Origin of the sequence: Ensifer soli, from assembly GCF_041928815.1 — a bacterium.
Lineage (GTDB): Bacteria > Pseudomonadota > Alphaproteobacteria > Rhizobiales > Rhizobiaceae > JBHFEI01.
This window is the reverse complement of record NZ_JBHFEI010000007.1, coordinates 1-55,727: the sequence shown is the minus strand read 5'-3', so window position 1 is coordinate 55,727 and position 55,727 is coordinate 1. Positions and strand designations below refer to the sequence as shown.

Here is a 55,727-nt window from a genome sequence, read left to right as displayed (position 1 = left end):
CGAGATCAACCCGATGCCGCGCGAATACAAGCGCATCATCGCCGCCGCCATCGACGCCTCGATCAACCCGATCGTGCGCACCTATATCGAGAAGCTGAAGCTGGCGCTCGACGCGGAAAACTTCGGCGGCGAACTGCTGCTCGCCAACTGCGTCGGCGGCATGATGCCGCTCGCCGACATGATCAGGAAGCCGATCTACAGCGTCATGTCCGGCCCGACCTTGGCGCCGATGGCGGCGCTGGCGCTCTCCGACGAGCCCGATATCATCGTCGGCGACATGGGCGGCACCACCTTCGACGTTTCGGCGCTGCGCGATCACCAGATCATCGTCACGCCCGACAGCATGATCCATGACGACAGTCTCGGCATTCCGAAGGTCGATGTGCGCTCGGTCGGCGCCGGCGGCGGCTCGATCGCCTCGGTCGACGATGGCGGCCTGCTGCATGTCGGCCCGCGCAGCGCCGGCGCCCGGCCAGGCCCCGCCTGCTATGGAAACGGCGGCACCGAGCCGACCGTCACCGACGCCAATGTCGTGCTCGGCATCGTCGATCCCGACTATTTCCTCGGCGGCAAGATGAAGCTGTCGCGCGAGAAGGCGGTGGAAGTCATCGGCAAGGTCGCGCGCCGTCTCGGTGTGACGGTCGAGGAGGCGGCCTACGCCATCTACACCACCTCGAACCACAACATGGTCGCGGCGATCGAGGAGATCACCGTGCGCGAGGGCATCAACCCGCGTGACAGCTTCTTCGTCTGCGGCGGCGGCGCCACCGCCATCCACATCGCCGACATGGCCGACATCCTGCAACTGAAGCGCTACATGATCCCGCGCTTCATGGCGGGCCTCAGCGCCTTCGGCGGGCTGATCTCCGACATCCGCAAGGAGGACATGGGCGTTCTCCTCACCTCCAGCGCCATCTTCGACCCGCAAGGCATCACCGCGACGCTGGCGAAGCTGAAGGAAGCCGGCAACGCCTTCCTCGAGGAAGCCGGCGTCTCATCGGACAACCGCCGTTTCGAATTTTCCTTCATGGGCCGTTACGAATACCAGTCCTTCGAGATCGAGGTGCCGCTCGGCGTCGAGAACGGCGTCGTGACCGACGGCGACCTGCCGGCGCTGGTGGAGGACTTCCACAGGATGCACGAGCGCATCTACTCGATCCGCGCCGATGGCGACATCGTCGAGTTCACCGCCTGGAAGCTGCGCGCGATCGGCAAGCGCGACGGCCAGGATGTCTGGCGCAACCATGTGCTCGACAGCCGGCCGGGGGCCGCGACCGCCAAGGGGACCCGCGCCGTCTACAGCCACGAGGCGGGGGAGGCACAGGCGATCCCGGTCTACGATCTCGACGGCCTCGGCGCCGGTGCGACGCTCGCCGGTCCCTGCATCGTCGATGCGCCGACCTTCACCGCCTATCTGAAGAACGGACACGACGGCACCGTCGATCCCTACGGCAACCTCGTCGTCCACGTCGCCTGAGCCACGAACCGGAAGGAATTTCATCATGGACAAGATCCTCTCCTCCGACATTCCCGCCGGCGAGCGCCGTGTCGATCCCTTCCTGATGTCGGTGCTGAAAAGCCGGTTCGAGGCGATCGTGCGCGAGATGACCCTCGTCGTCATGCGCGCCAGCCGCTCGGCCGTCATCAAGAACGCCCGCGACTTCAGCTGCGCCATCCTCACCTACGACCACCGCCTCGTGTCCGTGGAAGACGCGCTGCCGATCCACGTCATGTCGATGGACCTGGCGACGCGGCCGATCAGCGAACTCTTCGACGACATCGCGCAGGGCGACATCTTCTTCAACAACTGCCCCTTCACCGGCGGAACGCACCATGCCGACCTCATCGTCGCCATGCCGGTCTTCCACAAGGGCGAGCCGCTGTTCTGGATGATGGCGCTGTCGCACCATGCCGATACCGGCGCGCCGGTGCCTTCCACCTACTTGCCCTTCGCCAAGAACATCTTCGAGGAGGGCATGCATTTCCCCTGCGTGCGCGTGGCGCAGAACTACAAGGAAAAGGCCGACATCCTGCGCATCGGCACCATGCGCAACCGCGTTCCCGACATGTGGCTCGGCGACGTGCGCGCGCAGATCGGCGCCTGCCGCACCGGCGAGCGCCGCATCGGCGAGCTGATCGAGCGTTACGGCCGCGACACGCTGATGAACTTCGTCGAGGACTGGTTCGATTACGGCGCGCGTTGCGCCAAGGCGGCGATCGCCAAACTGCCGGCGGGCAGCTACTCCTACGCGCTGCGCCATGATCCGGTCCCGGGCGTCGCCGACGAGGGCATTCCCGTCCGCCTGACGATCCATGTCGATCCGGTGGCCGGCGAGATCGTCGTCGACGCGCGCGACAATATCGACAACGTGCCGGGCGGCCTCAACCTCTCGGAAAACACCGCGACCGGCTCCTGCCGCATCGGTGTGTTCAACAATCTCGACGAAAGCGTGCCACACAACGAGGGCGCCAAGGCCCAGATCAAGGTGCTGCTGCGCGAGGGCAGCGCCGTCGGCAAGCCGAAATATCCGGTCGGCACCTCGGTCGCGACCACCAATGTCAATGACCGCCTGATGATCGCCGGCAACTGCGTCTTCTCCGAAATGGGCGCGCCCTACGGCCAGGCCGAAGGCGGCTCGCACCTGCCGGCCGGCGTCGGCGTCATCTCCGGCGCCGATCCGTTCAAGCACGGGCGCGGCTATGTCAACCAGGTCTTCGTCGGCTATGCCGGCGGCGGCGCGCTCAGCGGCTATGACGGCTGGCTGACCTATTGCGGCCCGGCCAATGCCGGCCTGATCCAGCTCGATTCGGTCGAGGTCGACGAGAGCATGTATCCGATCCTGATCGAGAGCCGCGGCGTCGTGCAGGACTCGCAAGGGTTCGGCGAGTTCGAGGGTGCGCCGACGGTCGGCGGCGTCTTCTATCCGCTCGACCACGACATGACCATCGTCTATGCCGCCGACGGCACCACCTTCCCGCCGCGCGGCGTGCTGGGCGGCGGTACGGGCAAGGCCAGCGAAAGCGTCAAGCTGAAGGCGGATGGTTCGGAGGAAGTGCTGCCGGCCTTTGCCGAGGTGGTGATCGAGGAGGGCGCGAAGATCGCCTTCACGGCCTCCGGCGGCGGCGGCTACGGCGATCCGGCAAGGCGCGATCCGGCGCGGGTGCTGGCCTCGGTCAATCGCGGCTGGCTCAGCGTCGAGAAGGCGGCGTCGGTCTATGGCGTCGCGGTCGTGCCTGATCCCGCCCGGCCGGGGCTTTACGTCATCGCGGCCTGAGGCACATCAGGCCCGCCAGCGCAGCGCGCCGGTCGCCACCGGCGCGTCCCAGAGGGCGAGCTCAGCCTCGGACAGAAGGCAGACCGTCAGCGAAAGGCCCGCCATGTCGAGCGAGGTGGCGAAGGTGCCGGTCAGCGTCCGCGCGACCGTCGCCCCCGCCGCCTCGACGCGCCGGCGCGCCAGATGCTGCGCGAGATAGAGGTCCGACGGCGGCGTTCCGCCCAGTCCGTTGACGATGAGCAGGGCGCGCTCGCGGTCTGCCTGCGGCAGGTCGGCCAGAATGGCGGCGGTCATGCGCTCGACGATCGCATCGGCGGTGGCGAAGGCGGCGCGCTGCCGCCCCGGTTCGCCGTGGATGCCGATCCCGACTTCCATCTCCTCCTCGTCGAGGGAAAACGTCTCGCGGCGCGTCTCGGGCAGCGCGACGCCGCGCCAGGCGACGCCCATGGTGCGGATGCGCCCGCCCAGCGCATCGCCGGCCGTCTTCAGGGCGGCGACATCCGCGCCGGCCTCTGCGGCCGCGCCGAGAAGCTTTTCGACGATCAGCGTGCCGGCGAGCCCGCGCCGGCCATGGCTGCGCGCCGAGCCGCCGGGCGAAACGTCGTCCCCGACGATCACCGTCTCGATCCGGTGCCGGCCCGCCGCCATCTCGGCCGCCATCTCGAAATTCATCACGTCGCCGTCATAGTTCTTGACGACGAGCAGGCATCCGGCGCCCGTGTCCGTCCCGGCGATGGCGGCGGCGATCTGGTCGGGCGTCGGCGAGGTGAAGACATGGCCGGTGCAGGCGGCATCGAGCATGCCGCGGCCGACGAAGCCCGCATGCATCGGCTCGTGCCCGCCGCCGCCGCCGGAGATCACCGCGACCTTGCCGGGCACGAGGTGCAGGCGGCGGACGAATTTTCCCTCGCCGCCGAAGACGACCAGGTCCGGATGGGCGCCGACGAAGCCCGCGAGGCTCTCGGCGACCACCGATCCCGCCGCATTCGTGAACTTCTTCATCGTGCCCTCCCCGGCATCGATCCGCCGTCCGGCGAGCCCCTCGGCAGACAAGCTTGACCTAATCCCGTTCGCCGAACAAGGCGGCCATCCGCTGCACGAAATCGGCGACCGCCTCGTCCATCATCCGGTTCTTCCGCTCGTCGCCGAGGTCGGGCACCATCAGCGACAGGTTGCGCAGCCCCTCCTGCCCGCCGAGATCGGGAAGCTTGCCCGGATGGGCGAGCTGGTAGGCATCCAGAAACCGCGCCCGCTCGGCGGCGCTCATGTGGCAGACCTGGAACACCGTCGCGAGATGGCGCGCCGGCAGCGGCGTCGGATAGGCGGGGCTCGTCACCTGGGTGACGAAGGAGCGGTGCTTGCCGAGGGCTGCGGCAAGACGCTGGCGCGTGCCGGAGGGGCGGTTGTCGATGATGGCGGCGAGGATCGTCTTGTAGGCGATGGTCGCGTCCTCGGTCGTCTCACGCGCCATCGCCGCCCGCCTCCCCGTCTGTTCGGGGCAGGCCGGCGGCTGCGGCGCGAAACGCCGCCATCCGCGCCGGCGCCATGGAAAACTGCGACAGTCCCGCCGCAACCAGGGCCGGAAGCATGCCGGGCTCGCCTGCGAGGTCGCCGCAGATGCAGACCGGACGCCCGCCGGCGCCCGCGACGACATGGGCGACGAGCCGCAGCAGGGCGGGCCGTGTGGCCGCCACGAGCGCCGCCGTCGCCGCGTCGCTGCGCCGGGCGGCCGCCAGTGCATGCAGGAGATCGTTGGTGCCGAGGGAAAAGAAGGCGGCCTGCGGGAAGGCATCGAGCGTCAGGGCGGCGGCCGGCACCTCGACCATGATCCCGAGCGGCGGCACCGCGACGCCCACGGCCGCCGCCTCGTCCGCCAGGATCGCGGCGATGGCGGCGACCTCGCCGGGCACCGTGACCATCGGCAGCAGGATGCGCAGATCGCCCGCGGGCGCCGCGGCAAGCAGCGCCCGGATCTGCGCGCGGGCAAGATCCGGGCGGGCCAGAAGCAGGCGGACGCCGCGAAGGTCGGGAGAATCGTCTCCGGATCCGGCCGGGATGTCCTTGTCTCCGCCGAAGTCGAAGAGCCGTACGGTGACGGGCTTGCCCTTCGCCCGCAGCATCAGCCGCCGGTAAAGCCGCGCCTGCGCCGCCTCGTCGAAGCGGGCGGCGGGCGGGACGAAGAATTCGCTGCGGACGACGCCGATGCCGGCGACGGCCGAGGGGTCGAGACCGCCGAGCTCGTCCTCGCTGTTGATGGTGGCAAGAAGGGTCAGCACGCGCCCGTCCGGCAGGGCCACCCGGCCGTCGTCCTCGGCACGCATCGCGGCCGGGCCCGGGGGACGCGGCTCACGCCCTTCCGGCGCTCCTCCGATGACGAGGTCGCCGCTGCCGCCGTCGATCAGCAGTGTCTCGCCGTTTTCGATCGGGAAGCGGCCGGCCGCAACCACCATCGGCACGGCGCGGCTGCGGGCCAGCATCGCCACATGGCTGGCGCCGCTGCCAGAGAAGAGCGCGATGCCGCCGCCCCGCGACCAGTCATGCGCGAGGAAAGCGCTCGGCCGCATGTCCTCGCCGACGAAGATGGCGCCGGGCGGAAAGGCCTCCGGCGCCGTCCCCGCCAGTGCATCAAGCACCCGCCCCTCGACGTCGGCGACGTCGTCGGCGCGGGCGGCGAAGGCATCGCCGGGATCCTTGGCGAGCCCCGCCGCCAGCGCGCCGAGCGTCGCCGAAAAGGCCTCCGCCGCATCGCTGCCGCCGGCGATGCGGCGGTCGGCCTCGGCCCTGAGTTCGGGGTCGTCGAGCAGTTCGATCTGCACCGCGAGCAGCGCCGCCTCGTCCGGGCTGCACCGGCCGGCCAGCGCCTCCAGCGCGCCGCGCGCCGCCGCGACTGCGTCGGCGAGGCGGCGACCTCCCTGCCGCCCCGCCCCACCCGGCGCATGGACGCGCGGCACGAAGGCGGGGCCTGCGGCCCGGCCTTCGGACACGCCGGTTCCCTTGAGGTTAAAGGATGCGCCCATGGCGGCGGTCCTCGTCGAAATCGCGCTCGACCAGGCTCTTCAGCGCGAAGACGGCTTCGTCGGCCCGGCCGCCCTCCGCGCGGATCTTCAGGATCGCCCCTTTGCGGATCTTCGCGCCCATGATCTTGGCGATGCTCTTGCCGTTGAGCCAGACGCCGCTGGCATTGACCTCGATCTCGACCTTGCAGGGAAACGACTTCGCCAGCCGCGCGAAGGTGACCGAGGGACGGGCATGCAGCCCGACGCCGTGGGTCACCTCGATCTCCGCCTGGCAATCCGTCGCGTCCATCACGGCGAAAGCTCCTCCGCCGTGGCGACGACGCGCGCGAGCGGCGCGCCGCCGGCCGCCTCCGCCGCCGCGATCACCGCACCCTCGACGAGCGGCGCGTTGCAGATCGCCACCTGTCCGGCACGTGGCGGTCCAAGCGCCTCGATCGCCATCTCGCTGTTCGTCTCCGCGCCGCCGAGATCGACGAAGACGGCGACGCCCGCCTCCGACCAGACCGTTTCGATGGCACCCAGGATGCTCGCCATGCTGGTGCCGAGGCCGCCGGCCGGATTGCCGCCCGACCAGGCGAGGGGAACGCTGTCGCCGACCATCTGTCGCACCATGTCCGCCGTCCCCTCGGCCACCAGCGGCGAGTGGGAGACGATGACGATGCCGACGGTGCCGGAACTGCTCTTCATTGCGGTCTATGCTCCTGAAGATAGCGGCATATCGCGGCCGTCATCAGGGCGCAACTGGAGGCTCCCGGATCGACATGGCCGATCGAGCGCTCGCCGAGGAAGGCGGCGCGGCCGCGTCGTGCCTGCATCGCCGCCGTCCGCCCGGCGCTGATCCGCGCCCGGCGCGAGATCGCCGGCAGCGTTGCCTGCCGGGAAAGGGCGGCGGCGACGGGGTAGAGGACGTCGAGCAGCGTCTTGTCACCGGCCGACGTCCTGCCGCGCCGGGCGACGGCGGCGACGGCATGGCGAAGCGCCACCGCCAGGTCCTCCGGCGACACTGTGTCGCGGCCCGCAAGCGCGCGGCCGAGCTCGATCAGCAGCGTGCCGTAGAGCGGCCCCGACGCACCGCCGACACTCATGACCAAGAGCGTCCCGATCCTCTCCAGCGCTTGGGCGAGCGGCAGCGCCGCGACAGCGACGCGTTGCGCATGCACGGCCTCGCAGCCGCGCCTGAGGTTGGTGCCGTGATCCCCGTCGCCGATCGCGCGGTCGAGGTCGCAGAGCGTCTCGGCATGGAGGGCGATCGCGTCGCGGCAGGTTTCGATCAGCCCGCTCAGCAATGCCGTGTCGTGTCGCGCCACCTCCGCCTCCCCTTCCACGCGCAGTGCCGGTCGCAGACACCGGAACGCGCCCTTCGCCCGCCTTCACCGCCTCGCCCGTTCCCGAAGCGCTCTCGCCGCTGCCGGACATGCCCTGTCCTTCTGCTTTCCGGAGCATCATGCGCCCGGAGTGAAACGAGGACCGGCAATGCCCTGCTTCAACATGAGTGTCGGAAACGCCGTTTCGACCGAACGGGGCCGACCGGCGCTCCAACGCATGGCCTGAGGCCGGGGCGCTCCCGCTTCAGTTCGAGATGCTTGCGCCGGCCGCTGCCTCGAAGGCATAGGCGACCGCGACCGCACCGGGATCGGCGACCCCTTCGAGATCGGAGGCGCCGATATAGGCGGCACGTCCGGCCTTGGCCCTGGTCATGCCGCGCGTCGCCTCGGCCCCGTCGCGGGCGGCCTTCGCCGCCGCGGCGACCCCGCGGGGGAGGTCGGAGAGGGCCGGCGCGAGCGCGTCGATCATCGTCCGGTCGCCTGGCGTCGCCCCGCCGTAGAAGGTCATGCGGTCGAGACCGGCGGACAGTGCGGCTGCAAGGTCGCCGGAATCGGCGAGCGCCTTCGAGGCGGCAGTGAAGAAGATCGACAGGAGGACGCCGCTCGATCCGCCCATCGCGGTCGACAGCGTCGCGCCGATCGCCGCCAGCAGGGCGGGCGTGTCGGCGAGCGGCAGGCGCCCGAGGCTGTCGCGCACCGCGCGCGCGCCGGTCGCGACCGTCGAGCCGGTGTCGCCGTCGCCGGCGCGGGCGTCGAGCCCGTTCAGTTCCGTCTCGACCGAGATCAGCCGATCGCAGATCGTCGTCAGCAGGGCGGCGACGGCGGGGGCGGCGCTCGCCTCGACCGCAGCGGCCGATGCGGTACCTGCCGGCATCGCGACGACGGCGACCGGCCCGCGCGACACGGCCGGGACCCAGGCGACCGGGGCGACGGTGCTGTCAAGCGCTGCCGCGCGTTCGGCATCGAGCGGGATCAGCGACAGGGAAAAGCCGTTCATGTTGAGTGCCGTCATCAGCGGCGCCGGGCCGATCACGCGGGCGATGCGGGCGCCGAGCGGCGAGGAGAGCACGTCGTTGGCGACGAGCGCCATTTCGAGCGGCGGCACCGCGCCGAGATTGTTGACGATCAGCGCGAGGTCGCCCTCCGCCGGCAGCGCCGCCGTCAGCCGCTCGACCATGATGCCGACGAGATCGGCGGCCGGCTTGAGGGCGATGCGCTCGACGCCGGGCTCGCCGTGGATGCCGAGGCCGAGTTCGCCTTCGTTTTCGCCGAGGCGCGCCTCATGCGCCTGGCCCGGGATCGAGCAGGTGGACAGCGACACGCCGAGCGAGACGATGTCGCCGGCCGCCGCCCGGGCGGCGGCCGCGACCGTCGCGAGATCGGCCCCGCTTTCGGCGAGATGCCCGGCGATCTTGTGGACGAAGAGCGTGCCGGCGACGCCGCGCGGCTGGGCGAGGTCGGGCAGGGCGATATCGTCGCCGACGATGACCATCTCGACGTCATAACCCTCGGCCCGCGCCTTCTCCGCCGCGAGGCCGAAATTCAGCCGGTCGCCGGTGTAGTTCTTGACGACCAGCAATGTCCCCTTCGGACCGGTGACGGCACGGATCGCCGCGAGCACCGCATCGACGCTCGGCGAGGCGAAGATCTCGCCGGAGACGGCCGCCGTCAAAAGGCCACGGCCGACGAAGCCCGCATGGGACGGCTCGTGGCCGGCGCCGCCGCCGGAAACGATCGCGACCTTGTCGCGGTCGAGATCGGCGCGCAGGATCACCTTGATCGCCGGAAAGCCGTCGAGCCGGGCAAGCCGGCCGGGGCCTGCGGTCTTCAGCACGCCCTCCAGCGCCTCGACGACGATCGTTTCCCTGCGGTTGAAGAAGTGTTTCATTGCCATTGTCCTGTTTTCGTCATTCCCTGCGGAGGGCGGCTGTCACGTCAGCCTCTGCCCGTCCGCGCCGAAATAGAGCGGATTCCTGTAGCGCAGCGCAATCCTGTCGCCGGGCTTCACCTCGAGATAGGGATCGGCAAGCGTCACCAGCCTGTGTTCGCGCACGCGGATATGAAGGTGGTTCTGATCGCCGAGATGCTCGATCCAGTCGATCTCGGCATTCGGCGTCTCGCCGGCCACGATCTCGATGTGCTCGGTGCGCGCGCCGACGGTCTTCGTGCCCTTTGGCGCGGCGGCGCCCGGCAAGAGCCCGTCCGGCAGGAGATTGATGTGCGGCTGGCCGAGGCGGGCGGCGACGTGGAGGTTGGCGGGATCGGCATAGATCTCCCGCGGCGTTCCGACCTGGACGAGCCGTCCCTCCGAGAGGATGCCGATCCGGTCGGCCATGGTCATCGCCTCGATCTGGTCGTGGGTGACGTAGAGCAGGGTCGAGCCGAGATCCCTCTGGATGCGCTTCAGTTCCAGCCGGAGTTCGCCGCGCAGCTTGGCGTCGAGCGAGGAGAGCGGCTCGTCCATCAGGTAGATCGCCGGGCGGCGCACCAGCGCCCGGCCGATGGCGACGCGCTGCATCTCGCCGCCGGAAAGCCGCGTCGAGCGGTTCTCAAGCTTGTGGTCGATGCGCACCATCTTCGCCACCTCGCGCACGCGGCGGTCGATCTCGTCCTTCTCCATGCGCCGTGCCGGCGATTTCAGCGGGAAGGCGAGGTTCTCGTAGACGCTCAAATGCGGGTAGAGCGAATATTGCTGGAAGACGAAGGCGACGTCGCGCCCGGCCGGCGCCTCCGTCGCGACATCGCGGCCGGCAATGGTGATGCGGCCGGCATCGGGCCGTTCGAGCCCGGCGATCAGGCGCAGCAGCGTCGTCTTGCCGGCGCCGGTTGGTCCGAGCAGGACGACGAATTCGCCGTCGCCGATCGAAAGATCGACGCCCTTGACCGCATGGGTGTCGCCGAAATGCTTGTCGATCCCGGTCAGAACCACCTCAGCCATGACGGGCCTCCGAATAGAGAGAGGAGGGAAGGGCGCGGCCCGAGGCGCAGTCGAAGAGGGCGAGCCGGGCGCTGTCGAGCGTCAGCCCGACCGTCTCGCCGGTCTTCAGCGAGAGGTCGGCGGGCACCCGCGCCTTCAGCATGCCCTCGCCGGTCTCGACCGAGACGATCTGGTTGGTGCCGAGATATTCGGCGCCGTAGACCCGGCCGCGCAGCGGCGAGGCGTCGCTGAAGCGGATATGCTCCGGGCGCACGCCGAGCGCCAGTTCGCTTTCCGCCCGGTCGACATGCACCTCCGGCACGCCGACCGGCACGCCGCGCAGCGAGACGGAGCGCGCGCCCTTTTGCAGCCCGGAGGTGAAGCGGAGAAAATTCATCGGCGGCGAGCCGATGAAGTCGGCGACATACATGCTGGCCGGCCGGTCGTAGATCTCGCGAGGGCTGTCGAACTGCTCGATGACGCCGTGGTTCATCACGGCGATCTTGTCGGCCATCGCCATCGCCTCCATCTGGTCGTGGGTGACATAGACGGTGGTCGCGTGGATTCGGTTGTGCAGTTCGCGCAGTTCGCGGACCATCACGTCGCGGAACTCCGCGTCGAGCGTGCCGAGCGGCTCGTCCATCAGGAAGCATTTCGGCCGGCGGACGATGGCGCGGCCGAGCGCCACGCGCTGCCGGTCGCCGCCGGCAAGGCCGGAGACCGAGCGGTCGAGCAGGTGGTCGATGCGCAGGAGCCGCGCCGTCTCCTCGACGCGGGCGCGGATCTCGGCCTTCGCCACCCCTTGCGACAGAAGGGGAAAACCGATGTTTTTGCGCACGTTCATGTGCGGATAGAGGGCGAAGAGCTGGAAGACGAAGGCGATGTCGCGGGCGCTCGCCCGGTTGAAGGTGACGTCCTCGCCGCCGAGCCGGATGCGGCCGCTGGTCGGCAGCTCGAGGCCGGCGATCATGCGCAGCGTCGTCGTCTTGCCGCAGCCGGAGGGGCCGAGCAATGCGAGGAACTCGCCGTCGGCGACGGTGAAGGTCGAATCCTGAACGGCGACGAAATCGGAGAACTGTTTGCGCAGGTTTTCCACCCGGATCTCGGCCATGGCGCTACTCCGGAAATTTCGAGACGATGATGAACATCACGGTGCCGGCGAGCAGCGTGACGAAAGAATAGGTGTAGAGCGCCATGACGAAGGGCTGGAACAGCATCAGGAAGCCGAGGCCGATCAGGATCGTGGCGACCATCTCCATCGGCCCGCGCCGGAGGAGGGCGGGTCGGGAGACCTTGCGGGGGGCGGGGTCGTTCGTCATTTGCGCACGGCTCCGAAGGTGATGCCGCGCAACAGTTGCTTGCGCAGCAGGATGGTGAAGACGAGGATCGGCACGAGGAAGATGGTGGTGCCGGCCGCGACCGCCGGCCAGTCCATGCCGCCCTCGCCGATGATCGTCGGGATGAAGGGCGGCGCCGTCTGGGCGGAGCCCGAGGTCAGCAGCACGGCGAAGGCATATTCGTTCCAGGCGAAGATCAGGCAGAAGATCGCGGTGGCGGCGATCCCGGTCGTCGCCTGCGGCAGCACCACCTTGCGGAAGGCCTGGAGCCGGGTATAGCCGTCGATCATCGCCGCCTCCTCGTATTCGCGCGGGATCTCGTCGATGAATCCCTTGAGCAGCCAGACGGCGAGCGAGACGTTGACGGCGGTGTAGAGCAGGATCATGCCGAGCGCCGTGTCGGAAAGCCCGAGCTGGCGGTACATCAGGTAGATCGGGATGGCGACGGCGATCGGCGGCATCATCCGTGTCGACAGGATGAAGAACAGGAGGTCGTCGGCGAGCGGCACCCTGAAGCGCGAGAAGCCGTAGGCAGCCAGCGTGCCGAGCGTCACGGCGAGGAAGGTCGAGCCGAAGGCGATGATCATCGAGTTCTGGAAGCGCGGCCAGTAGTTCGACGGTCCGGCGATCACCATGTTGCGGCTGCGGGTGATCTCGTCGCACGTGCCCGTCGGGGGGCCGAGGCTCTGGATATAGTCCGGCGTCTGCCGCGTGCGGGTGGTGAAGAGGTTGCAGTAGCCCTCGAGCGTCGGCGAGAAGAAAAGCTTCGGCGGATAGGAAATCGAGTCCGGCGGCGATTTGATGCTGGTGAGGAAGATCCAGGCGAGCGGGATCATCGTCACCAGCGCGTAGAGGATGACGATGGCGCCGGCGATGCGCTTGGTGGTGACGCTGGGCTCGACGACGGAATGGGCGGTGTTGGCGGTGCTCATCGGCTCTTCACCTTGTTGAGGGCCTTCACGTAGATGTTGGCGAGGCCGAAGACGGCGACGAAGAGGATGATGGCGAAGGCGGAGGAGCGGCCGGTGAGCCAGCTTTCGAAGGCCTGCCGCTTCAGCGTGATCGAGGCGACCTCGGTGGTCGAGCCCGGCCCGCCGCCGGTGAGCAGCATCACCATGTCGAACATCTTGAAGTTCTCGATGCCGCGGAAGAGCACGGCGAGCATGATGAAGGGCAGCGCCATCGGCAGGGTGATCGAGACGAACTGCCGCCAGGCCGGCGCCCGGTCGACCTCGGCCGCCTCGTAGATGTAATCCGGGATCGAGCGCAGGCCGGCGAGGCAGATCAGCATGACATAGGGCGTCCACATCCAGGTGTCGACGATGACGATCGCCCAGGGCGACAGCGGCACGGATCCGAGCATCTCGAAGGAGGAGGGCGGGATGCCGGTGAAGAAGGAGACGATGTAGTTGAAGAGCCCGATCTGCGGCTGGTAGAGGAAGCGCCAGAAATTGCCGACGACGGCCGGCGACAGCATCATCGGGATCAAGATGACGGTCGTCCAGAAGGCGTGGCCGCGGAATTTCCGGTCGATCAGATAGGCAAGCGTGAAGCCGATGATCGTCTGGAACACGATGGTCCAGAAGACGAAATGCGCCGTCGTCTGCATCGCCGCCCAGATGTCGGGATCGGTCAGCACGCGCTCGTAATTGCGCAGGCCCACCGTCTCGACCGCCGCGTTCGGCCGGTTGGCGCGGTAATTGGTGAAGGAAAGGTAAACCGCCCAGATCAGCGGGAAGATGTTGATCGCGAGCAGCAGCACGATCGCCGGCGTGATGAAGATCCAGGCGATCGCCCGGTCGGAGAGCCCGCGCACCCGGGCCGCGAGCCGCTCCGGCGTGCCGCGCGCGGCGGAGACCGCCGCCTTGTCGACGAGGGAATGAGAAGTTTCCGTCAAGACGCCACCCTAGCATGGTCAGGTGCGGGCCGGCCTCCGCCATGGGAGCGCCGTGCCTGCGGTCGGTCGGTGGACGGTCCGGCCGCCTTTGACGGCCGGACCCGGGCGGCAAGCCGCTTGCGGGAGGATCAGAGCTTGCCGTCGTCCTCGAAGGTCGCGGTCCAGTCCTTGACCAGCGCGTCGAGCGCCTCCTTGGCGGTGCCCTGGTCGGCGACGACATAGTCGTGGAAGCGCTTCTGCGCCGCCTGGAGCAGGATGGCGTAGGAGGGTTCCTGCCAGAAGTCCTGTACCTGGTTCATCGCGACAAGGAAGTCGGCGGCAAAGGGCTGGCTGTCCTTGAAGGACGGGTCGTTCAGCACGGCATTGTGCACGGCATAGCCGCCGAGCGACCACCACTTTTTCTGCACCTCGGGGTCGGCGAACCATTTGATGTAGGCGAGCGCGCCGTCCATGTTGTCGGTGTTGGCGACGACGGAAATGCCCTGGCCGCCAAGCGTCGAGGCCGCGACCGCCTCCTTCGGATTGACGAAGAAGCCGATCTTGTCACCGCCGACATTCTCGTCCTTGTAAAGGCCGGGGAAGAAGGCGAACCAGTTCATCGCCATCGCCGCCTGGCCGGATTTGAAGGCGTCCAGCGTCTCGCCCATATAGGCGTCGGTGTAGCCGGGTGGCGTGCAGCACTTGTAGAGTTCCTTGTAAGCCTCCAGCCCCTTGACGGCGCCTTCCGAATTGACGGCGCCCTCCATGTCGTATTTGCCGGGCGTTTTCTCGTACTTAAAGCCGTAGGGGTAGAGCGCCTGCGTCGCGCCCATGGTGATGCCTTCCGAGGCGCGCTCGGTGAAGATCGCCGCGCCATAGACCTTCTTTCCGTCGATCTCCTTGCCATTGAAGAACTTCGCCGTCTCGAGAAGCTCGTCCCAGGTCTTCGGCACGGCGAGGTCGCGGCCGGTCTTCTCCTTGAACTCGGCCTGCAGTTCCGGCTTGGCGAACCAGTCCTTGCGGTAAAACCAGGCGTTGGCGTCGCCCATGGCCGGCAGCGCCCAGTAGTTCGGCGTGCCCTTCGGCCAGGTGGAATAGGCGTTGACGGCGGCTTCGGCGAAGTCGCTCATCTTGATCCCTTCCTTGTCGAAGAAATCGTTGAGCTTGACGTAGTAGCCGTTCTCGGCCGAGCCGCCGAGCCACTGGCTGTCGCCGATCAGCAGGTCGCAGAGCTTTCCGCCGGCGTTGAGCTCGTTGAGGATGCGGTCGGCGAAGTTCGGCCAGGGCACGAATTCGAATTTCATCGCCGTGCCGGTCTTGGCGGTGAAGTCCTTCGACAGTTCGACCAGCGCGTTGGCCGGGTCCCAGGCGGCCCAGCAGAGCGTCAGCTCGTCAGCCTGCGCCACCTGCGGTGCGGCCGTCGACAGCATCAGCGCCGCCGCCAGGCCATAGAGGGTCTTCGTCTGCATGTATTCCTCCCAGATACAAGAAGCGGGCGTCATGCCCGCTTGCCACAGTCAGCCTCCCGCCCGACGCGATCCTCCCCGACCGTGTTGAGCAATATGTTGAGTGAAACCTGATTTACTGAACATGGCAAGGGCAAATCGTCGCTGCGTCGCAGCAAGGCCCGCGACGGCCGCAGATGCGGGCGCCCGGAGGGGAAAATCGGTCGCCGCGCCTGCTGTCGTCCATGGCCGCCGGTCGCATCACCGCGTCTTCGCTGCGGCGCAACGATGATCATCGGCGATCATTCTCGCCGGCTCCGCCTGAGCGGCGCTCATTCCGTGGCGCGGTCCGGGGCGACGATCACCTCCACCCCCTCGTCGCGCAGCATGTCGGCCTGGGCCTCGGTGAGGCGCGCGTCGGTGATCACCGTGCTGATCCGCGCGATCGGCAGCACGGGGTAGCGGGCGCGGATGTCGAACTTGCTGCTGTCGGCGAGCACGATGATCTCGTCGGCGCGCTGGGCGAGCCGTTCGGTCACGCGCACCAGCAGCGGATGGGATTCCATCAGCCCGGACGGGCCGATCCCCTGGGCGCCGAGAAAGAATTTCGACGCGAAGACATCGGGTTCGGCAACGCCCGGCGAGAAGACGATGCCCGGCTCCCGATGCAGTTCGCCGCCGGAAAGCGTCACATGACAGACGCCGCTTTCCCAGAGCGAGGCCGCGACCGGCATCGAATTGGTGTAGATCTTCAGGCTGCGGCGGGCGAGCAACTGCGCGAAGATGAAGCAGGTGGTGCCGCCATTGACGATCAGGCTGTCGCCGTCGCGGCAGAGCGTTTCGGCGACGCGGGCGATCGCGGTCTTGGCATCGACGTTGAGGACGCGGTTTTCCTCGAAGGGTTTGGCATGGCGGCGTTGCGCCGGCGTTCCCTCCGGCAGCGCGATGCCGCCGAAGACCTTGCGGATGACGCCGGCCTGATGCAACTTGGCAATGTCGCGCCGAATGGTCGCCGGCGAGGCGTCGATCACGTCGAGAAGGTCCTTGACCGTGGCGAAGGGGCGCTCGGCGAGGGCCGCCTGGATCAGCCGGTGACGTTCCTGCTCCCCGCCTTCGACACTCATGATCGCAAATCCTCATAGAGTGAGGATATTGATGCAGCATTCGCATAAAATAAGCAAGTTAGAGTGCAGTGCATCATGGCTTGACCAAAGTTGATCGATGCTGCATATATTTGATCGAAGATGCCGGGGCGTGAGGAGACGCGCCGGCATCGAGCAATGCCGGGAGGAGAAGGCATGTCGCAGGAGGCCGCGACGCCGGGAAGTCTGCCATTCGTCAGGCTGACGGGCGCGTCCAAGTCGTTCAGCGGAATCCGTGTCCTGAAGGATGTGGATTTCGACATCCGTCCCGGCGAGGTGCATGCGCTGCTCGGCGAGAACGGCGCGGGAAAATCGACGCTCATCAAGATCATCTCGGGCCTCTACGCGCCCGATCCGGGCGGCACGATGGTCGTCAACGGCCGCGAGGCGCAGTTCGCCTCGACCCGCGACGCGACGCGGGAGGGCATCGCCACCGTCTACCAGGAGCTGCTGCTTTTTCCGGAGCTGACGGTCGCGGAAAACATCTTCCTCGGCCATTATCCGCGCCATTCCTGGGGCGGCATCGACTGGCCGACGACGCGTAGCAGGGCCCGCGTCCTGCTCGACAGCCTCGACACCCACGATCTCGACGTCGACACCAAGGTGTCGACGCTGTCGGTGGCGCAGCGCCAGCGCGTCGAGATCGCCAAGGCGCTCTCGCACGACGCGCGCGTCCTGATCATGGACGAACCCACCGCCTCGCTGGTGGAGGCCGACGTGCAGCGGCTGATGTCGGTCGTGCGCATGCTGCGAAAGCGCGGCGTCGGCATCATCTATGTCAGCCACCGCATGCCGGAGATCTTCGCGCTTGCCGACCGGGTGACGGTGTTGCGCGACGGCGCGCTGATCGGCACCCGCGCCATCGGCGAGGTTACCGAGGCGACGCTGGTCTCGATGATGGTCGGCCGCTCGATCGACCAGCTGTTCCCGAAAGCCGAGCCGCTCATCGGCGAGACGATCCTCGAGGTGGAGAACCTCACCTGTGGCAAGCTCGTCAACGACATGTCCTTCTCGCTGAAGCGCGGCGAGATCCTTGGCATCGGCGGCCTCGTCGGCTCCGGGCGGACTGAGCTCGCACTGACCCTCTTCGGCATCACGCCGGCCACCTCCGGCACGATCCGGATCGACGGCAGGCCGGTTGCGATCCGCACGCCGAAGGCGGCGCGCGATCTCGGCATCGCCTATGTGCCTGAGGATCGCGGCCTGCAGGGCCTCGTCAAGGCGATGACCATCAAGCAGAACATCTCGATGGCCTCGATCGACCGGATGACCAGCGGCATCTTCATCCGCTTCGCCGAAGAGGCGCAGCGCGCCGTCGCGGCGGTCAAGCGCCTCGGCGTGCGCGCCCGCAGCATCGACCAGCCGGTCGGCCAGTTGTCCGGGGGCAACCAGCAGAAGGTCGTCATCGCAAAGTGGCTGGAGACGGAGCCGAAGATCCTGATCCTCGACGAACCGACGCGTGGCATCGACGTCGGGGCCAAGGCCGAGATCCACACGATGATGGGCGAGCTCGCCCGCAAGGGTCTGGCGATCATCATGATCTCCAGCGAGCTGCCGGAGGTCATCGGCATGAGCGACCGCATCCTGGTGATGAACAACGGCCGTCAGGTGACGATCATCGACCGCGCCGACGCCACGCCGGAGACGGTCGGATCGGCGATGACGGTCGCCAGCGACAAGACGGAAGCAGCATGATGGCGTTCGCCGGTTCCACCGCCCCCACCCGCCGCGAGCGCGGCCTTCTTTCCCGGATCTATGCGAGCTACGGCCAGGAGGTCGTCATCCTCGGCGCGCTCGCCGTTCTCTTCATCGCCGTCGGCCTCTACAATCCGCGGTTCCTCAGCCCGGAAAACCTCAACACGATCTTCTCCGGCAACGCCTATATCGCCGTCGCCGCCATCGGCATGGCGATGATCATCATCACCGGCCACATCGACGTCTCGGTCGGGGCGCTGATCGGCGTGCTGGCGACGATCTCCGGCACGCTCGCCGTCAGCGGCTATCCGGTCTGGGTCGCCTGGTTCCTTCCCGTGCTGATCGGCATCGCCGTCAACGCGGTGATCGGCATCCTCGTCGCCTATGCCCGCATCCCCTCGATCGTCGTCACGCTCGGCATGCTGTCGATCCTGCGCGGCGGGCTGATCTCGGTCACCGGCGGCGCCTGGATCTCCAACCTGCCGCCGGAATTCCTCATCGCCCAGCAGAAACCCTTCGGCATCCCGGCGCCGATCTTCTTCATGGTCATCCTGTCGCTCGCCGCCGCTTTCTGGATGCGCTATTCGGGCTTCGGCCGCTCGCTCTACGCCGTCGGCGGCAATCCGGAGGCCGCGCGCGCCACCGGCATCCCGATCGAGCGGCGCACCGTGCAGGTCTTCATGATCCACGGCATGTTCGCCGGTCTCGCGACGATCCTCTTCGCCACGCAACTCCAGGTCATCCAGTCGACCGTGCCGCCGAACCTCGAACTGACGGTGATCACCGCGGCCGTCATCGGCGGCGTGTCGATCCTCGGCGGCACCGGCACCGTGATCGGCTCGACCCTCGCCGCGATCCTCTTTGCCACCATCGGCTCGGCGCTGATCTTCACCAATGTCTCGGCCTACTGGCTGCGCGCGGTGATCGGCCTCCTGATCCTCGTCACCGTGCTCGCGGACATGATCCGCCGCCGGCGCACGGCCTGAGGGGGACGGGACGATGACGCTTCGCTCGCTCCTTCGCCACGAAACGATCCTCGCCGCGCTGACGGTGATCGTGCTGATCCTGCTCGCCGCCCAGTCCGACCGCTTCTTCACCGTCGACAACCTCTTGAACCAGGCGCGGCTGATGACCGAGGTCGGCCTCGTCGCCATCATCATGACCTTCGTCATCGTCACCGGCGGCATCGACCTCTCGGTCGGCTCGATCGTCGGGCTGACCGCGATCCTCACCGGCGTGTTCTGGAAGAATGTCGGCATGCCGCTGCCGGTCGCCGCGCTCGGCGCCATCGCCTGCGGCACGGTTGCCGGTCTCGTCAACGGGCTGATCATCACCCGCTTCCGTGTGCCGCCGCTGATCGCGACGCTGGCGACGCTGGCGCTCTATCGCGGCCTTGCCGAGGGTATCAGCCAGGCGCGCTCGGTGCGCGGCTATCCCGACTGGTTCTACGTGCTTGGCCAGGGCAACGTCCTCGGCATTCCGACACAGATCTGGATCCTGCTCGCCGTCGCGGTGCTGGCGACCATCGTGCTCGGCCTGACGCGATGGGGCCGCATCGTCTACGCCATCGGCTCCAACGAAGTGGCGGCGCGCTTTTCCGGCCTGCCGGTCGATCGTGCGAAGCTGGCGATCTACACCGCGTCCGGCTTCGTCGCGGCGCTCGCCGGCGTCATCTTCGTCTCGCGCGTGTCGACCACCCGCTCCGACATGGGCACGGGCCTCGAACTCGACGCGATCACCGCCGTCGTTCTCGGCGGCACCAGCATTTTCGGCGGCCGCGGCACCGTTGCCGGAACGCTTCTCGGCCTCGTGCTGATCCAGGCGCTGAAGAACGGCCTGTCGCTCGCCGGCGTCAAGGGCGACGGCACCATCGTGCTGATCGGGCTCGTGCTGATCGTCACGATCCTGCTCAGCAACATCTTTCACCGGGACGGCAACCGGTAGGAACAACAGGCGGCCCGCCCTGCCGTTTCAACAGGGGCGGTTCGCGTCACTAGGAGGAGGAAAGCATGCGTAAGATCATCACAGCATCGCTGGTGAGCCTGTCGCTTTCGGCAGGCTTCGCCCATGCGCAGTCGGCCTGGACGGGGGGAGACGACCTGCCGACGAACCCGCTCGCCTGCGACGGCACGCCGGCCACCCCGGTCGCATCCGCCTATGACGGCGGCGAGCCGACCAACGCGCCGGACCGCAAGGGCAAGACGATCAAGGTCGTCGACGTGCCGAAGCTCGTCGGCATCGGCTATTTCAACGCCACGTCGAAGGGCATCGCCGACGCCGCCGCCGAGCTCGGCAACATGGAGGCCAAGACCGACGGCTCGACCAAGGCCAACATCGACGACCAGATCACGCTTCTCGACAACTACATCACGTCGGGCGTCGACGGCATCCTCTTTGCCGCCAACGATCCGGTCGCGATCGCGCCGGTGCTGAAGAAGGCGCTCGCCGCCGGGATCAACGTTGTCGGCTACGACGCCAATTCCGAGCCGGATGCGCGCCAGTGGTTCGTCAACCAGGCCGAGTTCAACGGCATCGCCAAGGCGATGATCGACAGCCTCGCGGCCGAGGCCGGCAAGGACGCCTCCTTCGCCATCGTCACCTCGACCTTCACCACGCCGAACCAGGCGCGCTGGATCGCCGAGATGGCCGCCTACCAGGCGAGCTGCTACCCGGACATGAAGTGGCTGGAAACGGTGGAGGCCCAGGAAGACAACATCCTGTCCTTCAACCAGGCGAACACGCTGATCAACAAGTACGGCCCCGAGCTCAAGGGCATCCTCGGCATGACGTCGGTCGCAACGCCGGCCTCCGCCGATGCCGTCACCCAGGCCGGCAAGTGCGGCCAGGTCGCCGTCGTCGGCCTTGCCACGCCGAACGCGATGAAGCCCTATGTCGAGAAGGACTGCGTCAAGTCGGTGGTGCTCTGGAATCCCGTCGATCTCGGCTATGCGGCGGCCTATGTGCTGCGCGCGGCCGCCGACGGCGACCTGAAGGCGGGCGCGACCTCGGTCAAGGCCGGCAAGCTCGGCGAACTGAAGGTGATCAACGGTTCGGAGATCCTGCTCGGCGCGCCCTACGTCTTCACCAAGGAAAACATCGGCCAGTTCGACTTCTGATGGCGCCGATCCCGCATGACTGAAAAGGGCCGGCGGAGCGATCCGCCGGCCCTTTTCATGACTCCATCAGAGGGCGTCGGCGCCGATCGCGGCAAGGGCCGCGCGCGCCACGTCGAAATCCTGCTCGCCCGTTCCCGAACCGACGCCGATCGCGCCGGCGATGACGCCGTCGAAGCGGATCGGCAGGCCGCCCGGAAGCGTCGTGACGCCGCCCTGCGAGGCGATGCCGGCGGCGGTGCCGAATTCGAAGGCCATGGCGCCGGTGGCGTTGTTGATCGAGGCGGCGGTGCGCGCCTTGGAGCGCGCCGTGTGCATCGAGAGGTATTTCGCCCCCTCCATGCGCAGGCTGGCGACCGTCTCGCCGCTGACATCGACTATAACGATGCATTGCGGCACCCTGATCTCCTCGGCACGGGCGACGGCGGCCGCGAGCGCCTTCAGCGCGCCGGCATGGGTGAGGGACAGGGCGGGGCGGGTGTAGCTCATCGGTTTCTCGCTTCGATTGGAAGGATCGGCGCGCGGACGTCCGTCGGCCCTTCGAGCCGCAAACGCCTCCCGCCCTCCGGATCCGGCTTCTGCCACGGACGGCCCGGCCGTCTTAACGCAGATCGACGGCGCCCGAAACCGCCGTTTGCGGCAAAAGACCTTGTCCTTTTCCTGCCGTCAGCTTTCGATCGTCAGCCGCATGCGGTCGGCGGCAAAGCGCGTCACTGCATATTGCACCGGCCGGCCGTCCGCATCGACGTTGACCGAGCGTGTCTCGAGGACGATCGCGCCCGGCGACAGCGCCAGATGGTCGAGCTCGGCCTGGTCGGCATGTCGCGCGATGATCTCGGTCGAGGCGCGGACATAGTCGTCGAGCCCGTGGGCGGCGAAGGCGCGGGTGACCGAGCCGGTGCGCTCCATCTCCTTGGCCATGCGCGGAAAACGCCCGGCATCGACGAAGCCGGTCGCGACCGACACAGGCCGCCCGTCCGCCGTGCCGGTCATGACGATGCGGAGGACCGCCGCGCCGGCCGCAAGCCCCAGCCCTGCGGCGACCTCGGGCGTTGCCGGCACGACGGCGTGCTCGATCACCCGGATCGTCAGGTCCTGCGCCTGGTTGCCGAGCCCGGCGGAAAAGCGCGTGCGACGCGAGATCGGAAAGCTGAAGCGCGCGCGCCGTTCGACAAGCGTGCCGACGCCCTGTATCGGCCGGACCAGCCCCTCGTCGGCGAGCGCGGCAAGGGCACTGCGCACCGTGTGCCGGTTGACGCCAAACCGGGCGGCGAGCAGCGTCTCCGCAGGCATCATCCCCGTCCCGTCATAGTCACCGGCAGCGATCTCATGGCGGATGCGGTCGGCGATCTGCCGCCAGAGCGCCACCCCGGTCTGCCGCTCGATCCCCATCGCCCTTTCCGTCGCCACTTCCGCCGTCATGTCATCAGCCCGTCACGTTCGGCTCATAGACAGAAGCCGGATTGTATGGTTGTCTAGATTAATAGACATCTTGGATGAAGGCAATGACGATTGAGGCAGGACGAGACGACAAGGACGGTACAGGGGCGCATTCCACGCGGGCCCGCGCGATGCGGCTTCTTGCCATGGCGCGGACAGAGACGTTGCAGGCGGCCCTTGCCGCGATGGAACCCCATCCGGAGGTGGCGCTGGTGCGGGGTCCGGAAACGGGGCTGATCATGGTGCGCGGCCGGATCGGCGGCGGCGGCGATCCGTTCAATCTCGGCGAGGCGACCGTCAGCCGGGCCACGGTCCGGCTTGCGACCGGCGAGATCGGCCACGGCCAGCGGCTCGGCACCGACCGCGAGGCGGCGCGGCTTTCGGCGATCTTCGACGCCCTCGCGCAACGTCGCGAGACGCGCGGCGCGGTCGAGGCGCTGCTTGCGGAGATCGAGGCGCACATCGCCGATGAGGACCGGCGCAAGGCCGAGGAAACCGCCGCCACCCGCGTCGATTTCTTCACCATGGTCCGGGGGGACGACTGATGGCCCTGTCGACCGTGGCGCTGTCGGGCGCCTTCTCCGATCCGGTCTTCCAGTCCCAGGCGGTGTTCCGAGCCCTGATGGACGCGATGGCGCGGCCGGGCACGATCGTCACCCTGCCGGCGCGCGCCGAGCCGCCGACGCCGCTCGGCCCTGCCGCAGGGGCCGTGGCGCTGACGCTCTGCGACGGAGATACGCCGGTCTATCTCGCGCCACCGCTTCTAGCCTCGGCGCTTCCCGGCTGGCTGGCCTTTCATACCGGAGCTCCGGTGACCCGCGTGAAGGCCGAGGCGCATTTCGCCTTTACCGGGCCTGAGGCTCTGTGCCTCAGTGCCTTTTCCGCCGGCACCCAGGACTATCCCGACCGCTCGACGACGCTGGTGGTGGAGCTGCTGGCGCTCGCCGGCGGCCGCCGCCTGACCCTGAGGGGTCCCGGCATCGAGGCGACGACGGAGATCGCGCCGGCGGGCCTGCCGGAGATCTTCCCGGACCTCTGGGCGGAGAACCGGGCGCTGTTCCCGCGCGGGGTCGACTTGATACTTGCCGCCGGGTCCGAGATCCTCTGCCTGCCGCGCACGACGCGGCTGACGCCCTGAGACCGAGGCCGTCGGGCACCCGTCCCGCAAGGAGGCTTTGAATGTCCGCGAGGAGTGTTTAAATGTATGTCGCCGTCAAGGGTGGCGAGGCCGCCATCGCCAATGCCCACCGGCTGCTCGCCGACCGCCGCCGCGGCGACCGGTCGCTGCCGGCCGTCTCCCCCGGACAGATCGAAAACCAGCTCGGCCTCGCCGTCGACCGTGTCATGGCGGAAGCCTCGCTCTACGATCCGCCGCTGGCCGCACTTGCCCTGTTGCAGGCGCGCGGCGACATGATCGAGGCGATCTTCCTGCTGCGCGCCTACCGTACGACGCTGCCGCGCTTCGGCTACAGCGCGCCGGCCGATACCGGCGCGATGGCGATCGAGCGCCGCGTCTCGGCGACCTACAAGGACCTGCCGGGCGGCCAGCTGCTCGGCCCGACCTTCGACTATACGCACCGTCTGCTCGATCCCGCGCTGACAGGCGACGCGCCGGTCGAGGAGGCCGCCCGCAGGCCGGCAGACGCGGCGCAGCCGGCGCGTCTGTCCGACATCCTCGCAGCGGAAGGCCTGATCGAGGGCGACGGCACGCTTGCCGACGACCGGCCGGTCGGGGACCTCACGCGCGAGCCGCTGCAGTTTCCGCTTGGCCGTGACGTCCGTCTTCAGGCGCTGTCGCGCGGCGACGAGGGGTTCCTGCTGGCACTCGCCTATTCGACCCAGCGTGGCTATGCCCGCACCCATCCCTTCGCCGGCGAGATCCGCATCGGCGAGGTCGAGATCGAGCTGGACATGCCGGAACTCGGCTTTGCCGCTCCGCTCGGACGGTTGAGGGTCACCGAATGCCAGATGGTCAACCAGTTTTCAGGCTCGGCCGAAAAGCCGCCGCAGTTCACCCGCGGCTACGGCCTCGTCTTCGGCCAGAGCGAGCGCAAGGCGATGGCCATGGCGCTGGTGGACCGCGCGCTTCGCGCCGACGAATTCGGCGAGGATCGCGTTGCGCCGGCGCAGGACGAGGAATTCGTCATCTCCCACTGCGACAATGTGCAGGCGACCGGTTTTGTCGAGCACCTGAAGCTGCCGCATTACGTCGACTTCCAGGCTGAGCTCGATCTGGTCCGGCGGATGCGGGCCGAGCATGCGGCGAAGGCTGTGGCTGACCCTGCGGAAAAACGTGAGGCGGCGGAATGAGCGCCTCAATCTCCGCCGCCGCTATCTCCGCCGCCGTCCCCGCCACCATGTCCGCCGCCCGCCGGGGAGCCGTCACAATCCGCACCGGCAAGGACGTTCATGTCGCCTCCGCCATTGCCGCCACCCCGGCGCTTGCTGCCGCTTGCAGATGCGCCGAGATAGACGATGACACCGATGACGGCCATTCCTGCCAACATGACGATCCACGACGTGCTGTCCATCCGCAGTCCCCGGTGATCTGGAGCCGGCACGCCGCCGCTCCTTCCTCCCGTCCTTGAGGTAGAGCGCCATGACCGACCTTGCCATCTACAACTTCGCCTATCTCGACGAGCAGACCAAGCGGATGATCCGCCGCGCCATCCTGAAGGCGATCGCCATTCCCGGCTATCAGGTGCCGTTTGCCTCCCGTGAAATGCCGATGCCCTACGGCTGGGGAACGGGGGGCGTGCAGGTCACCGCCGCGATCCTCGGGCCGGACGACGTGCTGAAAGTCATCGATCAGGGCGCCGACGACACGACCAATGCCGTCTCCATCCGCGCCTTCTTCCAGAAGGTCGCCCGCGTCGCGGTGACGACGAAGACGGCCGAGGCGACCATCATCCAGACGCGCCACCGCATCCCGGAACAGCCGCTCACGGAAGGCCAGACGCTCGTCTACCAGGTGCCGATCCCCGAACCCTTGCGCTTCCTCGAACCGCGCGAGACGGAGACCCGCGTCATGCATGCGCTGGAGGAATACGGCCTCATGCATGTGAAACTCTACGAGGACATCGCCCGCAACGGCCATATCGCCACGACCTATGCCTATCCGGTCAAGGTCGAGGGCCGCTATGTCATGGACCCCTCGCCGACGCCGAAATTCGACAATCCGAAAATGCACCGCTCGCCGGCGCTGCAATTGTTCGGCGCCGGTCGCGAAAAACGCATCTACGCCGTGCCGCCCTTCACCGACGTCGTCAGCCTCGATTTCGAGGACCACCCGTTCGAGGTGCAGACATTTGACAAGCCCTGCGCGCTCTGCGGCGCCGAACAGGTCTATCTCGACGAGGTGATCCTCGATGATCGCGGCGGCCGCATGTTCGTCTGCTCCGATACCGACCATTGCGAAACCCGCCGCGAGGACGGCCATGTCGGGGCGCTCGGGCTGCCGAAGGAGGCCGCGGAATGACCCAGACACCGCTTCTCAAAGTCCGCGACATCTCGAAATTCTACGGCAGCCGCATCGGCTGTCGCAATGTTTCCTTAGATCTCTGGCCCGGCGAGGTCCTGGCGATCGTCGGCGAATCCGGTTCGGGCAAGACGACGCTGCTTTCCTGCCTTTCCACCCGGCTGGCGGCGACGGCGGGCGTCATCGAATACCGCATGCGCGACGGGCAGTATCGCAATCTCTCCCATATGGGCGAGGCCGAGCGCCGTTTCCTGATGCGCACCGACTGGGGTTTCGTCCACCAGAATCCCGCCGATGGGTTGCGCATGACGGTCTCGGCCGGCGCCAATGTCGGCGAGCGGCTGATGGCGGTCGGCGACCGGCATTATGGCCGCATCCGCGCCGAGGCGCTGACCTGGCTGGAACGCGTCGAGATCGACCAGAGCCGCATCGACGACCAGCCGCGCGCCTTTTCCGGCGGCATGCGCCAGCGGTTGCAGATCGCCCGCAACCTCGTCACCGCGCCGCGGCTGATCTTCATGGACGAGCCGACCGGCGGCCTCGACGTCTCGGTGCAGGCGCGGCTCCTAGACCTCCTGCGCAGCCTTGTCGCCGACCTCGGCCTGTCGGCGATCATCGTCACCCACGACCTCGCCGTCGCCCGCCTGCTGTCGCACCGGATGATGGTGATGAAGGACGGCCAGGTCATCGAAGAGGGCCTGACCGACCGGGTGCTCGACGATCCGCGCGAACCCTATACCCAGCTTCTCGTCTCCTCGATCCTGCAGGTCTGAGCCAAAGGAAATCCTCCATGCCAACCCCGCTCGTCGTCGCCGATGTGGCGAAGACCTTCACCATGCATCTGCGCGGCGGGCTGAGGCTGCCCGTCGTCTCCGGTGTCACCTTTTCCGTGCGCAAGGGCGAATGCGCCGTGCTCGGCGGCCCCTCGGGTGTCGGCAAAAGCTCGATCCTGAAGATGCTCTACGGCAATTATTCCGTCGACGAGGGGCAGATCCTCGTCGAGCATGAGGGCGCGCTGATCGATCTCGCCCGCGCCGATCCGCGCATGGTCTTGAAGGTGCGCGCCACCACGCTCGGCTATGTCAGCCAGTTCCTGCGGGTCGTGCCGCGCGTCCCCGCCCTCGATATCGTCGCCGAACCGCTGGTGCTGAGGGGCGTTTCGAACGAGGAAGCGCGGGATCGCGCCGCCGGCCTTTTGTCGCGCCTCAACCTGCCGCGCGACCTCTGGCAGTTGCCGCCCGCCACCTTCTCCGGCGGCGAGCAGCAGCGCGTCAACATCGCCCGCGGCTTCATCACAGATCACCCGATCCTGCTGCTCGACGAGCCGACCGCCTCGCTGGATGCCGCCAACCGCAAGGTGGTGGTCGAAATGATCGCGGCGAAGAAAGCGGCCGGCACGGCGCTGCTCGGCATCTTCCATGACGAGGAGGTGCGCGGCCTCGTCGCCGACCGGATCATCGACGTCTCGGATTTCTCGCCGCGAAAGGCCGCCGCGTGACGAAGCTCTCGCAAACGCCGCTGATCCACGCGACGGCCCGGGTGAAGGGCTCGACGCTCGGCCGCTACACCGAGATCGCCGAGCGCTGCCGCATCGAGGAGACCGAGATCGGCGACTATTCCTACCTGATGGAGGACTGCATCGCCTGGTGCGCCACCATTGGCAAGTTCGCCAACATCGCCTCGACGGTGCGCATCAACGCCACCAACCATCCGGTCGAGCGGGCGACGCTGCACCATTTCACCTATCGCGCGCAGGATTACTGGCCGGATGCCGATATGGATGAGGATTTCTTCGCCCGCCGCCGGGCGAAGCGGGTCACGATCGGCCATGACGTCTGGATCGGTCACGGCGCGACCATCCTGCCGGGTGTCACGATCGGCAATGGCGCGGCAATCGGCGCCGGCGCCGTCGTCAGCCGCGATGTCGCGCCCTATACCATCGTCGGCGGCGTGCCGGCAAAGCCGATCCGCGCGCGGTTCCCCCGCGAGATCGCCGGCCGCTTCGAGGATCTCGCCTGGTGGGACTGGGACCACCAGACATTGCGCGACCGGCTCGACGACTTCCGCAGTCTCGATGCCGAGACCTTCCTCGCGCGCTACGGCGCATGAGCCATCACACATTCGCTATGTAATCAAATCGACATCAAACTGACATTTCGACGTCGCGTACCGCGTCTAAGCCCTCGATCAGAAGAAGAACTGAGGGAAGACGCGGTTTCATGTTTCAGCTTCGCAATGTCACGCGCACCTTCGGCAGGAAAACCGCCGTCAGCGACGTGACCTTCGACATTCCGCAGGGCCAGATGGTCGGCGTCATCGGCCGCTCCGGCGCCGGAAAGTCGACGCTGCTCAGGATGATCAACCGGCTCGCCGACGTCTCCTCCGGTACGATCCGTTACGGCGATGTCGAGGTCTCGGCGCTGAAGGGCGCGCGCCTGCGCCACTGGCAGCGCGACTGCGCCATGATCTTCCAGCAGTTCAACCTCGTGCCGCGTCTGGATGTGTTGACCAACGTGCTGCTCGGCCGGCTGAACCATCGTTCCACCGTCATGAGCCTTCTCAACATCTTCACCGACGAGGAGCGGGTGCTGGCGATCGCAGCCCTCGAACGCCTCGGCATCGAGCAGACCGCGCTGCAGCCGGCCGGCACGCTGTCGGGCGGCCAGCAGCAGCGCGTCGCCATCGCCCGCGCGCTGATGCAGCAGCCGAAGGTGCTGCTCGCCGACGAGCCGATCGCCTCGCTCGATCCGCTGAACGCCAGGATCGTCATGGACGCGCTGCGCGATATCAACGCGCGCGAAGGCATCACCGTGATCACCAACCTGCACACGCTCGACACCGCGCGCGGCTATTGCGAGCGCATCATCGGCATGGCCCACGGCCGCGTCGTCTTCGACGGCCCGCCGGACGCGCTGACGGCGGAGGCGGTCGGCGCGCTCTATGGCGGCGGCGAGATCGACGAGACGATGACCTCGACCAGCCTGCCGCCGCAGGTCAGGCCGGCTTCCGCCATTCCCCCATCATCCGCCGGCGCACGGGCGCTCGCGGCAGCCCGGCCCTAGCCGCGGCAGGATCGAAGGCCCGCGTCAAGGGCGGATGCGGGTTCCGGGCGGAACCCGCGCGAGATGCAAAGCTATAGGCAAGACCCCCGTCCGGGCCGACCGGACCAACAGGAGAACTCCCATGCTGAAGAAAGCCCTGCTCGCCGCCGCGGCGCTCACCGTCCTCGCCGGCTCGGCGATGGCCGAGGACGTCAAGGTCCTGCGCATCGGTCTCGACGGTTCGGAAAACGAGGCCGACCAGATCCGCAACACCCAGTGCGTCGCCGACGGCCTGAAGGCCTTCACCGGCGTGTCCGAGGTACAGATCTTCCCGTCGCCGGACTATAACGGCGTCATCCAGGGCCTGCTCGGCGGCACGATCGACATCGCCTCGATGGGCGCCTCCTCCTATGCCGCGATCTACCTGCAGAAGCCGGACGCCGTCGACCCGATCCTGACCTACACCCAGTCGGACGGCTCCTCTGGCTATTACTCGATCATGGTCGCCCGCAAGGACAGCGGTATCAAGACGCTCGCCGACCTCAAGGGCAAGACGCTCGGCTTCGCCGATCCGGACTCGACCTCCGGCTATCTCGTCCCAAGCGTTGCGCTGCCGAAGGAAATCGGCGCGCCGGTCAAGGAGTATTTCTCCGAGACCGGCTTCGGCGGCGGCCATGAGAACCTGGTCCTCGCCGTCCTCGACGGCAAGTTCGATGCCGGCACGACCTTCGGTTCGGGCGTCGGCAAGTGGGAAGAGGGCTATACCGGCGGCAACCTGCACCAGATGGTCAACAAGGGCAATCTCGACATGGACGACCTCGTCGAGGTCTGGAAGTCGCCGCTGATCCCGAACGGCCCGCTGATGGTCAACAACGCCCTTCCCGCCGAGATGCGCGAAAAGATCGAGGCCTATTTCATGGAGCTTCCGAAGACGGACCACGAGTGCTTCAAGGCCTACACCCAGGGCGACAACAAGGACTACATCAAGGTCGACCAATCCTTCTACCAGACGATCATCGACGCCCGTAAGTCCGTCATCGGCGGCTGAAGGCCCGTCGCGTCGGGCTGACGCGACGCCTTGATGATACCCGCAACGCCTGCCTGCCGCAGGCGTTGCGATGCCCTTCGGGGCTTCCGGCGCACACGCGCCTCCGGATATCGAGGGAATTGACGCGGATGGCCAGCCTTTCCGCCACGACGCCCGCCGGCGGACTGGGTCCGCAGGCTTCAGCCGTCATGGACCATTATCGCCAGCAGTTGCGCACGCGGCGGACCTACACGATCATCGCCCTCGTCGTCTTCCTCGTCGCGCTCGGCCTGTCGCTCAATTTCGCCAACAGCGCCAATTCCGGCAAATTCTTCGAGCGCCTGCCCTATCTCTTCGACTTCATCCTGAACTTCGTGCCGGAAAGCCCGCTGGAGATCGTCCGCGCCATGTTCGACCTGCCGTCGCCCTATGCCGACGGCTCGCTGAAGTTCGATTACACCGCCGAGCGCGTCTGGCTGACCGATAACTTCTACATCCCGCATTTCATCTACCAGCTGATCATCACGGTGAACATCGCGCTGGTCTCGACCATCCTCGGCGCCGGTACAGCCTTCGTGCTCTGCTTCTTCGCCTCGACCAACCTCGTCGGCGCCGGTCCGACGCGCTGGATCGTGCGCCGGATCATGGAGGTGATGCGCGCCTTTCCCGAGATCGTCATCGCCGGCCTGCTGACCGCGATCCTGTCGATCGGTCCGATCGCGGCGATCATCGCCATCACGGTGCACACGATCGGGGCGCTTGGGAAACTGTTCTTCGAGGTGGTGGAGAATGCCGACATGCGGCCGGACGAGGGCATGCGGGCCGTCGGCGCCAACTGGGTCGAGCGGGTCCGCTTCGCCATCGTGCCGCAGGTGCTGCCGAACTTCGTCTCCTATGCGCTGCTGCGCGCCGAGATCAACGTGCGCGCCTCGACCATCATCGGCGCTGTCGGCGGCGGCGGCATCGGCGAGGTCTTCCGCCTGTCGATCGGCCGCGACCATGCGGCGCAGACCTATGCCATCATCATCCTGCTGCTCCTGACGATCATCGCCGTCGACCAGTTTTCCGGCTGGCTGCGCCGCCGCCTGATCGGCGCCGAGGCCTTTGGAATCGCGCGGGGGACCATCTGATGCCGACATCCCTGAAGGTGAACGCCGTCGATGCGGCCCGGCTGACATCCGCCTATCCGGAGGTGTTCCGCCGCTCCTTCGCGCAGCGCTTCGGCCTGGCGCTCGGCGCCGGCATCACGGCGCTCTATCTCGCCCTCTGCTTCGTCGCCTTCGATGTCGGCCCGGCATTCGTCAACGGGCGCTGGGACCGGGCCTCGGTCTACCTCCAGGACTGGTATTCCTGGCGCGCCCAGCCGCGCCTTCGTTTCGAGGGAGGCGCGGTCGTGCCGCAATGGTCGAGCCGCGGTCAGTATCCGCCCGGGGCCGAGATCGACTGGCTGCGGCCGCTGCCGGACGGCGGTTATTCGGTCATCTACGAGGATGCGGACAACCGTGTCGACGTGCGTGCCACCAAGGTCGATATCTATATCGACGGCACGCGCTGGCCTGTCGCTGTCACCGAGGACGGCGTCGTGCCACCGCCGGCAACGGAAGAAAATCCCTATCCCGCCACGCTCTCCTATGACGGCGGCAAGGTCGTCGTCACCTATGGCTTCGAGGGGCAGGCGGAAATCCGTTCGAGCCAGGTCTTCGTCCAGCGCCGTTTCCTCGGCTGGGCCAATTTCTTCTTCGACACGCGCTCGCCCTTCTGGGGCAAGTCCTTCGGCGAGCTCGTCCGTCTTGCCGCCATCGGCGACCGTCTCGATCCGGCGCGTTCCAACCTCGTCCATATGGGCGACGATTTCCTCGGCAACCGGGTCTGGCAGCATGCCGACATCCTGTCGAAGCTGCTGCAGACGCTGGTCATGGCCTTCGTCGGCACGCTGCTGGCGACGCTCTTCGCCTTTCCGCTCGCCTTCCTCGCGGCGCGCAACATCACCCGCAGCCGCCTCGCCACCTGGGGCATGAAGCGCGCCTTCGATTTTCTGCGCTCGATCGACATGCTGATCTGGGCGCTGTTCTTCACCCGCGGTTTCGGCCCCGGCCCGATCCCCGGCATCGCCGCGATCTTCTTCACCGATGCCGGCGCGCTCGGCAAGGTCTATGCCGAGGCGCTGGAAAATGTCGACGACAGGCAGCGCGAGGGGGTGAAGTCGGTCGGCGCCAGCCCGGCCCTCGTCAACCGCTACGGCGTCGTGCCGCAGGTCCTGCCGGTGTTCATCTCGCAGTCGCTCTATTTCTGGGAATCGAACACGCGCTCGGCGACGATCATCGGCGCGGTCGGCGCCGGCGGCATCGGCCTCAAGCTCCTGGAAGCCATGGGCACGAATGCCGACTGGGACAAGGTCGCCTATATGGTGCTCCTGATCCTCCTCGTCGTCTTCGTCTTCGACGCGATCTCGAACGCGCTGCGCTCGCGGCTGATCGGCGGGCCGGGGCATTGCTGAGCGCCGGCGGACGCCAGGGGCAGGAAAAAGCACCTGACGCGGGGCCGCCATCACGATAGTGTCACGGAAGACGTCTAACCACGCCGGCGCGGCGGGCTCGCGCTCACCGCCGGCCCATGGCACAAGGACCGCCGCCCGTGCGTTACGCCCTCTACATCACCCCGCCGCAGCATGATGCGCTGACGATCGCGGCGGCCCGCTGGCTCGGACGCGACGCCTTCCTGAACGGCGCGGTGCCGCACGAGGATTTCGACGGCTTTTCCCCCGACGAGATCTCCGCGCTGACGGCGGAGCCGCGGCGCTACGGCTTTCACGGCACGGTGAAGGCGCCCTTCGAGCTCGCGCCCGGCCGCAGCGAGACGGAACTGCTGCAGGCTCTGGAGGAATTCTCCGCCGAGGTCGAGCCCTTCGTCATCCCCGCCCTCGTGCTCGGCGAGATCGGGCCCTTTTTCGCCCTCGTGCCCGAGAGGCGCTGCGAGGCGCTGCACGTCTTTGCCGACGAGGCCGTGCGCCGCTTCGAACCGTTCCGCGCGCCGCTTGGCGAGGCCGACATCGCACGGCGCCATCCCGACCGGCTGACCGCGTCGCAGCGCCGCAACCTCGCGACCTACGGCTATCCGCATGTGCTCGGCGATTTCCGGTATCACATGACGCTGACGGGTCCCGTCGCGCCGGAGCGCCGGGCCACCGTGCGCGCGCTGCTGGAAGACCGTTTCGCCGCCTTCATCGGCGCGCCCCTGACCGTCGACACGATCGGCCTCTTCACCGAGGCAAGGCGGGGGGCGCCCTTCGCCGTCCATTCGCTGCCGCCGCTCGGGACCCTCACCACACCAAGGATGACCGCACGCTGATGACCGCCGAGACCGTTCTCTCCAACGCCCGCATCCTCCTCGAGGACGAGATCGTCGCCGGCTCCGTCCTCCTGCGCGACGGCGCGATCGCCGCCATCGATACCGGTCCGTCCGCGCGCGGCGAGGACATGGAGGGCGACTACCTGATGCCCGGCCTCGTCGAACTGCACACCGACCATCTGGAGGCGCACTACGCGCCGCGTCCCGGCGTGCGCTGGGACAAGACGGCGGCGATCCAGGCCCATGACGCCCAGGTCGTCACTTCCGGCATCACCACCGTCTTCGACTGCCTGCGCATGGGCTCCGACGAGGATGGCGGCTTCGCGCTCGGCGAGATGCGGGCGATGGCGGATGCGCTTTCGAATGCCTCGGGCGATGACCGGCTGCGGGCCGAGCATTTCATCCATCTGCGCTGCGAGGTCTCGACCGCCGACGTGCTCGACCACTTCCTGGAATTCGAGGACGACGCCCAGGTGCGCCTCGTCTCGCTGATGGACCATGCGCCGGGCCAGCGCCAGTTCCAGACGATGGAGCAGTATACGCTTTACTACAAGACGAAGCGCGGCCTGTCGGACGAGGCCTTCGCCCTCTTCGTCGACCGGCAGCGGGCGCTCTCCGACCGCTACGCCGCGCCGCATCGCGCCGCGATCGCGGCGGCCTGCGCCGCGCGCGGCATCGCCGTCGCCAGCCATGACGACGCGACGCTCGACCATGTCGAGGAGGCGGTCGGCTACGGCGTGCGGCTTTCGGAATTCCCGACCAGCATCGAGGCGGCGAAAGCGTCGCATGGAAAGGGCATGAGCGTGCTGATGGGCGCGCCCAACATCGTGCGCGGCAAGTCCCATTCCGGCAACATCGCCGCGAAGGATCTCGCGGCCTTCGGCGTCCTCGACGTGCTGTCGTCGGACTATGTGCCGCTGAGCCTGATCCATGCACCCTTCGTGCTCGCCGCCGAGGTCGAGGGCGTGACGCTGTCGCGCGCGATCGCCATGGTCACGGCGACGCCGGCCCGCACCGTCGGGCTCGACGATCGCGGCCGGATCGCACCGGGACTGCGCGCCGACCTCGCCCGTGTCCGCCATGGCGGCGGCGATGCGCGGGCCGTCCCGGTCGTGCGATCGGTCTGGCGGCAGGGGAAGCGGGTCGCCTGATGCCGGAGGAAGGGGCCGAGCGCGCGGGAACGCTCATCGTCGTCACCGGCCCGAGCGGCGCCGGCAAGGACAGCGTGATCGGCTTCGCCGCCGATCGCCTCTCGGCGCGCGCCGACATCCACTTCGTGCGCCGGGTCATCACGCGGCCGCGCGATGCCGGCGGCGAGCCGCACGAGGCCGTCACGCTCAAGGAGTTCGAGGCGCGCCGGGAGGCCGGTGCCTTCGCCGTGACCTGGGGCGCCCATGGGCTGCGCTACGGCATTCCGGCGGTCACCGCCGAGCGCGTGCGCGCCGGCCAGACGGTGATCGCCAATGGCAGCCGCGCCGCCCTGCCGCTGTTCCGCGATCGCTTCCCGCGTGTCGTCACCGTGCAGATCACCGCGAGCCGCGCGGTGCTCGCGCGCCGGCTGATGGCCCGGGGGCGGGAGAGCGAGGAGGATATCCTGCGTCGTCTCGACCGCCAGGCGCCCGTCGACGATCCCGCCGCCGTGGTGATCGACAACAGCGGTCCGCTGCCGCTTGCCGCCGGCCGCTTCGTGGCGCTGGTCGAGGCGATTTCGGCCGGCCGCCACCAGCCGGCCACGGCCTGACGAGGGATCCCTCGACGCCTGCGGGAGCCGGTCTTTACAGAAAATTGCGTTTTCCCGCCCGATGCGGCGGTTATGCCATGGTATTTCCTTGATCTTCGGCTGCCTGCAGGGGACGCGCCCGTAAGGGACGCAATGGGGCGAGGTGGGATCATGATGAAATGGGTGGCGGGGTCGGTGCTGGTTCTGCTCGCGGGCGTCCTCGGTTGGCTCGCGGTCGCCCCGCCCGCGCTGCTGAGGGTCGGCAGCGGCTATGCCGCCAAAATTGTCTGCTCCAACGTCTTCCTCGCCGGCCGCGCGCCTGACGAGGTTCTTGCCACCGACGTGCAGGCGCCCGGCCATCCGCTGCTCCGGCTGATGCGCGTGACCGTCGACCGGGATGCCGGCCGGGTCCATGCCGCTCTGCTCGGCTTCATCGCCGGCAGCGACGCCGTCCATCGCCCCGGGCTCGGCTGCGCCGTGGTGCCGGACGGCAGGATCGCCGAGGCGGCCTCGATCCGCCTTCCAGATGCGGCCGCGCCTGCGCTTCCGGTCAAGCGCGCGGCCTGGCCGGAGGGCGACATCGTCTCCGCCGATCCCGCCTTCGCCGCACTGGTCGCCGATCCCGCGCTGACCGGTCCGGGCATGCGCGCCGTCGTCGTAGTGCATAAGGGGCGGATCGCCGCCGAAGCCTACGGGCCGGGCTTCACCGAGGCCGTGCCGCTGCTCGGCTGGTCGATGGCGAAGACGATCAATGCCGTGCTGGTCGGCCGGCTCGTCAATGACGGGCGTCTCTCGCTGAAGAGCCGGGCACTGCTGCCGGAATGGCAGGGCGACCGGCGCAGCCTGATCCGCCTCTCCGACCTGCTCGCCATGCGCAGCGGGCTGGCCTTCAACGAAAGCTACGGCGGCGTCGCCGACGTGACGCGCATGCTCTATCTCGAGCCGGACATGGCCCGCTTCGCCGCGCTGAGCCCGCTCGAGATTTCGCCCGGGATGCGCTTCGGCTATTCGTCCGGGACGTCGATGCTGATCGCGCGGATCTGGATGAACCGCTTCGCCGATCCGATCGCCGCGCTCGCCTATCCGCGCGACGCGCTGTTTTCGCCGCTCGGCATGGCGAGCGCGGTGATGGAGGCGGATGCGGCGGGCACGCTGGTCGGCAGTTCCTATGTCTATGCGACGGCGCGCGACTGGGCGCGCTTCGCGCTCTTCCTGCTGCGCGACGGGGTCTGGGAAACGCGGCTGCTGCCGGAAGGGTTTGTCCGCGGCATGGGCGAGGCGGGCGTCGCGGGCGCGCCCTATTCGCGCCTGCAGACCTGGCTCTCGACCCCGAAGGACGGTCCCGCCATGCCGGCGGGCAGCTTCTTCCTCAGGGGGCATGACGGCCAGAGCATCGCGATCGTGCCGGCGCTGGACCTCGCGGTGATCCGCCTCGGCCTGACGCCGCGCGCGCAGGGCTACGAGGCGACCGGGTTGGTCGAGGCGGCGATCCGGGCCGCGCGATAGGGCATTTAAGCCAAAGGCCGGCGCCGGGGCGAGCAGAGGCGCCGGCGGGGTCTCAGAGGAGCGGCAGCAGCTGGTCGATGCTCTTCTTCGCGTCGCCGTAGAACATCCGGGTGTTGTCCTTGTAGAAGAGCGGGTTCTCGATGCCCGAATAGCCGGTGCCCTGGCCGCGCTTGGAGACGATGACCTGCCTTGCCTTCCACACTTCGAGGACCGGCATTCCCGCGATCGGCGAGTTTGGATCCTCCTGCGCGGCCGGATTGACGATGTCGTTGGAGCCGATGACGATGACGACGTCGGTTTCGGGAAAATCCTCGTTGATCTCGTCCATCTCCAGGACGATGTCGTAGGGGACCTTGGCTTCGGCGAGCAGCACGTTCATGTGGCCGGGCAGCCGGCCGGCGACCGGATGGATGGCGAAGCGCACCGTCTTGCCGGCCGCGCGCAGCTTGCGCGTCAGTTCCGAGACCGACTGCTGCGCCTGCGCCACCGCCATGCCGTAACCGGGCACGATGATGACGCTGTCGGCGTCGTTCAGCGCCGCGGCCACCCCGTCGGCGTCGATGGCGACCTGTTCGCCGGCGATCTCCATCTGCGGTCCGGCCGTCGCGCCGAAGCCGCCGAGGATGACGGAGACGAAGGAGCGGTTCATCGCCTTGCACATGATGTAGGAGAGGATCGCGCCGGACGAGCCGACCAGCGCCCCGGTGACGATCAGGAGGTCGTTGCCGAGCGTGAAGCCGATCGCGGCGGCCGCCCAGCCGGAATAGGAATTCAGCATCGACACCACCACCGGCATGTCGGCGCCGCCGATGCCCATGATCAGGTGATAGCCGATGAAGAGGGCGGCAAGCGTCATCAGGACGAGGGTCCAGGCGCCGGCGCCGTTGACGTAGAGGATCAGCAGCAGGAGCGAGAGCAGCGCCGCGCCGGCATTGAGGACGTGCCCGCCGGGCAGCTTCTTCGCCTTGCCGTCGACCTTGCCGGCAAGCTTGCCGAAGGCGACGACCGAGCCGGTGAAGGTGACGGCGCCGATGAAGACGCCGAGGAAGACCTCGACCCTCAGGATCGACAGCTCGACCGCGTCCTTGTGGGCGAGGATCGCCGCGAAGCCGGTCAGCCCGGCGCGGGCGGCGGCGTCGAGGCCTGCCACATCCGCCGCCTCGATATGGGCGTTGAAGCCGATGAACACGGCCGCGAGCCCGACGAAGGAATGTAGCGCCGCGACGAGCTGCGGCATTTCCGTCATCTGGACCCGTCCGGCGACGCGATGGCCGACGAGCGCGCCGCCGGCGATCATCACCGCGACGATGAGCCCGTTGCCGACATCGGGTCCCGATACGGTGGCGGCGACGGCGAGCGCCATGCCGGTGATGCCGTACCAGACCGCGCGCTTGGCGCTTTCCTGGCCGGAGAGCCCGCCGAGCGACAGGATGAAGAGGATGGCGGCCGCGATATAGGCGGCCGATACGATACCGATCGTCATCATGGATGTCTTTCCCGATCAGGACTTCTGGAACATGGCGAGCATGCGCCGGGTGACGAGGAAGCCACCGACGATGTTGATGGTTGCGATCAGCACGGAGAGCGCGGCCAGCACGACGACGAGCCAGTTGCCGGAACCGATCTGCAGCAGGGCGCCGAGAATGACGATGCCTGAAATCGCGTTGGTCACCGCCATCAGCGGCGTGTGCAGCGAATGGCTGACGTTCCAGATCACCTGGAAGCCGACGAAGCAGGCGAGCACGAAGACGACGAAATGGCTCATGAAGGCGGCCGGTGCGACGGCGCCGACGGCGAGCAGCAGGGCCGTGCCGAGGACGAGCAGGCCGACCTGCGCCTTGGTCGCGGCGCGGAAGGCGGCGGTTTCGGCGGCGCGCTTCTCCTCCGGCGTCGGCTCCTTCACCTTCTCCTTCGGCTTCTGGGCGGCAATCGCCGCGATCTTCGGCGGCGGCGGCGGATAGGTGATCGCGCCTTCGAAGGCGACCGTCGATCCGCGGATGACGTCGTCGTCCATGTTGTGGACGATCGTGCCGTCCTTGCCCGGCGTCAGGTCCGCCAGCATGTGGCGGATGTTGGTCGCGTAGAGTGCGGAGGATTGCGCCGCCATCCGGCTGGGGAAATCGGTATAGCCGATGACGGTGACGCCATTGTCCGACACCACCTTCCGGTCGGCGACGGTCAGGTCGCAGTTGCCGCCGCGCTCCGCGGCGAGGTCGACGACGACCGAGCCGGGTTTCATCGCGGCGACCATGTCGGCAAGCCAGAGTTTCGGCGCGTCGCGGCCGGGAATCAGCGCCGTGGTGATGACGATGTCGATGCCGGGCGCGAGCTCGCGGAATTTCGAAAGCTGCTTTTCGCGGAATTCCGGCGAGGAGGGGGCGGCATAGCCGCCGGTCGCCGCGCCGTCCTGCGCCGGGCCGTCGAAGTCGAGGAAGACGAATTCAGCGCCCATCGATTCGATCTGCTCGGCAACCTCGGGGCGCACGTCGAAGGCATAGACTTGTGCGCCGAGCGAGGTGGCGACGCCGATCGCCGCCAGGCCCGCGACGCCCGCGCCGATGACGAGCACTCTCGCCGGCGGCACCTTTCCGGCGGCCGTGACCTGGCCGGTGAAGAAGCGGCCGAAATGGTTGCCGGCCTCGATCACCGCGCGGTAGCCGGCGATGTTCGCCATCGACGACAGGGCATCCATTTTCTGGGCGCGAGAAATCCGCGGCACCATGTCCATGGCGACGACGGTCGCGCCCGTCGCCCGGGCGTCTTCGAGGAGTGCGCCGTTCTGGCCGGGATAGAAGAACGAGATCAGCGTCTTGCCGGGCCCGAGCCGCGCAAGCTCGGAGGGCTCCGGCGGCCGCACCTTAGCGATGACGTCGGCTCCGGCGTAAAGCGCGGCCGCGTCCTCAACCACCGTGACGCCGGCCGCGCGGTAGGCCTCGTCCGAAAAGCCGGCCGGCGCGCCCGCGCCCGCCTCGACAAGGCAGGCATGCCCGAGCTTCTGCAACTGCACGGCGCTGTCCGGCGTCATGGCGACGCGGGCCTCGCCGGCGAAGGTTTCCCGCGGCGTTGCGATCTTCATGAATGTCTCCGTCTGAAGCGGCGGGCCTCGTGCCGATGGCGAGAGGCCGGAAGGGCGAGAGAAAAGGTCCGGTGGGGGAGGAAACGTTGCCTGCGCAGGGCTGGCCGCGTCATCCGGGCGAAATCAAAGGCAAAGGACGCGTGTGTCTGCGGTCAATCATCGGCGCAGGCCTCCCCCGGCTCCCGTGGCGCATCCGCCGCGCCTCCCGCACGCCAGATGCGTCCCTCGCTTAAAGGAGACAGGCGATCGCCGCAATCCTCCTCAGGTGCCGGACGACATGAAATGTCGCAACCGCGTGCTTGAAGGGGCGCGCGCAAGCTGTCGCTTGTCACCGGTCGAGAATCGGACATAATGACGGTTGTGCGGCCGCATTCGGCCCAAAATCGTTATTTCGGATCTTTCCCTCGATGAACGCTTATTCGCCCCCGTCGCTGATGACATTCGAGGACCAGATCCTCGAACAGGGCGATCTCATCTCGAAGAAGCTGCACCTCCTCAGCCTACAGCGCTTTCCGCCGAACGCCAAGAAAGGGCTGCGCCCGTTCACGCTGGCGGAGGCGGCGGATTTCATCGGCATTTCCCAGAGCCATCTGAAGAAGCTGCATCTTGAGGGAAAGGGGCCGCTGCCGCAGACCTCGGCCTCCGGTCGGCGCAGCTACACGGCGCAGCAGATGCTGGACCTGCGCCGCTATCTCGACCAGCATGGCCGTTCCGAGACGCGGCAATACGTGCCGCACCGGAAGGCGGGGGAGAAACTCCAGGTCATCGCGGTCGTCAATTTCAAGGGCGGCTCCGGCAAGACGACGACGGCCGCCCATCTGGCGCAGTACATGGCGCTGACCGGCCACCGCGTTCTGGCGATCGATCTCGATCCGCAGGCGTCGCTCTCCTCGCTGCACGGGTTCCAGCCGGAACTCGACCTGACCGGATCGCTCTACGAGGCGATCCGCTACGATGCCGAGCGCAAGCCGATGGAAACGGTAATCCATCCGACGAATTTTCCCGGTCTCGATATCGTCCCCGCCAATCTGGATCTCCAGGAATACGAGTACGACACGCCGCTCGCGATGTCGCAGCCGAATGCGACCGCCGGGAAGACCTTCTTCACGCGGATCGAATCCTGCCTCAAGCAGGTGGACGACCGCTATGACGTCGTGGTCATCGACTGCCCGCCGCAACTCGGCTACCTGACGATCACGGCCCTGACGGCGGCGACCAGCGTGCTGATCACCATCCATCCGCAGATGCTCGACGTGATGTCGATGGGCCAGTTCCTGCTCATGCTCGGCGGCATCCTGAAGCCGATCCGGGCAGCCGGTGCCGAAGTCAACCTTGAGTGGTATCGTTACGTTGTTACCCGCTATGAACCGACCGATGCGCCGCAGGCGCAGATGGTCGGTTTCATGCAGACGCTGTTCCATCCGTTCATGCTGAAGCAGCCCATGCTGAAATCGACGGCGATCTCCGATGCCGGCATCACCAAGCAGACCATGTACGAGATGGACCGGGGCCAGATGACCCGGTCGACCTATGACCGCGTGATGGACTCGCTGAACGCCGTCAATGCGGAGGTCGCGAGCCTCGTCCACAGATCCTGGGGGCGCGGCGTTGTCGGCTGACAAATTCGACGATTTCCGGAAGTCTGCCAAAGGCTTGCGCTGCCCGGGCCGTAAGCGGACGGCCGCGTCCCGTGTCGTGTGCGGAAGGGAGGACAGGCCTTGGCGCGCAAGAACCTTCTGACCGGGCTCGCCGAAAGCGCCGATGCTCCGGCCGCGGCCTATCCGATGCGCGGCGCGTCGAAGACCATGGTGCGCTCGATCGGCGAGCTCGCCCGCCAAGCCGAGCAGCTTCTCGAAGGCGAGACGATCGTCGAGCTTGATCCGACGACGATCGAGGCCTCCTTCGTCAGCGACCGGATGGGCGAGGATGCGGAGGGGATCGCGGATCTGCGGCAGGCGATCGAGGAGCACGGCCAGACGTCGCCGGTGCTCGTCCGCCCGCACCCGGACGGTTCGGGGCGCTACCAGGCGGTCTTCGGCCATCGGCGCATCCGCGTCGCGGCCGCGCTCGGACGGCCCGTGCGTGCCGTCATCAAGACGATGGACGACCGCGCCCATGTGATCGCGCAGGGTCAGGAGAACTCGGCGCGGGCGGATCTTTCCTTTGTCGAGCGGGCGCTGTTTGCCGCCCGCCTCGACGCGCTCGGCTACGACCGCTCCGTGATCCTGTCGGCGCTGGCGACCCATGCCGCCTCGCTGTCGAAGATGCTGACGATCGTCGCGCGCATCCCGGCGGATGTCATCCTGGCGATCGGCCCGGCGCCGTCGATCGGCCGCGAGCGCTGGATGGAACTGTCGTTGCTGGCCGGCCGGCCTGCGAACGCGGAGGTGTTGAAGGCGCTGATGTCCGAGCCGGGCTTTGCCGCAAGGGAGAGCGACGCCCGGTTCACGGCCGCTCTGGAGGCGTTGAAAACGCCCGGACGCCCGGTGCGAAAGCAGGCCCCGGCGGGAACCCAGTGGCTGCCGGCGGACGGTCGCGTGGAAGGACGGATCAAGGCCGCCGCCGGACGGTTCACCCTGTCGCTGAGCGCGCGTGACGGCCATGCCTTCGGCCGCTTTCTCTCCGATCATCTCGATGAATTCTATGCACTTTTCCGGGAGGGAAAGGACGATCGCGACAGTGGCCGGCCGCCCGGAAACCCAGTACCGCCGGACCGGTCCGGCGGATAGGCAAGCCTTGGCCCCTGCCCCTGGCGGGAGCCGGTTCTCACAAGGATCAAAACAGGAGACTGAACCGCAAAAGAAAAAAGCCCCCGAACGTTGCCGTTGCGGAAGCCTTTCTCATGTCTAGCAACCACGAGAATTTCATGTCCGCGAATCACTGTCAAGAGTCGTGGCGCCGTTTTGGCGGATAGATTTCTTTTGCCTCGAAGAAGGTGAAGGACAATGGAGTTCCATACGGTGACGACGCCTTTCGGGCGGCGTGCCATGACGCTTGGCATGTTCAGGACACAGGCCGAGGCGCAGACGCTCGCGCCGGATGCGGAGATCGACAAATGGGTGCTGTTTCGCGCGTTGTGCGAGGCGAAGCCGGCGCTCGGCGTGACGGACCGGGCGCTCGCCGTGCTGAACGCGCTTTTGAGTTTCCATCCACAGCAGGCGCTGCGGGCAGGCGAGGGGCTGGTCGTCTTCCCGTCGAACGTCCAGCTCTGCCGGCGTGCGCATGGCATGGCGCCGACGACCCTCCGGCGCCACCTCGCAGCGCTGGTCGAGGCGGGCCTGATCATTCGCCGGGACAGCCCGAACGGCAAGCGCTATGCGCGGCGCAACGGTGACGACGCGATCGGCGAGGCCTTCGGCTTCTGCCTGTCGCCTCTGCTCGCCCGCGCCGACGAGATCCGCGCCATGGCCGCGGCGCTGGAGGCGGAGCGTCTCGCGTTGATGCATCTTCGCGAGCGGCTGTCGCTCTGCCGGCGCGACATCGGCAAGCTTATCGCTGCGGCCATGGAGGCAGAGCTGCCCGGCGACTGGGACGTGTTTTATCTGCGCTATCGTGACCTTGCCGCAGCGATCCCGCGAAAGGCCGAAGCCGACCGGATCGTCGAATGCCTCTCGCGGGCCGAAACGCTGCGGTCGGACGTCGTCAAATGCTTCGATTTGCAACTTAAACCAGAAAAAAAGAACGGCAATGACGGCCAAAATGGGCTGCACAAACAGAATTCAAAACCAAACATCCATCATGAATCTGAACTTTGCTTCGAGAAAAGCAAAAGCGAGACGGCTGGCGCTGAAACGGAAGGAGAGGAGCCAGGCGGCAAAGGTGGCGAGAAAACTGCCTCGCCTTCGGTTGACGACGGCAAGGCGGCGGTGCCGCTCGGCTTCGTGCTGCGCTCCTGCCCCTCGGTTGCCGATTACGGGCCGGCCGGCGCGGTGCAGAGCTGGCGCGACCTGATGAGCGCCGCAGTGACCGTCCGCTCGATGCTCGGGGTCAGTCCGTCGGCCTATGAGGAGGCATGCGCGGCGATGGGGCCTGAAAACGCGGCCTCCGTGGTCGCGTGCATTCTCGAGCGGTCCGGCCAGATCCAGTCGGCGGGCGGATATCTGCGGGCCCTGACAGCGCGGGCGCGAAACGGAACCTTCTCGGTCAAGCCGATGCTTCATGCGCTGGCGCGCGGCCGGATCACGGGGCGAGGGGAGGGAGCGGCGCGGTGTTGAGCGAGATGGCTGCGATCAGGCGGCCGGAAGAATTGCTTGACGCGGACGGAAGCGAAGCCCGGGTGACGAGCGGTCTCCTCCCCGCGACCTTCGGCGGGCAGCGGGGAGGGGTGGCCTCAGCACAAAGGGAGAACGGCCTCCGACGCCGGCTGCAGCGCGCCCGAGACGCAGGAACCGCCATCGTCGAAGGGGCGCGATCCCGACAGGCGCGCGATCCGCGCCAGCGCCCGCCGGTCGGCATGGACCTGCGGGCAGCGGACGTCGCGAACGCCGGGGACGGCGAGAAGGTGGCTGCGGATCGGGCCGACATAGGTCATCGCCATGTTCGGACAGGCCTTGCAGGCGCCGACGAGGCGCAGGGTCACGACGCCGTCTTCCGAAAGCGACTCCAGCACGACGTCGCCGCCATGGCCGAGGATCAGCGGGCGCAGGCGGGCAAGCGCCGCCTGCAGTGCCTCGGGATCAACCGCGCTCATGCCGCAAGCCCCAGGGCCTGCTTCTTCGCTTCGAGATCGATCCCGAGGCCGCGGGCGAAGGACTTGCCGAGGATGTTTTCCTTCATCTCGCGGGTGATCGCCGGATAGCCGTAGCGATCCTGCAGTTCGTCCGGCATTTCGAGATTGGCGAGCGTATCGATATAGGTCTGTACATGCGGGAAGATGAAGGCTTCCGAGCCGTAGCAGATGCGCTCGGACCCGACATAGAGCAGCGCTTCGCCGAGACGCGACAGCATCTTCCACGGTTGCAGGTAATACTGGTTGAACCAGAGCGGCAGGATCAGGAACATGTTGTCGAAGCGGCTGGCGATCGAGATCGTCTCGTCGACATAGGGATCGCCGAGATGGTGGACGCCGAAATTGAGCTCGGGGAAATCGGCCGCCGCATATTGCAGGTCGTTCGGCCGGAAGGCCTCGACAGGCCCGAGCTCCAGCGGAAAACCTTTATGGAACTGCACCATCTTCACGCCGAGCTCCTGCGCCTTCTCCCAGAGCGGATAGGCGATATCACGGTCGTCGGCCCGCCAGGCGCAGCCGCGCGACTGGTACTGGTAGAACTTGAAGCTGACGGCGCCGAGCTCGTGCACCTGCCGCTCCATCTCCTTCAGCGCCGGGCCGAGGCCGTGGTAGACGGGATCGACGCCGCCGGTCAGCACGATGCGGGCGGGGTCCTTCTGCGCCAGCGCGTGGCTGAGCTCGACCGGGCCGAGCCCCGCGCGCCAGTGGGAAAAGAGGGGTACCGAGCAGGCGCAGGCCATGTCCGTGTCGGACCTGCCGAACAGCATGTCCATGCCCCAGTCGAGGTCGGGATCGGAGAATGTCTCCGTTTCCGGTGGAGGCCCCTTGCGGCCCATCAAATTGATGAAGCCGGTCAACTGGTCGCGCAGGATGCGCACGCGCCGGCCGTCGCTGCCGGGCTTGATCTGGCCGTCGCTGAAATCCTGGCAGTGGACCGCGGCATCGAATACGAACATTCCGTCTTTCATGAAGCTTCCTTTCCGGGCATGCCCAAGACGGGGAAAGACTAACATGGCCGCAGGACGGCATTTTTTCGCTTTTTCCGAAGACTGTCTTCAGCGTGGCGGAAGACGGAAGACAAGAGCCATATCGCCCGATCGGAGCAATTCGGCCGACCTGCGCAACCAATTGGCAAGGCCTCGGCCCTATGGTCGCAGCAGACGCGGCGTTCGGATGATCGGCATGGACGGACGAGAAACAGGGGCTGAAACCGCATTCGTGAGCGTCGCTCAGGCGCGGGCGCTGACGGCGCATGGCGCGCGCGACGACATGGCCGTCCATCTCGACTGGATCGAAACCTACCTGATGCAGGGCCATCCGGATCTCGGCCGTCCGGGAGCCGTCTGCCCTTTCACCCGGCAGGCGGCGCGGCTCGACACCGTGCGCGTCGCCATCTCCCGCATCGACCCCGAGGACGACAGCGCGGCGCTTGCCCTGGTACGGCGATCCTTCGCCGAACTCGACGCGATTGCCTGCAAGCCCGGAATGGAGCATTTCCGCACCGTGATCATCGGCTTTCCCCGCTGCGGCACGGCAGAGGGCGTCGCCATGCTGAAGGCGGTGCAGCGCGCCCATCGCTTCCATTCGCTGCGGCGCGGCCGGATGATCGGCCTGATGCATGCGCAATCGGAAGACGAGGGCCTGTGGAACAAGGCGTTCAGGCCGCTGCGCGCGCCGATGCCCGTATTGGCCGTCCGTCACATGGTCGAGCAGGACGCGCCGTTCGCGGCCCTTCATCCGGCGCTGATGCTCGCCTATCTCGGCCGTTATCCGCTGAAGGGCACGCGCCGGCTGATCGGCCACTGGCGCGGGCGCTGAGCGATGCCGGCCCGTGCGCTCCCGGTTCTTGAGGCGGATGCGGCGCCGGCCGCCGCGCCGGACTGCCGGATCGCCGTCGCGCGAGGTCTCGCGGCCTTCCTCGGGCTGAAGGACGCCTGGGACGACCTCCATCGGCGCGCGGCCCTGCCGCATCAGGTCTTCCAGTCGCCGGGTTTCCTCGCGCACTGGATACGCCATTATCCCGGCGCCGGGGAGATCGTCCTCGTCACCGGCACGATCGATGGCCGGCTGGCGATGGTCTGGCCGCTCATGCTCACCCGACGGTTCGGCATCGCCAGACTGACGATCATGGGCGCGCCGGTGGCGCAGTTCTTCGACGTCCTTGTCGAGGAGGGGCCCGAGGCGGCGCGGCTGCTCGCCGGGGGATGGCAGGCGGTGGAGCGGCTCGGCGCCGATGTCTTCGTCGTGCATCACCTGCGCGCGGATACCCGGCTTGCGACCCTGGCGGGGATCCGCCGGTCGGCCGGTCCGGCGGCGACGACCGCGCCCTTCGCCGACCTGTCGCTGCGCGTCAGCGGCGGCGAGCCCGGTCCCGCCTATTCCGCACGCGAGCGGTCGAACCATCGCCGCCGGCTGCGCCGGCTCGCCGAGCAGGGCAGCGTCGCGCTGGAGGCGATTGCGCCCGGAGAGGCGGCGGCGGCGCTGGCCGCCGAGGCGGTGCGGTTCAAGACGCGGTCGCTGCTGCGCAAGACGGTCTGGTCGCCGGCGGTGATGAGCCCGCGCTTCGCCGCCTTCTTCGAGGCGCTGGCGCGCGACCCTTCCTCACCGCTGCGCGTGTCGGCGATCCGCTGCGACGGCCGCGCGATCGGCATCGAACTCGCGCTCGACTGGGGCGGGCATGCCTTCGGCCATGTGCTCGCCACCGATCCGGATTTCCCCCTCGACGGGATCGGCTGCCTGTTGATCCATCACACCTTCGCCTGCGCCGCGCGGCGCGGGGCAAGGGTGTTCGAACTGATGGCCCCCGCCGATCCCTACAAGCTGCACCATGCCGACGGACGGACGGAGGTCTTCGACGTCGCGATCGCGTTCACGACCGGAGGCGCCCTTTACCGCGACGTCTGGCTCCGGCGCGTCGCGCCCTTCGCGCGGCATCTCGTCCGCAATGTCGCAGGCCCGGTTCTGCGCAGCCTTCTCGGCGGCGGGCGGCGGCGGGCCGCCATCCCCGCCGCGGCGCCCGCGCTCTATACGCTCGAGGCTGCGCCCAAGTCGCCCTGACGCGGTCCCGACGTCCGGCATCGCACCGCGCCTGAAGCGATCGTCGCCCGAAATTTCCTCTTGAACCTCCAGCGGCTCGAGGTCGTAGCCTTCCTGAAAGCGAAAGGAAGGACAATGACCGACACACGCAAGACACGCTTCAAGGTCGACGGGATGGATTGCGCCTCCTGTGCGGGGAAGATCGACACGGCCGTGCGGCGCATGCCGGGGGTGGAGGATGTCAGCGTTTCGGTGACTGCCGGAACGATGACGGTCACCCATGCGGCGTCGGGCGACCTCGCGGCGATCGGGGCGAAGCTCAGCGGTCTCGGCTATGCCGCCACGCCGCTCGCATCCGCGCGCGGCGGCTGCGCGCATGATCACCATGCTCATGCGCATGATGATGGTCCGTCGCATCGACAAGAAGACACCGGCACGCGGACGCCGGCCGCCGCGTCGCCGATGGGGCTCCATGGGGATCACCACGGCGCGGGCGGGGAGGGGGCCTGGTGGCGGAGCCGCAAGGGCCGGCTCACGCTTTTCTCCGGCGTCGCGCTGCTGCTCGCCTACGCCCTCGGCCATCTCGTGCCGGCGATCGCCCCCTTCGCCTTCGTCGCGGCGCTTCTGGTCGGACTGATCCCGATCGCGCGCCGGGCCGTCATGGCGGCGCTCGCCGGCACGCCGTTCTCGATCGAGATGCTGATGACGGTCGCTGCGATCGGCGCCGTCGTCATCGACGCGGGCGAGGAGGCGGCCGCGGTCGTCTTCCTCTTCCTCGTCGGCGAACTGCTCGAGGGCGTCGCCGCCGGCAGGGCGCGGCAAAGCATCCAGGCACTGGCGGCGCTGGTGCCGAAGACGGCGCGGCTCGAGGAAAACGGCGTGACGCGGGAGGTGCCGGCGGAGGATCTCGCCGTCGGCGCGCTGATCCTGGTGCGGCCCGGAGACCGGATTCCGGCGGACGGAACGATCATGGACGGGGAGAGCGCGATCGACGAAGCCCCGGTGACGGGGGAGAGCACGCCGGTCCTGAAAGGCGTCGGCGCAGCGGTCTTCGCCGGCACGGTCAATGGCGACGGCGCCCTGCGCGTCCGCGTCAGCGCCGCGGCGGCGGACAATACGATCGCCCGGGTCATCCGGCTCGTCGAGGAGGCGCAGGAATCGAAGGCGCCGACCGAACGCTTCATCGACCGCTTCTCGACCTATTATACGCCCGGCGTCGTGGCGGTCGCCGCGCTCGTCGCGATCCTGCCGCCGCTCCTCGCCGGCGCCTCCTGGAGCGAGTGGGTCTACAAGGGCCTCGCCATCCTCCTGATCGGCTGCCCCTGCGCGCTGGTCATCTCGACGCCGGCGGCGATCGCCGCGTCGCTGTCTGCCGGCGCCCGGCGCGGCCTGCTGCTGAAGGGCGGCGCCGTTCTGGAGCGGCTCGGCGCGCTGACGGCGGTCGCCTTCGACAAGACGGGCACGCTGACGGACGGAAAGCCGCAGGTCACCGACATCATCGCCTTCGACCGCTCCGAAGTCGAGGTGCTGCGCTATGCGGCGGCGGTGGACCAGGGATCGAGCCATCCGCTGGCGCTGGCTGTGCTCGCGCGCGCTGCGGCCGAAGGCGTTAAGATCCCCCCGGCGTCGGCCGCGCGTGCGCTGGGCGGCAAGGGGGTCATCGCCACGGTCGACGGGGAGGCCGTGTTCTTCGGATCGCCGAAGGCGGCGGGCGAGAGAGTGCCGCTGTCCGACGACCGCCTCGCGGCGATCGCGCGGCTGAACGACGACGGCAAGACGGTGTCGGTTCTGCTGGTCGGCGACGTGCCTGCCGGCGCCATCGCCATGCGCGACGAGCCGAGGGCGGATGCGGGCGCGGGCCTCGACGCGCTGCGGGCGGGCGGCATCCGGACGGTGATGCTGACCGGCGACAACCGCCGCACGGCGGCGGCGATCGGGGCGGCGCTTCGCATCGAGGTGCGCGCGGAACTGATGCCGGAGGACAAGCAGCGGATCGTGTCGGAGCTGCGCAGGGACGGCCTCGTCGTCGGCAAGGTCGGCGACGGCATCAACGACGCGCCGGCGCTCGCCGCCGCCGATGTCGGCATCGCCATGGGCGGGGGCACGGACGTGGCGCTGGAGACCGCCGATGCCGCCATCCTGCATGGCCGCGTCGGCGACGTCGCCCGGATGATCGACCTGTCGAAGCGCACGATGCGCAACATCCGCCAGAACATCGCGCTCGCGCTCGGCCTGAAGGCCGTCTTCCTTGTGACGACCGTCCTCGGCGTGACCGGGCTCTGGCCGGCGATCCTCGCCGACACGGGCGCGACCGTCCTCGTCACCCTCAATGCGCTGAGGCTGTTGAGACTGCCGGCGACGCGGCCTTAGGCCGGGAGCCCGGCACTGAAGAGGACGGGCGCGGCACATGGAGCATTTCCAGCCGAAGCGGGATCGCTTCGGCGTCGGAGAATGCGAAAAAAGAAGGATTTGGAGCATTTCCGGCGATCACGGGATCACCGGAAATGCTCCAGGGTGTCGCGCCCGGCAGGTCGGCCGCCGTCAGACGGCGCGCAGCCATCCGTCGAAGCGGGCGTCGAGGAAGAGGTCGCGCGCGCGCATGTATTTCCACACGCCGTATTTCTGGAAATCGAAGTCCCAGTCGTTGAGCTTGCGGCAGACGACGGCCCACGAGGCCCATTTGATGTCGGCGAGCGCCCGGCAGACATAGACGCGGGCGACGAGGTCGCGCCGCAGTTCGCCGTAATACATCTCGATCAGTTCCAGCGTCTTCGGCTCGTCGAAGAACATCTCGCCGAAGAGCACGCCGAGTTCGTAGGCGCGCTCGTTGGTCGAGGCGAATTCGTAGTCGATCAGTTTCATCGGCTTGCCCTGGCCGATGAGGAAGTTGCCGGGCATCGGATCGTTGAAGCAGGAGACGAGGTCGAAGCCGGACGCCGTGAAGGCCGCGCGCGCCTTCTCGTAGTAGTGCATCATCCAGTCGAGGTCTTCCGGCATGTGGGAGCCGAGCGAACGGGCCTGGTCGAGATGCTCGTCGATCAGGTCGAAGATCGTCTTCGTCTGCGACAGTTTCGGGCCGCCATGGAAGGTCTTGTAGAGGTCGAGCACGGCGCTCTGGATCTCCGGACGGAAGAAGTCCGTCGTCGTGCAGGCCGTGTAGCCCTCCAGGAACTCGTGCACTTCCAGCCCGTCGGACGGATCGAAGAAGATCACCTCCGGCGCGATGCCGAGGCTGTGCGCGTTGACGGCCGCCTCGTTCGAGGTAACGCGGTTGATGAAGATCTCCGTGCCTTCGCCGGGGATCTTCAGGAAGTAGTCGCGGCTGTCGCCGTCGATCTGGACGCGCCAGTTGCGGTTGTTGAGGCCGCCGACGAGCATGCCGTAGGTCACGCCCTTGCCCTGCCATTGCGGCACGCGCAGGATCGCCGCCTCGACGTCGCGTTCGTACTGGCTGCGGGCCTCGCCCAGCCGTCTGCGGATGATCATCCGGCCCTCCTGATGCGTTCACCGAAGCGCGGATCGCGGGCGCCCATGCGGGCCCGGACGAAGCGCCAGTTGGAATACTTGTAGAATTCGTTGACCGTGCGCGGCGAAAGGCTCGCCTGGATGGCGGCGATCAGCCCCCAGCGCAGGTCGTCGGCAAGGCCGTAGAAGCGCAGGCGGTTGAAGGCGGTCTCGCCGGCATTGGGGAAAAGCCGGTCGAAGGCGATGCGCGCTTCGGGCTCGAAGGCGAAGGCCTCGACGAAGAAGGAGCCGGCATCCTCGAGCGGATCGCCGTTGCCGGCGCGGTCGAAATCGACGAGCCGGACATCGCCGTCCTTCCACAGGATGTTGGAGATGTTGCCGTCGCCATGGATCGGCGTTTCGGTGAAACCGCCCTTCCCCATCGCGTCGGCGGCGAAGCCGACCATGTCGACCAGCCAGCCGGTGTCGGCCGGAACGGTGACGCCCTTCTCGGTGACGATCGCATGGAGGCGCGCGACGTCCTCGAACACGTTCGCCACGCGTTTCAGCGGTGCTGCGGCGGCAAAGGCACGGCGCTTTTCCATGACCGCGTCGACGAAGGCCGCGTCGTAGCCCTTCTCGAGGCCCGCCACCCGCCAGCCGGCGGCGGAAAGGTCCTCGCTGACGAGGATGCCGTTCTCGACATCGGCGACATGCACCGTCGGCCCGACGCCGAGCGCGCCCGCCTTTTCCGCCGCGTCGAAGGCGGCGGCGACGTCGATGTAGAAGGCCGTGTCCGGATGGATCTGCTTGATGAACAGCGTCGCATCCGTCTCCGTGTCGCGGGCGACAAGCGGGACGCCGTCGACGCCGCGCCAGCTCGGCGAGGCGAGCACGGGGATCGCGGGCTCGATGACGACCGGCCGATCCTCAAAGCCCGGAACCCTGCGGACGGCGGCGAGCCGCCTTGCTTCGTCTTCCATTAGTACCCTCTTCGCTTTTGTTCTTTGGCCGGACCTTCGCACAGGCCACCGTTTCCGTCACGAAGCGATCATGTCTGTCGTTCCACCAATTTTTGATCCCCGCCCGAAAGCCGTCGCGGGGCGGGCGCCGGCCCCGCTATGAGAGGGGCGCGAACGCGTCCGGGAGGGATGCGCGTTGCGCCGCGCCCGACCCGGGCGCCGGCGAGGATCCGAGGCTGACACGGATGGCTGCCGGCGACGGGCGGTCCCGAGATGGAGAGACAGGCATGACCCCGACCGAACTGGCAGAAACAAGCGTGCGCGCGCTGACCGACGGCTTCCGCGACGGCACGCTCTCGCCCGTCGAGGTGCTCGCCGCGACGCTCGACCATGTCGAAGCGACCAATCCCGCCGTCAACGCCCTGTTCTCGATCCGCCCCGAGGAGGCGATGGAGAATGCCAGGGCCTCGGAGGCGCGCTGGAAGGCGGGCAGCCCGCTCGGCATCCTCGACGGCGTGCCGATGACGGTCAAGGACAGCGTGGCGATGAAGGGCTGGCCCTATTACCACGGCATCGCCGCCAACCGGAACGCGCCGCCGTCGAGCTTCGATTCGCCGCCCGCCGCGCGGCTGAAGGAGACGGGCGCGACGATCTTCGCCAAGACAACCATGCCGGATTGCGGCCTGCTCGCCGCCGGCGTCTCCACCATGTTCGGCATCGTCCGCAATCCCTGGGGCCGCGCCTTCAACACCGGCGGCTCGTCGGCCGGCGCCGGCGCCTCGCTCGCCGCCGGCATGGGCTTTCTCTCGGTCGGTTCCGACATCGCCGGCTCGGTGCGCTGCCCGGCCGGCCATTGCGGCCTCGTCTCGCTCAAACCGACGCAGGGCCGCATCCCGCACCTGATGCCGGAATTCATGCGCTCGGCAGGTCCCCTCGGCCGCTCGACCGAGGACATCGCCTTCCTGATGACCGTGCTTTCCGGCTTCGACGAGCGCGATCCCTGGAGTTTCCCCAAGGACGGCACCCAGTATCAGGACCATCTGACGCGCGACGTGAAGGGGCTGAGGATCGGCATCCTCACCGACATGGGGTTCGGCCCGAAGCCGGAGGCGGTCGTCGCCGCCACGGTGGAAGCCGCGGGCAAGGCGCTGGAGGCCGAGGGTGCGATCGTCACCCCCTTCGTCTCGCCGCTGGATTCCGATTGCTACGAGCCGATTGACCGCTGGCTGATGATCCGCGGCTATGCCGAATGGAAGAGCCTGCCGCCGCACGAGGACCATGAATTCCTGCATTATGTGCGCGACTGGTGCCAGCCGGCGAAGGAGATGAGCGCGCTCGACGCCTGGGCGCTGCTCGGCGAGATCACCCGCATGCGGGCGAAGCTGTTTGCCGCCTTCGAAGGCTATGACTACGTGCTGGCGCCGACGCTGCCCGTGGTGAATTTCCCGGCCGAGGAGCCCGGCATGTTCCGCGACAAGCCGCTCGGCCACACCGTCTTCACCGCGATGTTCAACCAGACCGGCCAGCCGGCCTCGTCCGTCAACTTCGCCCTCGACGAGCGCCACCTGCCGATCGGCGTGCAGGTGATCGGCCATCGCTGCGACGATCTCGGCGTGCTGCAGCTCACGAAGACGCTCGAGGACCTGCGCGGCGTCACGATGGACTGGCCGACGGTTCCGCGCGGCTGACGGGAGGACAAGACGATGACCGCGACCCATGACATTCCCGCCGGCTTCGAAAAGCGCTTCGAGACCTTCTCCGAGATCGGCTCCACCGGCGACGGCGGCGTCCACCGCATGGAATCGAGCGCCGCCAACGGCGAGGCCCGCCGCCAGCTCGTCGCCTGGCTTAGGGAGGAAGGCTTCGAGGTCCGTATCGACGGGATCGGCAACATCTTCGGTATCCTCGATCTCGGCGCCGGCGCGGATGCGCCGCTGATCATGGCCGGCTCCCATATCGACAGCCAGCCGATGGGCGGCCGTTTCGACGGCGCCTATGGCGTCATCGCCGGGCTCGATGCCGCGCTTGCCGTGCGCGACCGGCTGAAGGCGGCAGGCACGACGCCCGTCGCCAACCTCGCCGTCGTCGCCTTTTCCGGCGAGGAGGGCGCGCGTTTCTTTACCTTCATGGGCTCGAAGGTCTATACGGGCCAGCTGACGGCCGAGGAGACGCTGGCGCAGCGGGATGCCGACGGCGTCCTCGCCCGCGACGCCATGGAGGCGATCGGCTTCATCGGGACGGACGCGGCCCCGCCCTTCCCCCGCGCCTATGTCGAGCTCCATGTCGAATGCGGCTCCTATCTCGAGGACAAGGGCGTGGCGCTCGGCGTCTTCGACCGCTGGTGGGGCGCGCACAAGCTCGACGTCCATTTCATCGGCGAGACCTCGCATACCGGCCCGACGCCGATGGCGAAGCGCCGCGACGCGCTCTATGCCGCGGCGCAGATGATCACCGGCGTGCGCGGCCTCGCCGATGCCGCGCCGGTCGGCGACCTGCACACCTCGGTCGCGAAGCTGCTCGTCGCGCCGAACTCGCGCAATGTCGTGCCGGATTCGGCGCTCGGCTTCGTCGAGATCCGCTCGATGAAGCCGGAGGTGATGGAGGAGAACGTCGCCAAGCTGATGCCGATCATCGAGACGGCGGCGGCGGTCGCCGGCGTCGGCCACGAGATCGTGCGCGACGACCTGCGCCGTCCCGGCCGTTTCGACGAAGAGCTCGGGCAACTCGCCGATGCGATTGCCGTCGCCAATTTCGGCATCGAACCGATGCACATTGACACGCTTCCCGGCCATGACGCGATCATGATGATGCAGGTGACGCGCTGCCTGATGCTGACCGTGCCGAGTCGGGGCGGCCTCTGCCACCATCCGGACGAATATTCCGACATGGGCGACCTGAAGCGCGGCGCCGCCTGGCTGGCGGCGATCCTCGAGCGCCTCGTCCTCGAGCCGCCGGCGCCGAAGGACTGATCCGGGCGGCCGCGCCAACCGGATGCGGATGGCGGGAATCGCCGGGATGTGGGAAGGCTCGGCGTGATCGCCCCTTCGACGGAGTGTCCTTGCGTGTTCGCGTCCGAAGCCTTCGCCGTCGGAGCCTCGATCTGCATCGCGCTCAGCGCGATGTTCATCGGCGAGCTGAAAGGCCGCGTGCCGCTCCTGCAGCTGACGCGCTGGCAGCTGGTGGCGAGCTTCGCCATGACGGGCCTCGTCTCGCTCGTCCTCGGCGGCTGGCAGACGCTCGGTGTCTGGCAGGCGGGCATGCTCGCCGCTTCGGGCTTCGTCGGGATCGCCGTCGCCAGCACCACCTATTTCGCCGCGATCTATGCCGTGGGCCCGCGCCTGACGGCGTTGCTCTTCTCGCTGTCCGCGCCTTTTTCCCTGGCGCTCGGCTATGCCGTGCTCGGCGAAACGGTCACGCCGGGGCAGGCGGCGGGCGTCGCGCTGGTCCTTGCCGGCATCCTGCTTGCGATCGGCCTGCCGGTGCGGGGCCGAGGACCGGCGACGGCGATCCCCCAGGCCGGCATCGTCTTCGGCGTCGTCACCGCCCTCGGCCAGGCGGCCGGAAGCCTGCTCGCCCGGCCGGCGATGGCGGACGGCGTCGAGCCCTTCACCGCGATGGCGGTGCGGTCCGGCTTCGCCGCGCTCTTCTTCGTCGCCGTGCTCGCGCTTCCCCTAAAGCGGGTCTTGCAAAGGTGTGCAGCGGTTTTGCGAAAAGACACGCGTAAAAACAAAGACCTAAAGCGTACGAGCGAATCTGAAAGATCGCGACACGCTTTAGG

The 55,727-nt window shown here is 67.9% G+C and carries 53 protein-coding genes (1 of these 53 running past the window's edge); 30 read left to right on the top strand and 23 right to left on the bottom strand.

The annotated features are described in order from the left end of the window. Positions 1-1,477: the 3' portion of a hydantoinase/oxoprolinase family protein gene (locus ACEVQ6_RS12180; RefSeq protein WP_374889259.1), read on the top strand. 584 nt of this gene lie to the left of the window's left edge; only the last 1,477 of its 2,061 coding nucleotides appear in the window; the start codon falls outside the window, past its left edge; it ends in the stop codon at positions 1,475-1,477. 25 nt (positions 1,478-1,502) lie between these two features. Further along, positions 1,503-3,275 (top strand): hydantoinase B/oxoprolinase family protein, encoded by a 1,773-nt coding sequence (locus ACEVQ6_RS12175; protein WP_374889258.1) that lies wholly within the window; start codon positions 1,503-1,505, stop codon positions 3,273-3,275. A 6-nt stretch (positions 3,276-3,281) separates the two neighbouring features. Here the strand turns inward: ACEVQ6_RS12175 and ACEVQ6_RS12170 are convergent, their stop codons facing one another. The 14 genes from ACEVQ6_RS12170 to ACEVQ6_RS12105 all read right to left on the bottom strand — a co-directional run bounded on the left by ACEVQ6_RS12170 (position 3,282) and on the right by ACEVQ6_RS12105 (position 16,316). Next, positions 3,282-4,277: a dihydroxyacetone kinase subunit DhaK gene (locus ACEVQ6_RS12170; RefSeq protein ID WP_374889257.1), complete on the bottom strand. Its 996-nt coding sequence runs from the start codon at positions 4,275-4,277 to the stop codon at positions 3,282-3,284. 58 nt (positions 4,278-4,335) lie between these two features. Then, positions 4,336-4,746 carry a hypothetical protein gene (locus ACEVQ6_RS12165; protein WP_374889256.1) on the bottom strand — a complete coding sequence of 137 codons (411 nt, stop codon included), beginning with the start codon at positions 4,744-4,746 and terminating at the stop codon, positions 4,336-4,338. After that, positions 4,736-6,292 (bottom strand): putative PEP-binding protein, encoded by a 1,557-nt coding sequence (locus tag ACEVQ6_RS12160; protein ID WP_374889255.1) that lies wholly within the window; start codon positions 6,290-6,292, stop codon positions 4,736-4,738. The genes ACEVQ6_RS12165 and ACEVQ6_RS12160 overlap by 11 nt, the downstream gene beginning before the upstream one ends. Beyond that, a complete protein-coding gene (locus ACEVQ6_RS12155; RefSeq protein ID WP_374889254.1) occupies positions 6,276-6,581 on the bottom strand; it encodes an HPr family phosphocarrier protein in 306 nt (101 codons plus the stop codon). The genes ACEVQ6_RS12160 and ACEVQ6_RS12155 overlap by 17 nt, the downstream gene beginning before the upstream one ends. Continuing rightward, the gene (dhaM, locus tag ACEVQ6_RS12150; protein ID WP_374889253.1) at positions 6,581-6,979 is read right to left on the bottom strand and encodes a dihydroxyacetone kinase phosphoryl donor subunit DhaM; all 399 of its coding nucleotides are present in this window, start codon (positions 6,977-6,979) and stop codon (positions 6,581-6,583) included. The genes ACEVQ6_RS12155 and dhaM overlap by 1 nt, the downstream gene beginning before the upstream one ends. Next, a complete protein-coding gene (dhaL, locus tag ACEVQ6_RS12145; protein WP_374889252.1) occupies positions 6,976-7,599 on the bottom strand; it encodes a dihydroxyacetone kinase subunit DhaL in 624 nt (207 codons plus the stop codon). Before dhaL ends, dhaM begins: the two co-directional genes overlap by 4 nt. A gap of 262 nt (positions 7,600-7,861) precedes the next feature. Next, entirely contained in the window at positions 7,862-9,505 is a 1,644-nt protein-coding gene (locus ACEVQ6_RS12140; RefSeq protein WP_374889251.1) for a dihydroxyacetone kinase subunit DhaK, read from the bottom strand. A 42-nt stretch (positions 9,506-9,547) separates the two neighbouring features. Further along, positions 9,548-10,555, bottom strand: a complete 1,008-nt coding sequence (locus ACEVQ6_RS12135) for an ABC transporter ATP-binding protein (RefSeq protein ID WP_374889250.1) — start codon at positions 10,553-10,555, stop codon at positions 9,548-9,550. Beyond that, positions 10,548-11,645 (bottom strand): ABC transporter ATP-binding protein, encoded by a 1,098-nt coding sequence (locus ACEVQ6_RS12130; RefSeq protein ID WP_374889249.1) that lies wholly within the window; start codon positions 11,643-11,645, stop codon positions 10,548-10,550. The genes ACEVQ6_RS12135 and ACEVQ6_RS12130 overlap by 8 nt, the downstream gene beginning before the upstream one ends. A gap of 4 nt (positions 11,646-11,649) precedes the next feature. Beyond that, entirely contained in the window at positions 11,650-11,853 is a 204-nt protein-coding gene (locus ACEVQ6_RS12125; RefSeq protein WP_374889248.1) for a hypothetical protein, read from the bottom strand. Continuing rightward, a complete protein-coding gene (locus tag ACEVQ6_RS12120) occupies positions 11,850-12,803 on the bottom strand; it encodes a carbohydrate ABC transporter permease (RefSeq protein WP_374889247.1) in 954 nt (317 codons plus the stop codon). Before ACEVQ6_RS12120 ends, ACEVQ6_RS12125 begins: the two co-directional genes overlap by 4 nt. After that, positions 12,800-13,768 (bottom strand): carbohydrate ABC transporter permease, encoded by a 969-nt coding sequence (locus ACEVQ6_RS12115; RefSeq protein WP_374889246.1) that lies wholly within the window; start codon positions 13,766-13,768, stop codon positions 12,800-12,802. Before ACEVQ6_RS12115 ends, ACEVQ6_RS12120 begins: the two co-directional genes overlap by 4 nt. 128 nt (positions 13,769-13,896) lie before the next feature. Next, a complete protein-coding gene (locus tag ACEVQ6_RS12110) occupies positions 13,897-15,216 on the bottom strand; it encodes an ABC transporter substrate-binding protein (protein WP_374889245.1) in 1,320 nt (439 codons plus the stop codon). 308 nt (positions 15,217-15,524) lie between these two features. Then, positions 15,525-16,316, bottom strand: coding sequence for a DeoR/GlpR family DNA-binding transcription regulator (locus tag ACEVQ6_RS12105; RefSeq protein WP_374889244.1), 792 nt, complete (start codon positions 16,314-16,316; stop codon positions 15,525-15,527). Positions 16,317-16,490: 174 nt separating this feature from the next. Here ACEVQ6_RS12105 and ACEVQ6_RS12100 point away from each other — a divergent pair, with 174 nt between their 5' ends. From ACEVQ6_RS12100 to ACEVQ6_RS12085, 4 genes are all read left to right on the top strand, one after another. Continuing rightward, positions 16,491-18,029 carry a sugar ABC transporter ATP-binding protein gene (locus ACEVQ6_RS12100; protein ID WP_374889243.1) on the top strand — a complete coding sequence of 513 codons (1,539 nt, stop codon included), beginning with the start codon at positions 16,491-16,493 and terminating at the stop codon, positions 18,027-18,029. Continuing rightward, on the top strand, positions 18,029-19,015 hold the full coding sequence (locus tag ACEVQ6_RS12095; RefSeq protein WP_374889467.1) for an ABC transporter permease: 987 nt from the start codon (positions 18,029-18,031) through the stop codon (positions 19,013-19,015). The genes ACEVQ6_RS12100 and ACEVQ6_RS12095 overlap by 1 nt, the downstream gene beginning before the upstream one ends. Positions 19,016-19,028: 13 nt before the next feature. Continuing rightward, entirely contained in the window at positions 19,029-19,973 is a 945-nt protein-coding gene (locus tag ACEVQ6_RS12090; RefSeq protein ID WP_374889242.1) for an ABC transporter permease, read from the top strand. Between the two features lie 65 nt (positions 19,974-20,038). After that, the gene (locus tag ACEVQ6_RS12085) at positions 20,039-21,145 is read left to right on the top strand and encodes a substrate-binding domain-containing protein (protein WP_374889241.1); all 1,107 of its coding nucleotides are present in this window, start codon (positions 20,039-20,041) and stop codon (positions 21,143-21,145) included. A 66-nt stretch (positions 21,146-21,211) separates the two neighbouring features. Here the strand turns inward: ACEVQ6_RS12085 and ACEVQ6_RS12080 are convergent, their stop codons facing one another. Next, positions 21,212-21,631 (bottom strand): GlcG/HbpS family heme-binding protein, encoded by a 420-nt coding sequence (locus ACEVQ6_RS12080; protein WP_374889240.1) that lies wholly within the window; start codon positions 21,629-21,631, stop codon positions 21,212-21,214. 177 nt (positions 21,632-21,808) lie between these two features. Next, positions 21,809-22,564, bottom strand: a complete 756-nt coding sequence (gene phnF, locus ACEVQ6_RS12075; RefSeq protein WP_374889239.1) for a phosphonate metabolism transcriptional regulator PhnF — start codon at positions 22,562-22,564, stop codon at positions 21,809-21,811. An 83-nt stretch (positions 22,565-22,647) separates the two neighbouring features. On the opposite strand from phnF, the gene phnG reads away from it, so the two are divergent. The 3 genes from phnG to ACEVQ6_RS12060 all read left to right on the top strand — a co-directional run bounded on the left by phnG (position 22,648) and on the right by ACEVQ6_RS12060 (position 24,892). Then, positions 22,648-23,127 (top strand): phosphonate C-P lyase system protein PhnG, encoded by a 480-nt coding sequence (gene phnG / locus ACEVQ6_RS12070; protein ID WP_374889238.1) that lies wholly within the window; start codon positions 22,648-22,650, stop codon positions 23,125-23,127. Further along, positions 23,127-23,720, top strand: a complete 594-nt coding sequence (gene phnH, locus ACEVQ6_RS12065) for a phosphonate C-P lyase system protein PhnH (RefSeq protein WP_374889237.1) — start codon at positions 23,127-23,129, stop codon at positions 23,718-23,720. The genes phnG and phnH overlap by 1 nt, the downstream gene beginning before the upstream one ends. A gap of 62 nt (positions 23,721-23,782) precedes the next feature. Further along, positions 23,783-24,892: a carbon-phosphorus lyase complex subunit PhnI gene (locus ACEVQ6_RS12060; protein ID WP_374889236.1), complete on the top strand. Its 1,110-nt coding sequence runs from the start codon at positions 23,783-23,785 to the stop codon at positions 24,890-24,892. Between the two features lie 5 nt (positions 24,893-24,897). Here the strand turns inward: ACEVQ6_RS12060 and ACEVQ6_RS12055 are convergent, their stop codons facing one another. After that, the gene (locus ACEVQ6_RS12055; protein ID WP_374889235.1) at positions 24,898-25,113 is read right to left on the bottom strand and encodes a hypothetical protein; all 216 of its coding nucleotides are present in this window, start codon (positions 25,111-25,113) and stop codon (positions 24,898-24,900) included. A 68-nt stretch (positions 25,114-25,181) separates the two neighbouring features. On the opposite strand from ACEVQ6_RS12055, the gene ACEVQ6_RS12050 reads away from it, so the two are divergent. The 12 genes from ACEVQ6_RS12050 to ACEVQ6_RS11995 all read left to right on the top strand — a co-directional run bounded on the left by ACEVQ6_RS12050 (position 25,182) and on the right by ACEVQ6_RS11995 (position 36,702). Beyond that, positions 25,182-26,060, top strand: a complete 879-nt coding sequence (locus ACEVQ6_RS12050; protein WP_374889234.1) for an alpha-D-ribose 1-methylphosphonate 5-phosphate C-P-lyase PhnJ — start codon at positions 25,182-25,184, stop codon at positions 26,058-26,060. Beyond that, positions 26,057-26,833, top strand: a complete 777-nt coding sequence (phnK, locus tag ACEVQ6_RS12045) for a phosphonate C-P lyase system protein PhnK (RefSeq protein ID WP_374889233.1) — start codon at positions 26,057-26,059, stop codon at positions 26,831-26,833. Before ACEVQ6_RS12050 ends, phnK begins: the two co-directional genes overlap by 4 nt. A gap of 17 nt (positions 26,834-26,850) precedes the next feature. Further along, the gene (gene phnL, locus ACEVQ6_RS12040; RefSeq protein ID WP_374889232.1) at positions 26,851-27,558 is read left to right on the top strand and encodes a phosphonate C-P lyase system protein PhnL; all 708 of its coding nucleotides are present in this window, start codon (positions 26,851-26,853) and stop codon (positions 27,556-27,558) included. After that, positions 27,555-28,169, top strand: coding sequence for a DapH/DapD/GlmU-related protein (locus tag ACEVQ6_RS12035; protein WP_374889231.1), 615 nt, complete (start codon positions 27,555-27,557; stop codon positions 28,167-28,169). Before phnL ends, ACEVQ6_RS12035 begins: the two co-directional genes overlap by 4 nt. Before the next feature lie 110 nt (positions 28,170-28,279). After that, positions 28,280-29,122, top strand: a complete 843-nt coding sequence (gene phnC, locus ACEVQ6_RS12030; protein ID WP_374889230.1) for a phosphonate ABC transporter ATP-binding protein — start codon at positions 28,280-28,282, stop codon at positions 29,120-29,122. Positions 29,123-29,243: 121 nt separating this feature from the next. Beyond that, a complete protein-coding gene (gene phnD, locus ACEVQ6_RS12025) occupies positions 29,244-30,149 on the top strand; it encodes a phosphonate ABC transporter substrate-binding protein (RefSeq protein WP_374889229.1) in 906 nt (301 codons plus the stop codon). A gap of 128 nt (positions 30,150-30,277) precedes the next feature. Then, positions 30,278-31,258: a phosphonate ABC transporter, permease protein PhnE gene (gene phnE / locus ACEVQ6_RS12020; protein ID WP_374889228.1), complete on the top strand. Its 981-nt coding sequence runs from the start codon at positions 30,278-30,280 to the stop codon at positions 31,256-31,258. Then, positions 31,258-32,625 (top strand): phosphonate ABC transporter, permease protein PhnE, encoded by a 1,368-nt coding sequence (phnE, locus tag ACEVQ6_RS12015; RefSeq protein ID WP_374889227.1) that lies wholly within the window; start codon positions 31,258-31,260, stop codon positions 32,623-32,625. Before phnE (ACEVQ6_RS12020) ends, phnE (ACEVQ6_RS12015) begins: the two co-directional genes overlap by 1 nt. A gap of 137 nt (positions 32,626-32,762) precedes the next feature. Then, positions 32,763-33,476 carry a DUF1045 domain-containing protein gene (locus ACEVQ6_RS12010; protein ID WP_374889226.1) on the top strand — a complete coding sequence of 238 codons (714 nt, stop codon included), beginning with the start codon at positions 32,763-32,765 and terminating at the stop codon, positions 33,474-33,476. Then, complete coding sequence (locus ACEVQ6_RS12005) at positions 33,476-34,627, top strand: alpha-D-ribose 1-methylphosphonate 5-triphosphate diphosphatase (RefSeq protein WP_374889225.1); 1,152 nt, start codon at positions 33,476-33,478, stop codon at positions 34,625-34,627. The genes ACEVQ6_RS12010 and ACEVQ6_RS12005 overlap by 1 nt, the downstream gene beginning before the upstream one ends. Continuing rightward, entirely contained in the window at positions 34,627-35,217 is a 591-nt protein-coding gene (phnN, locus tag ACEVQ6_RS12000; RefSeq protein WP_374889224.1) for a phosphonate metabolism protein/1,5-bisphosphokinase (PRPP-forming) PhnN, read from the top strand. Before ACEVQ6_RS12005 ends, phnN begins: the two co-directional genes overlap by 1 nt. Positions 35,218-35,367: 150 nt before the next feature. After that, entirely contained in the window at positions 35,368-36,702 is a 1,335-nt protein-coding gene (locus ACEVQ6_RS11995) for a serine hydrolase domain-containing protein (protein ID WP_374889223.1), read from the top strand. A 52-nt stretch (positions 36,703-36,754) separates the two neighbouring features. On the opposite strand, the gene ACEVQ6_RS11990 is transcribed toward ACEVQ6_RS11995, so the two are convergent. Both ACEVQ6_RS11990 and ACEVQ6_RS11985 read right to left on the bottom strand, forming a co-directional pair. Beyond that, positions 36,755-38,185, bottom strand: coding sequence for an NAD(P)(+) transhydrogenase (Re/Si-specific) subunit beta (locus tag ACEVQ6_RS11990; protein WP_374889466.1), 1,431 nt, complete (start codon positions 38,183-38,185; stop codon positions 36,755-36,757). 18 nt (positions 38,186-38,203) lie between these two features. Further along, positions 38,204-39,778, bottom strand: a complete 1,575-nt coding sequence (locus ACEVQ6_RS11985; RefSeq protein WP_374889222.1) for a Re/Si-specific NAD(P)(+) transhydrogenase subunit alpha — start codon at positions 39,776-39,778, stop codon at positions 38,204-38,206. Between the two features lie 407 nt (positions 39,779-40,185). On the opposite strand from ACEVQ6_RS11985, the gene repA reads away from it, so the two are divergent. The 3 genes from repA (at position 40,186) to repC (ending at position 43,992) form a co-directional block, all read left to right on the top strand. After that, entirely contained in the window at positions 40,186-41,397 is a 1,212-nt protein-coding gene (repA, locus tag ACEVQ6_RS11980; RefSeq protein ID WP_374889221.1) for a plasmid partitioning protein RepA, read from the top strand. Positions 41,398-41,496: 99 nt separating this feature from the next. Next, entirely contained in the window at positions 41,497-42,507 is a 1,011-nt protein-coding gene (gene repB / locus ACEVQ6_RS11975) for a plasmid partitioning protein RepB (protein ID WP_374889220.1), read from the top strand. 216 nt (positions 42,508-42,723) lie between these two features. Next, positions 42,724-43,992 carry a plasmid replication protein RepC gene (gene repC, locus ACEVQ6_RS11970; protein ID WP_374889219.1) on the top strand — a complete coding sequence of 423 codons (1,269 nt, stop codon included), beginning with the start codon at positions 42,724-42,726 and terminating at the stop codon, positions 43,990-43,992. 116 nt (positions 43,993-44,108) lie between these two features. Here repC and ACEVQ6_RS11965 read toward each other — a convergent pair whose 3' ends face one another. Continuing rightward, positions 44,109-44,468, bottom strand: coding sequence for a NifU family protein (locus ACEVQ6_RS11965; RefSeq protein WP_374889218.1), 360 nt, complete (start codon positions 44,466-44,468; stop codon positions 44,109-44,111). Beyond that, positions 44,465-45,463 (bottom strand): amidohydrolase family protein, encoded by a 999-nt coding sequence (locus ACEVQ6_RS11960; RefSeq protein WP_374889217.1) that lies wholly within the window; start codon positions 45,461-45,463, stop codon positions 44,465-44,467. The genes ACEVQ6_RS11965 and ACEVQ6_RS11960 overlap by 4 nt, the downstream gene beginning before the upstream one ends. Before the next feature lie 262 nt (positions 45,464-45,725). Here ACEVQ6_RS11960 and ACEVQ6_RS11955 point away from each other — a divergent pair, with 262 nt between their 5' ends. The 3 genes from ACEVQ6_RS11955 to ACEVQ6_RS11945 all read left to right on the top strand — a co-directional run bounded on the left by ACEVQ6_RS11955 (position 45,726) and on the right by ACEVQ6_RS11945 (position 49,913). After that, complete coding sequence (locus ACEVQ6_RS11955; protein ID WP_374889216.1) at positions 45,726-46,325, top strand: DUF6875 domain-containing protein; 600 nt, start codon at positions 45,726-45,728, stop codon at positions 46,323-46,325. 3 nt (positions 46,326-46,328) lie between these two features. Beyond that, positions 46,329-47,564, top strand: a complete 1,236-nt coding sequence (locus tag ACEVQ6_RS11950) for a GNAT family N-acetyltransferase (protein ID WP_374889215.1) — start codon at positions 46,329-46,331, stop codon at positions 47,562-47,564. Between the two features lie 114 nt (positions 47,565-47,678). Next, entirely contained in the window at positions 47,679-49,913 is a 2,235-nt protein-coding gene (locus ACEVQ6_RS11945) for a heavy metal translocating P-type ATPase (protein WP_374889214.1), read from the top strand. Positions 49,914-50,084: 171 nt separating this feature from the next. Here ACEVQ6_RS11945 and ACEVQ6_RS11940 read toward each other — a convergent pair whose 3' ends face one another. Together ACEVQ6_RS11940 and ACEVQ6_RS11935 are read right to left on the bottom strand one after the other, a co-directional pair. After that, a complete protein-coding gene (locus ACEVQ6_RS11940) occupies positions 50,085-51,029 on the bottom strand; it encodes a phosphotransferase (protein WP_374889213.1) in 945 nt (314 codons plus the stop codon). Beyond that, on the bottom strand, positions 51,026-51,970 hold the full coding sequence (locus ACEVQ6_RS11935) for a phosphotransferase family protein (protein ID WP_374889212.1): 945 nt from the start codon (positions 51,968-51,970) through the stop codon (positions 51,026-51,028). The genes ACEVQ6_RS11940 and ACEVQ6_RS11935 overlap by 4 nt, the downstream gene beginning before the upstream one ends. A 266-nt stretch (positions 51,971-52,236) precedes the next feature. On the opposite strand from ACEVQ6_RS11935, the gene ACEVQ6_RS11930 reads away from it, so the two are divergent. The 3 genes from ACEVQ6_RS11930 to ACEVQ6_RS11920 all read left to right on the top strand — a co-directional run. Continuing rightward, positions 52,237-53,637 carry an amidase gene (locus ACEVQ6_RS11930; RefSeq protein WP_374889211.1) on the top strand — a complete coding sequence of 467 codons (1,401 nt, stop codon included), beginning with the start codon at positions 52,237-52,239 and terminating at the stop codon, positions 53,635-53,637. A gap of 15 nt (positions 53,638-53,652) precedes the next feature. Beyond that, on the top strand, positions 53,653-54,918 hold the full coding sequence (locus ACEVQ6_RS11925) for a Zn-dependent hydrolase (protein WP_374889210.1): 1,266 nt from the start codon (positions 53,653-53,655) through the stop codon (positions 54,916-54,918). Positions 54,919-55,011: 93 nt separating this feature from the next. Continuing rightward, positions 55,012-55,727, top strand: a 716-nt coding sequence (locus ACEVQ6_RS11920) for a DMT family transporter (RefSeq protein ID WP_374889209.1), incomplete at its 3' end; no start/stop codon positions are given.

Excerpts from the sequence above, each read along its gene's own strand:
- ACEVQ6_RS12175 (WP_374889258.1), top strand. The coding sequence starts at position 1,503 with ATGGACAAGATCCTCTCCTCCGACATTCCCGCCGGCGAGCGCCGTGTC.
- ACEVQ6_RS12170 (WP_374889257.1), bottom strand. The coding sequence starts at position 4,277 with ATGAAGAAGTTCACGAATGCGGCGGGATCGGTGGTCGCCGAGAGCCTC.
- ACEVQ6_RS12165 (WP_374889256.1), bottom strand. The coding sequence starts at position 4,746 with ATGGCGCGTGAGACGACCGAGGACGCGACCATCGCCTACAAGACGATC.
- ACEVQ6_RS12160 (WP_374889255.1), bottom strand. The coding sequence starts at position 6,292 with ATGGGCGCATCCTTTAACCTCAAGGGAACCGGCGTGTCCGAAGGCCGG.
- ACEVQ6_RS12155 (WP_374889254.1), bottom strand. The coding sequence starts at position 6,581 with ATGGACGCGACGGATTGCCAGGCGGAGATCGAGGTGACCCACGGCGTC.
- dhaM (WP_374889253.1), bottom strand. The coding sequence starts at position 6,979 with ATGAAGAGCAGTTCCGGCACCGTCGGCATCGTCATCGTCTCCCACTCG.
- ACEVQ6_RS12140 (WP_374889251.1), bottom strand. The coding sequence starts at position 9,505 with ATGAAACACTTCTTCAACCGCAGGGAAACGATCGTCGTCGAGGCGCTG.
- ACEVQ6_RS12135 (WP_374889250.1), bottom strand. The coding sequence starts at position 10,555 with ATGGCTGAGGTGGTTCTGACCGGGATCGACAAGCATTTCGGCGACACC.
- ACEVQ6_RS12130 (WP_374889249.1), bottom strand. The coding sequence starts at position 11,645 with ATGGCCGAGATCCGGGTGGAAAACCTGCGCAAACAGTTCTCCGATTTC.
- ACEVQ6_RS12125 (WP_374889248.1), bottom strand. The coding sequence starts at position 11,853 with ATGACGAACGACCCCGCCCCCCGCAAGGTCTCCCGACCCGCCCTCCTC.
- ACEVQ6_RS12120 (WP_374889247.1), bottom strand. The coding sequence starts at position 12,803 with ATGAGCACCGCCAACACCGCCCATTCCGTCGTCGAGCCCAGCGTCACC.
- ACEVQ6_RS12110 (WP_374889245.1), bottom strand. The coding sequence starts at position 15,216 with ATGCAGACGAAGACCCTCTATGGCCTGGCGGCGGCGCTGATGCTGTCG.
- ACEVQ6_RS12105 (WP_374889244.1), bottom strand. The coding sequence starts at position 16,316 with ATGAGTGTCGAAGGCGGGGAGCAGGAACGTCACCGGCTGATCCAGGCG.
- ACEVQ6_RS12100 (WP_374889243.1), top strand. The coding sequence starts at position 16,491 with ATGTCGCAGGAGGCCGCGACGCCGGGAAGTCTGCCATTCGTCAGGCTG.
- ACEVQ6_RS12095 (WP_374889467.1), top strand. The coding sequence starts at position 18,029 with ATGGCGTTCGCCGGTTCCACCGCCCCCACCCGCCGCGAGCGCGGCCTT.
- ACEVQ6_RS12090 (WP_374889242.1), top strand. The coding sequence starts at position 19,029 with ATGACGCTTCGCTCGCTCCTTCGCCACGAAACGATCCTCGCCGCGCTG.
- ACEVQ6_RS12085 (WP_374889241.1), top strand. The coding sequence starts at position 20,039 with ATGCGTAAGATCATCACAGCATCGCTGGTGAGCCTGTCGCTTTCGGCA.
- ACEVQ6_RS12080 (WP_374889240.1), bottom strand. The coding sequence starts at position 21,631 with ATGAGCTACACCCGCCCCGCCCTGTCCCTCACCCATGCCGGCGCGCTG.
- phnF (WP_374889239.1), bottom strand. The coding sequence starts at position 22,564 with ATGACGGCGGAAGTGGCGACGGAAAGGGCGATGGGGATCGAGCGGCAG.
- phnG (WP_374889238.1), top strand. The coding sequence starts at position 22,648 with ATGACGATTGAGGCAGGACGAGACGACAAGGACGGTACAGGGGCGCAT.
- phnH (WP_374889237.1), top strand. The coding sequence starts at position 23,127 with ATGGCCCTGTCGACCGTGGCGCTGTCGGGCGCCTTCTCCGATCCGGTC.
- ACEVQ6_RS12060 (WP_374889236.1), top strand. The coding sequence starts at position 23,783 with ATGTATGTCGCCGTCAAGGGTGGCGAGGCCGCCATCGCCAATGCCCAC.
- ACEVQ6_RS12055 (WP_374889235.1), bottom strand. The coding sequence starts at position 25,113 with ATGGACAGCACGTCGTGGATCGTCATGTTGGCAGGAATGGCCGTCATC.
- ACEVQ6_RS12050 (WP_374889234.1), top strand. The coding sequence starts at position 25,182 with ATGACCGACCTTGCCATCTACAACTTCGCCTATCTCGACGAGCAGACC.
- phnK (WP_374889233.1), top strand. The coding sequence starts at position 26,057 with ATGACCCAGACACCGCTTCTCAAAGTCCGCGACATCTCGAAATTCTAC.
- phnL (WP_374889232.1), top strand. The coding sequence starts at position 26,851 with ATGCCAACCCCGCTCGTCGTCGCCGATGTGGCGAAGACCTTCACCATG.
- phnC (WP_374889230.1), top strand. The coding sequence starts at position 28,280 with ATGTTTCAGCTTCGCAATGTCACGCGCACCTTCGGCAGGAAAACCGCC.
- phnD (WP_374889229.1), top strand. The coding sequence starts at position 29,244 with ATGCTGAAGAAAGCCCTGCTCGCCGCCGCGGCGCTCACCGTCCTCGCC.
- phnE (WP_374889228.1), top strand. The coding sequence starts at position 30,278 with ATGGCCAGCCTTTCCGCCACGACGCCCGCCGGCGGACTGGGTCCGCAG.
- phnE (WP_374889227.1), top strand. The coding sequence starts at position 31,258 with ATGCCGACATCCCTGAAGGTGAACGCCGTCGATGCGGCCCGGCTGACA.
- ACEVQ6_RS12005 (WP_374889225.1), top strand. The coding sequence starts at position 33,476 with ATGACCGCCGAGACCGTTCTCTCCAACGCCCGCATCCTCCTCGAGGAC.
- phnN (WP_374889224.1), top strand. The coding sequence starts at position 34,627 with ATGCCGGAGGAAGGGGCCGAGCGCGCGGGAACGCTCATCGTCGTCACC.
- ACEVQ6_RS11995 (WP_374889223.1), top strand. The coding sequence starts at position 35,368 with ATGATGAAATGGGTGGCGGGGTCGGTGCTGGTTCTGCTCGCGGGCGTC.
- ACEVQ6_RS11990 (WP_374889466.1), bottom strand. The coding sequence starts at position 38,185 with ATGACGATCGGTATCGTATCGGCCGCCTATATCGCGGCCGCCATCCTC.
- ACEVQ6_RS11985 (WP_374889222.1), bottom strand. The coding sequence starts at position 39,778 with ATGAAGATCGCAACGCCGCGGGAAACCTTCGCCGGCGAGGCCCGCGTC.
- repA (WP_374889221.1), top strand. The coding sequence starts at position 40,186 with ATGAACGCTTATTCGCCCCCGTCGCTGATGACATTCGAGGACCAGATC.
- repC (WP_374889219.1), top strand. The coding sequence starts at position 42,724 with ATGGAGTTCCATACGGTGACGACGCCTTTCGGGCGGCGTGCCATGACG.
- ACEVQ6_RS11965 (WP_374889218.1), bottom strand. The coding sequence starts at position 44,468 with ATGAGCGCGGTTGATCCCGAGGCACTGCAGGCGGCGCTTGCCCGCCTG.
- ACEVQ6_RS11960 (WP_374889217.1), bottom strand. The coding sequence starts at position 45,463 with ATGTTCGTATTCGATGCCGCGGTCCACTGCCAGGATTTCAGCGACGGC.
- ACEVQ6_RS11950 (WP_374889215.1), top strand. The coding sequence starts at position 46,329 with ATGCCGGCCCGTGCGCTCCCGGTTCTTGAGGCGGATGCGGCGCCGGCC.
- ACEVQ6_RS11945 (WP_374889214.1), top strand. The coding sequence starts at position 47,679 with ATGACCGACACACGCAAGACACGCTTCAAGGTCGACGGGATGGATTGC.
- ACEVQ6_RS11940 (WP_374889213.1), bottom strand. The coding sequence starts at position 51,029 with ATGATCATCCGCAGACGGCTGGGCGAGGCCCGCAGCCAGTACGAACGC.
- ACEVQ6_RS11935 (WP_374889212.1), bottom strand. The coding sequence starts at position 51,970 with ATGGAAGACGAAGCAAGGCGGCTCGCCGCCGTCCGCAGGGTTCCGGGC.
- ACEVQ6_RS11930 (WP_374889211.1), top strand. The coding sequence starts at position 52,237 with ATGACCCCGACCGAACTGGCAGAAACAAGCGTGCGCGCGCTGACCGAC.
- ACEVQ6_RS11925 (WP_374889210.1), top strand. The coding sequence starts at position 53,653 with ATGACCGCGACCCATGACATTCCCGCCGGCTTCGAAAAGCGCTTCGAG.